The organism is Roseovarius sp. MMSF_3298 (genome assembly GCF_030733705.1).
Classification (GTDB): Bacteria; Pseudomonadota; Alphaproteobacteria; order Rhodobacterales; family Rhodobacteraceae; genus Roseovarius; species Roseovarius confluentis.
Genome location: NZ_JASHIN010000028.1, coordinates 1 through 52,621 on the forward strand (window position 1 = coordinate 1; position 52,621 = coordinate 52,621).

The 52,621-nt window shown below is 60.5% G+C and carries 48 protein-coding genes and 4 pseudogenes; 32 read left to right on the forward strand and 20 right to left on the reverse strand.

Going from position 1 to position 52,621, the window contains the following annotated elements:
• Window positions 1-191: 191 nt before the first annotated feature.
• The 5 genes and pseudogenes from RBB18_RS19175 to RBB18_RS19195 form a co-directional block, all read right to left on the reverse strand.
• Window positions 192-392 (reverse strand): annotated as a pseudogene (locus RBB18_RS19175) (hypothetical protein); the annotation flags it as partial.
• A 58-nt stretch (window positions 393-450) separates the two neighbouring features.
• The gene (merA, locus tag RBB18_RS19180) at window positions 451-1,875 is read right to left on the reverse strand and encodes a mercury(II) reductase (RefSeq protein ID WP_144435656.1); all 1,425 of its coding nucleotides are present in this window, start codon (window positions 1,873-1,875) and stop codon (window positions 451-453) included.
• A gap of 4 nt (window positions 1,876-1,879) precedes the next feature.
• A pseudogene (gene merF, locus RBB18_RS19185) lies at window positions 1,880-2,118 on the reverse strand (mercury resistance system transport protein MerF).
• A gap of 4 nt (window positions 2,119-2,122) precedes the next feature.
• Window positions 2,123-2,428 (reverse strand): heavy-metal-associated domain-containing protein, encoded by a 306-nt coding sequence (locus RBB18_RS19190; RefSeq protein WP_057796972.1) that lies wholly within the window; start codon window positions 2,426-2,428, stop codon window positions 2,123-2,125.
• Between the two features lie 18 nt (window positions 2,429-2,446).
• Entirely contained in the window at window positions 2,447-2,836 is a 390-nt protein-coding gene (locus RBB18_RS19195; RefSeq protein ID WP_057796974.1) for a mercuric transporter MerT family protein, read from the reverse strand.
• A gap of 76 nt (window positions 2,837-2,912) precedes the next feature.
• Between RBB18_RS19195 and RBB18_RS19200 the strand changes: the two genes are divergently transcribed.
• Entirely contained in the window at window positions 2,913-3,329 is a 417-nt protein-coding gene (locus RBB18_RS19200; protein WP_057796971.1) for a helix-turn-helix domain-containing protein, read from the forward strand.
• A 57-nt stretch (window positions 3,330-3,386) separates the two neighbouring features.
• Here the strand turns inward: RBB18_RS19200 and RBB18_RS19205 are convergent, their stop codons facing one another.
• Window positions 3,387-4,457 carry a hypothetical protein gene (locus tag RBB18_RS19205; protein ID WP_274594672.1) on the reverse strand — a complete coding sequence of 357 codons (1,071 nt, stop codon included), beginning with the start codon at window positions 4,455-4,457 and terminating at the stop codon, window positions 3,387-3,389.
• Window positions 4,458-4,683: 226 nt separating this feature from the next.
• Here RBB18_RS19205 and RBB18_RS19210 point away from each other — a divergent pair, with 226 nt between their 5' ends.
• The 20 genes and pseudogenes from RBB18_RS19210 to RBB18_RS19305 all read left to right on the forward strand — a co-directional run bounded on the left by RBB18_RS19210 (window position 4,684) and on the right by RBB18_RS19305 (window position 25,299).
• Complete coding sequence (locus RBB18_RS19210; protein WP_306112097.1) at window positions 4,684-5,565, forward strand: recombinase family protein; 882 nt, start codon at window positions 4,684-4,686, stop codon at window positions 5,563-5,565.
• Window positions 5,566-5,699: 134 nt separating this feature from the next.
• The gene (repA, locus tag RBB18_RS19215; protein ID WP_306112098.1) at window positions 5,700-6,893 is read left to right on the forward strand and encodes a plasmid partitioning protein RepA; all 1,194 of its coding nucleotides are present in this window, start codon (window positions 5,700-5,702) and stop codon (window positions 6,891-6,893) included.
• Window positions 6,877-7,806: a plasmid partitioning protein RepB gene (gene repB, locus RBB18_RS19220; RefSeq protein WP_306112099.1), complete on the forward strand. Its 930-nt coding sequence runs from the start codon at window positions 6,877-6,879 to the stop codon at window positions 7,804-7,806. Before repA ends, repB begins: the two co-directional genes overlap by 17 nt.
• Window positions 7,807-8,020: 214 nt before the next feature.
• Window positions 8,021-9,232 carry a plasmid replication protein RepC gene (repC, locus tag RBB18_RS19225; protein ID WP_306112100.1) on the forward strand — a complete coding sequence of 404 codons (1,212 nt, stop codon included), beginning with the start codon at window positions 8,021-8,023 and terminating at the stop codon, window positions 9,230-9,232.
• A 1,196-nt stretch (window positions 9,233-10,428) separates the two neighbouring features.
• Window positions 10,429-10,911: pseudogene (locus tag RBB18_RS19230) on the forward strand (hypothetical protein); the annotation flags it as partial.
• Window positions 10,912-10,953: 42 nt separating this feature from the next.
• Window positions 10,954-11,892, forward strand: coding sequence for an ArdC family protein (locus tag RBB18_RS19235; protein ID WP_306112128.1), 939 nt, complete (start codon window positions 10,954-10,956; stop codon window positions 11,890-11,892).
• A 148-nt stretch (window positions 11,893-12,040) separates the two neighbouring features.
• Window positions 12,041-12,469 (forward strand): hypothetical protein, encoded by a 429-nt coding sequence (locus RBB18_RS19240; protein WP_306112101.1) that lies wholly within the window; start codon window positions 12,041-12,043, stop codon window positions 12,467-12,469.
• Between the two features lie 157 nt (window positions 12,470-12,626).
• Window positions 12,627-12,854 (forward strand): hypothetical protein, encoded by a 228-nt coding sequence (locus RBB18_RS19245; protein ID WP_306112102.1) that lies wholly within the window; start codon window positions 12,627-12,629, stop codon window positions 12,852-12,854.
• A 170-nt stretch (window positions 12,855-13,024) separates the two neighbouring features.
• Complete coding sequence (locus RBB18_RS19250; RefSeq protein ID WP_306112103.1) at window positions 13,025-13,414, forward strand: DUF3768 domain-containing protein; 390 nt, start codon at window positions 13,025-13,027, stop codon at window positions 13,412-13,414.
• A 154-nt stretch (window positions 13,415-13,568) separates the two neighbouring features.
• Window positions 13,569-15,551, forward strand: a complete 1,983-nt coding sequence (locus RBB18_RS19255; protein WP_306112104.1) for a ParB/RepB/Spo0J family partition protein — start codon at window positions 13,569-13,571, stop codon at window positions 15,549-15,551.
• A gap of 74 nt (window positions 15,552-15,625) precedes the next feature.
• The gene (locus tag RBB18_RS19260; protein WP_306112105.1) at window positions 15,626-16,219 is read left to right on the forward strand and encodes a regulator; all 594 of its coding nucleotides are present in this window, start codon (window positions 15,626-15,628) and stop codon (window positions 16,217-16,219) included.
• Window positions 16,219-16,875, forward strand: coding sequence for a hypothetical protein (locus RBB18_RS19265; protein WP_306112106.1), 657 nt, complete (start codon window positions 16,219-16,221; stop codon window positions 16,873-16,875). Before RBB18_RS19260 ends, RBB18_RS19265 begins: the two co-directional genes overlap by 1 nt.
• A 104-nt stretch (window positions 16,876-16,979) precedes the next feature.
• Window positions 16,980-17,279 (forward strand): type II toxin-antitoxin system RelB/DinJ family antitoxin, encoded by a 300-nt coding sequence (locus tag RBB18_RS19270; protein ID WP_027246657.1) that lies wholly within the window; start codon window positions 16,980-16,982, stop codon window positions 17,277-17,279.
• 60 nt (window positions 17,280-17,339) lie between these two features.
• Window positions 17,340-18,299, forward strand: a complete 960-nt coding sequence (locus RBB18_RS19275) for an IS5 family transposase (RefSeq protein ID WP_306112107.1) — start codon at window positions 17,340-17,342, stop codon at window positions 18,297-18,299.
• A 233-nt stretch (window positions 18,300-18,532) separates the two neighbouring features.
• Window positions 18,533-18,703, forward strand: coding sequence for a type II toxin-antitoxin system RelE/ParE family toxin (locus RBB18_RS19280; RefSeq protein WP_306112129.1), 171 nt, complete (start codon window positions 18,533-18,535; stop codon window positions 18,701-18,703).
• Between the two features lie 106 nt (window positions 18,704-18,809).
• Window positions 18,810-23,072, forward strand: a pseudogene (locus RBB18_RS19285) (strawberry notch-like NTP hydrolase domain-containing protein).
• 121 nt (window positions 23,073-23,193) lie between these two features.
• Window positions 23,194-23,580: a DUF6878 family protein gene (locus RBB18_RS19290; protein WP_090525086.1), complete on the forward strand. Its 387-nt coding sequence runs from the start codon at window positions 23,194-23,196 to the stop codon at window positions 23,578-23,580.
• Window position 23,581: 1 nt separating this feature from the next.
• The gene (locus RBB18_RS19295) at window positions 23,582-24,043 is read left to right on the forward strand and encodes a hypothetical protein (protein WP_090525089.1); all 462 of its coding nucleotides are present in this window, start codon (window positions 23,582-23,584) and stop codon (window positions 24,041-24,043) included.
• 100 nt (window positions 24,044-24,143) lie between these two features.
• Window positions 24,144-24,446: a hypothetical protein gene (locus RBB18_RS19300; protein ID WP_306112108.1), complete on the forward strand. Its 303-nt coding sequence runs from the start codon at window positions 24,144-24,146 to the stop codon at window positions 24,444-24,446.
• 124 nt (window positions 24,447-24,570) lie between these two features.
• Complete coding sequence (locus RBB18_RS19305) at window positions 24,571-25,299, forward strand: DUF736 family protein (protein ID WP_306112109.1); 729 nt, start codon at window positions 24,571-24,573, stop codon at window positions 25,297-25,299.
• A 478-nt stretch (window positions 25,300-25,777) separates the two neighbouring features.
• On the opposite strand, the gene RBB18_RS19310 is transcribed toward RBB18_RS19305, so the two are convergent.
• The 4 genes from RBB18_RS19310 to RBB18_RS19325 all read right to left on the reverse strand — a co-directional run bounded on the left by RBB18_RS19310 (window position 25,778) and on the right by RBB18_RS19325 (window position 28,968).
• On the reverse strand, window positions 25,778-27,010 hold the full coding sequence (locus tag RBB18_RS19310; protein WP_065331756.1) for a type II toxin-antitoxin system HipA family toxin: 1,233 nt from the start codon (window positions 27,008-27,010) through the stop codon (window positions 25,778-25,780).
• The gene (locus RBB18_RS19315; RefSeq protein ID WP_306112130.1) at window positions 27,003-27,611 is read right to left on the reverse strand and encodes a helix-turn-helix domain-containing protein; all 609 of its coding nucleotides are present in this window, start codon (window positions 27,609-27,611) and stop codon (window positions 27,003-27,005) included. Before RBB18_RS19315 ends, RBB18_RS19310 begins: the two co-directional genes overlap by 8 nt.
• A gap of 125 nt (window positions 27,612-27,736) precedes the next feature.
• Complete coding sequence (locus RBB18_RS19320; protein ID WP_065331961.1) at window positions 27,737-28,648, reverse strand: ImmA/IrrE family metallo-endopeptidase; 912 nt, start codon at window positions 28,646-28,648, stop codon at window positions 27,737-27,739.
• The gene (locus RBB18_RS19325; RefSeq protein WP_065331960.1) at window positions 28,645-28,968 is read right to left on the reverse strand and encodes a helix-turn-helix domain-containing protein; all 324 of its coding nucleotides are present in this window, start codon (window positions 28,966-28,968) and stop codon (window positions 28,645-28,647) included. The genes RBB18_RS19320 and RBB18_RS19325 overlap by 4 nt, the downstream gene beginning before the upstream one ends.
• A 141-nt stretch (window positions 28,969-29,109) precedes the next feature.
• Here RBB18_RS19325 and RBB18_RS19330 point away from each other — a divergent pair, with 141 nt between their 5' ends.
• The 11 genes from RBB18_RS19330 to tcmP all read left to right on the forward strand — a co-directional run bounded on the left by RBB18_RS19330 (window position 29,110) and on the right by tcmP (window position 41,517).
• Complete coding sequence (locus RBB18_RS19330; RefSeq protein WP_065331965.1) at window positions 29,110-29,343, forward strand: DUF2188 domain-containing protein; 234 nt, start codon at window positions 29,110-29,112, stop codon at window positions 29,341-29,343.
• Between the two features lie 17 nt (window positions 29,344-29,360).
• Entirely contained in the window at window positions 29,361-29,627 is a 267-nt protein-coding gene (locus RBB18_RS19335; RefSeq protein WP_152467447.1) for a multiubiquitin domain-containing protein, read from the forward strand.
• Window positions 29,602-30,786 carry a ThiF family adenylyltransferase gene (locus RBB18_RS19340; protein ID WP_306112110.1) on the forward strand — a complete coding sequence of 395 codons (1,185 nt, stop codon included), beginning with the start codon at window positions 29,602-29,604 and terminating at the stop codon, window positions 30,784-30,786. The genes RBB18_RS19335 and RBB18_RS19340 overlap by 26 nt, the downstream gene beginning before the upstream one ends.
• Window positions 30,776-31,201 carry a DUF6527 family protein gene (locus tag RBB18_RS19345; RefSeq protein ID WP_065331957.1) on the forward strand — a complete coding sequence of 142 codons (426 nt, stop codon included), beginning with the start codon at window positions 30,776-30,778 and terminating at the stop codon, window positions 31,199-31,201. The genes RBB18_RS19340 and RBB18_RS19345 overlap by 11 nt, the downstream gene beginning before the upstream one ends.
• Before the next feature lie 839 nt (window positions 31,202-32,040).
• A complete protein-coding gene (locus RBB18_RS19350; RefSeq protein WP_306112111.1) occupies window positions 32,041-32,970 on the forward strand; it encodes a DUF2493 domain-containing protein in 930 nt (309 codons plus the stop codon).
• Between the two features lie 533 nt (window positions 32,971-33,503).
• The gene (locus RBB18_RS19355; RefSeq protein ID WP_306112112.1) at window positions 33,504-33,710 is read left to right on the forward strand and encodes a hypothetical protein; all 207 of its coding nucleotides are present in this window, start codon (window positions 33,504-33,506) and stop codon (window positions 33,708-33,710) included.
• 562 nt (window positions 33,711-34,272) lie between these two features.
• Window positions 34,273-34,866 carry a helix-turn-helix domain-containing protein gene (locus tag RBB18_RS19360; RefSeq protein ID WP_371931682.1) on the forward strand — a complete coding sequence of 198 codons (594 nt, stop codon included), beginning with the start codon at window positions 34,273-34,275 and terminating at the stop codon, window positions 34,864-34,866.
• Window positions 34,853-37,186 (forward strand): relaxase/mobilization nuclease domain-containing protein, encoded by a 2,334-nt coding sequence (locus tag RBB18_RS19365; RefSeq protein ID WP_306112114.1) that lies wholly within the window; start codon window positions 34,853-34,855, stop codon window positions 37,184-37,186. Before RBB18_RS19360 ends, RBB18_RS19365 begins: the two co-directional genes overlap by 14 nt.
• 8 nt (window positions 37,187-37,194) lie before the next feature.
• On the forward strand, window positions 37,195-39,195 hold the full coding sequence (locus RBB18_RS19370) for a type IV secretory system conjugative DNA transfer family protein (protein ID WP_306112115.1): 2,001 nt from the start codon (window positions 37,195-37,197) through the stop codon (window positions 39,193-39,195).
• 397 nt (window positions 39,196-39,592) lie between these two features.
• Window positions 39,593-40,360: a DUF5131 family protein gene (locus RBB18_RS19375; RefSeq protein ID WP_306112116.1), complete on the forward strand. Its 768-nt coding sequence runs from the start codon at window positions 39,593-39,595 to the stop codon at window positions 40,358-40,360.
• Complete coding sequence (tcmP, locus tag RBB18_RS19380; RefSeq protein ID WP_306112117.1) at window positions 40,360-41,517, forward strand: three-Cys-motif partner protein TcmP; 1,158 nt, start codon at window positions 40,360-40,362, stop codon at window positions 41,515-41,517. The genes RBB18_RS19375 and tcmP overlap by 1 nt, the downstream gene beginning before the upstream one ends.
• Before the next feature lie 6 nt (window positions 41,518-41,523).
• On the opposite strand, the gene RBB18_RS19385 is transcribed toward tcmP, so the two are convergent.
• From RBB18_RS19385 to RBB18_RS19430, 10 genes are all read right to left on the reverse strand, one after another.
• On the reverse strand, window positions 41,524-42,675 hold the full coding sequence (locus RBB18_RS19385) for a restriction endonuclease subunit S (protein ID WP_306112118.1): 1,152 nt from the start codon (window positions 42,673-42,675) through the stop codon (window positions 41,524-41,526).
• A complete protein-coding gene (locus tag RBB18_RS19390) occupies window positions 42,675-44,240 on the reverse strand; it encodes a class I SAM-dependent DNA methyltransferase (protein WP_306112119.1) in 1,566 nt (521 codons plus the stop codon). Before RBB18_RS19390 ends, RBB18_RS19385 begins: the two co-directional genes overlap by 1 nt.
• 17 nt (window positions 44,241-44,257) lie before the next feature.
• A complete protein-coding gene (gene hsdR / locus RBB18_RS19395) occupies window positions 44,258-46,636 on the reverse strand; it encodes an EcoAI/FtnUII family type I restriction enzme subunit R (protein ID WP_306112120.1) in 2,379 nt (792 codons plus the stop codon).
• Window positions 46,633-47,148, reverse strand: a complete 516-nt coding sequence (locus RBB18_RS19400) for a hypothetical protein (protein ID WP_306112121.1) — start codon at window positions 47,146-47,148, stop codon at window positions 46,633-46,635. The genes hsdR and RBB18_RS19400 overlap by 4 nt, the downstream gene beginning before the upstream one ends.
• Complete coding sequence (locus RBB18_RS19405; protein WP_306121267.1) at window positions 47,141-48,760, reverse strand: anti-phage dCTP deaminase; 1,620 nt, start codon at window positions 48,758-48,760, stop codon at window positions 47,141-47,143. The genes RBB18_RS19400 and RBB18_RS19405 overlap by 8 nt, the downstream gene beginning before the upstream one ends.
• Before the next feature lie 394 nt (window positions 48,761-49,154).
• Window positions 49,155-50,234 carry a type IV secretion system protein gene (locus RBB18_RS19410; protein ID WP_306112123.1) on the reverse strand — a complete coding sequence of 360 codons (1,080 nt, stop codon included), beginning with the start codon at window positions 50,232-50,234 and terminating at the stop codon, window positions 49,155-49,157.
• Window positions 50,235-50,240: 6 nt separating this feature from the next.
• Window positions 50,241-50,645 carry a hypothetical protein gene (locus tag RBB18_RS19415; RefSeq protein ID WP_306112124.1) on the reverse strand — a complete coding sequence of 135 codons (405 nt, stop codon included), beginning with the start codon at window positions 50,643-50,645 and terminating at the stop codon, window positions 50,241-50,243.
• Window positions 50,642-50,830 (reverse strand): hypothetical protein, encoded by a 189-nt coding sequence (locus RBB18_RS19420; protein WP_306112125.1) that lies wholly within the window; start codon window positions 50,828-50,830, stop codon window positions 50,642-50,644. The genes RBB18_RS19415 and RBB18_RS19420 overlap by 4 nt, the downstream gene beginning before the upstream one ends.
• Window positions 50,827-51,813: an ATPase, T2SS/T4P/T4SS family gene (locus RBB18_RS19425; protein ID WP_306112126.1), complete on the reverse strand. Its 987-nt coding sequence runs from the start codon at window positions 51,811-51,813 to the stop codon at window positions 50,827-50,829. Before RBB18_RS19425 ends, RBB18_RS19420 begins: the two co-directional genes overlap by 4 nt.
• A gap of 4 nt (window positions 51,814-51,817) precedes the next feature.
• Window positions 51,818-52,621, reverse strand: an 804-nt coding sequence (locus RBB18_RS19430) for a TrbI/VirB10 family protein (protein ID WP_306112127.1), incomplete at its 5' end; no start/stop codon positions are given.

Genomic DNA, 52,621 nt, shown 5'->3' on the forward strand with positions numbered 1-52,621 from the left:
CCATGTACGGTCGAGCCGGTCCAGAATTGTTGCGGGCGAGAATGCTACCGTTCCGCCACACAGATTGAGGCAGAGCCCAATTAAGGGCTACGCGACATTTGCCGTAACCCGTGCAATAGTGCTCAGCGAACCTTTGCTGCCATTTGTCTCTACTTGTGCAAAAACGCTCCTGGTGGTGCCCATTTGGTTGCTCACATGCGCCACAATCGATACCGCCCCTGCCCCGTCACCTCCCGGATCAGGCCTCGCGCTTCCGTCCAGGCGAGATTGCGTTGAACGGCGGCACGGCTAGCGTTGGTCAGGACCTCGCCCATCGGGGCAGAGACAAGGGGCCATTCGGTAAGCACAGCGCGCAAGGCGCGCGGGGTCTTGCCCGAAAGTGGGGTCATTTCGCCTGCCTTGCTCGTCTTAGACACGCTTGAGGGTCCAAGCTGGATAAATCTGCTCGTTTCATCCAGCGCAGCAGGACAGTTTGGCGACATCCTTGTCGAAGGTCTGCGCGGCGAGCTTCAGCGCCTCGACCGTGGTAAGATAGGGAAAGATCGTTTCGCCGAGCGCCTTTGTCGTCATGCCGAACTTCAACGCCATGGCGAGCGTCTGGACACTGTCGGCTCCCTCCGGCGCCATGATGACGCCGCCCAGCAGGCGGTCGGTCTGCGCATCCGCGACCAGCTTGATCAGGCCCCGGGTATCGCGGGCCGCTAGCGCGCGAGGCACGTTGTCGAGGGTAAGCACGCTGGTCTTGACGTCATGACCCGCCGCACGCGCCTGCGCTTCGGTCAGCCCGACTCCGGCCACTTGCGGATCGGTGAACACCACCCAAGGCATCGATGCGTTGTCGTAGCGCTCCGTCCCGCCCAGAACGGCGTTGCGGGACGCGAGCTTGGCGCCATAGGCGGCCATGTAGACGAACTGATCGCGGTCGGTCACATCGCCGGCCGCGAAGATGCCGGGCTTCGTGGTCTGCATGTCGTCGCCCACCCGGATCGCACCGCGTGCGTCGGTCTCGACACCCATCTCCGCGAGGCCCAGCCTCTTGGTGTTGGGCGCACGGCCCGTGGTCAGGACGAGGCGGTGGGCCGTCAGATCGCGGTCGGTACCGTCCACCGTCACGGACAAAACCGCGCGGTCAACATCACGCCGCGCGGCGTGGTAGGTCGCGCCATCTAGGACGCGCAAGCCTTCGGCGCGCAAGGTCGCCGTGAGCGCCTCGGACACCTCCGGCTCGGTGTGCGGCAACAGGCGCGAGCGGCAGACGATGGTGACGTGGGTGCCCATCCGCGCCATCATCTGCGCCAGCTCCACGCCGATATAGCCGCCGCCGAGGAAGATCAGGCTGTCGGGCAAATGGTCCAGCGCCAGCAGCGACGTGCTGTCGAGCGTCGGTGCTTCGAGGATGCCAAGGATATCGGGCACGGCGGGTCTGCCGCCTGTGGCGACGATCACCTTGGGAGCCGTGATCTTGCGCCTGCCGACTTCGACACCGCCGGGGACGAGCTGCGCCGGACCCTCGTCGATATAAGTCACTCCATCGTAGCCCGGCAGCAGGTCGGCGTACTTCTTCTGGCGCAGCGTCGCGACCAGATCGTCCTTGGCCACAACCAGCGCCGACCAGTCGGCAACCTGCGCCTCTCCGCTGAGGCCCGGGAAACGATGCGCCGACTGCGCACTGTGGAGGGCTTCCGCAGCGCGGATCATCGTCTTGGAGGGCACGCAGCCCACGTTCACGCAGGTCCCGCCGATGGTGCCATGCCCGATGAGCGCGACCCGCTTGCCGCCCTCGGCGGCGGTGATCGCGGCGGAGAAGCCAGCCGATCCGGCGCCGATCACGGCAAGGTCGAAATCGCCCGTGGGTGCCTTGGTTTCGTATTTCATGAACTCATCCATTTTCTTGAGATGCCCTGCGCCGCTGCCGCCGCCAGACGGCATAGATGGTCAGGCCGATAAAAAACGCCAGCGCGGGCAGCAGCACGTAGTCTATCCAGCCAAGCCAAGTCAAGCCGACAGGCCCACGGCGCCGAGAAGAACGACCAGGATCGGCGTGAAGCAGCAGAGCGCCGCGATGACGGTGCCGACGATCCCTGTCGCGATCATCTTGCGGTCGGTCTGCTCGCTCATCCCGTCAACCTGAGACGCGCGCCGGGTAGCCTGCATTGGCCGACGCGGTCGCGATCGCCTCGGCGCTGGTCGCGGCGGTGTCGAAGACGACAGTAGCGGTGCGCGCCTCGAAGTCGATCTCGACGGCGCGCACGCCATCGACGCCTTCCATCGCGCGCTTCACCGTCACCGGGCAGAGCGCGCAGGTCATGTTGTCCACCGCGAAGGTGACGGTCTGCTCGGCGGCGACGGTTTGCGCGACGGCAGGAATGGCCGTGATGGGTGCTGTGGCGGTCAGGCCGAACAGAACAAGGGCAAGGATCGTCTTCATGAGGGTGTCCTTTCGGGATCAGTAGAGAAGCGGGGCCCACCAGTCGATGGTGAGTGCAGCGACGACGAGTATCAGGGAAGCCCAGAGCGCGGTCTTGGTGATCCGCGCCGAGGATGGGCGCGCACAGTAGGAACCAGGCTCGCAGACGGTCGGCTTGCGCAAATACACCTGCCGGAACCCGGCCCCGATGAAGCCGAGCGCGATTACGGCAAAGATCGGCTTGTAAGGCTCCAGTGCCGTGAGGTTGCCGATCCAGGCGCCCGAGATGCCGAGAGTCAGAAGCACCAGCGGCCCGATGCAGCAGGCCGAGGCGAAAAAGGCGCCCACAACCCCGCCCGCCGCAAGCCAACCCTTTCGGGCGGGGCGATCCGCCGCTGAAGTGTCTGTTCTGTCGTCTGTCAGTGTCATGTCGCGCACCTCTCGTCTGTGGTTGATGATGGGTGTAGGGTCTGTAGTAACTACAGGCTCAAGAGGAAACCTGCCCATGACCGATCACGAACGCGAGAGCGGCTTAACACGCGGCGACCTGGCCCGGGCGACCGGATGCAACATCGAAACAATCCGCTATTACGAGAAAACGGGCCTGCTGCCTGACCCACCCCGGACCAATGCCGGCTACCGGATCTATGCCACCGCACACGCCACACGCCTGCGCTTCATCCTGCGTGCCCGGGAACTCGGGTTCTCCATGGAAAACATTCGCGGGCTTTTGGGGCTGGAGGACGGAGCCGCCCCGACTTGCGCCGACGTCAAGGAGAGAACAGAGCGCCACCTTGCTGATGTGCGTGCGAAGATTGCAGACCTCCGGCGGATCGAATCCGTCCTCGCTGCAACGGCATCCAGGTGTTCTGGCGCCGAAGTCCCCAACTGTCCGGTGCTCGACGCGATTTCTGGAAACTGAAAACTATGACACGAACTTCCCGAACTCTTGAAGCTCCCATGCATCGAACTGGAAGATTCAAGATCGTGCCGCTACCCATATCTTGAATCGCCCCTGGCCGGTCACCTCGCGGATCAAGCCTCGCGCTTCCATCCAGGCGAGATTGCGTTGAACGGCGGCACGGCTAGCGTTGGTCAGGACCTCGCCCATCGGGGCAGAGACAAGGGGCCATTCGGTAAGCACAGCGCGCAAGGCGCGCGGGGTCTTGCCCGAAAGCGGTGTCATTTCGGCTTCCGCCCGCGCTGACCATGCTTCAATATCGTCTAGGTGCCGCATTGCTGTCAGACATGCCGTCTCCATCCCCTCAAGCCAACACGCCAAACGGTCAGCGGGTGGGCCGCCAGCGCGCAGCCCCCCTGCCCCACCCATGGCCAGAGGTGCAAAGACTGCTCCCTTGCCCTCGCTGGCCGCGATCCGCGCGGCCGTGACTGCCGCTTCCATTCGATCGCCCTGCTGCCCAAGGCCCGCAAGGCTCCAGAGGTGATAACCCGCGCAGGCACGGGTTATCGGGTGCAGCTCGGCGGCTTGCGCCATCAGGTTCAGCCAACCGCCCGCGCGATCCGCAAAAGGCTCGGCGTCATCGACCATGTTCTCGGGATCGCGACGATCGAGGAAGGCAGAAAGGTCCACCTCGGGGCCTGGTCCCCCTGTCAGACGACGTACCGCCCAACCGACACGCGCCAGTCCTGCGGGGTCCTCTTGAACGCCTGACAGGCGCATGGATATCCAAATAGCAATGCGATCCGGGCCAATGCGGTCACCCGCGAACCAGCTGAGGTCGGCAGCCTCGATCAGGGCAAGCCTGTGCCGCCATCCTTCCGGGCTGCGCTTCAGGCGGTCGTCCAGCGCGCCGACGCGACCGGCCACACGGGCAAGACGCGCGGCATGACCCGCCTCTGCTTTCCGCCAATCGTCGAGGACCTCGGCTTCACGCGGTTCGGCCCGCGGTCCGGGCGGCAGATAATCCGGCTCCTCTTCCATGGGACCGGGCAGGAACCAAAGATCGTCCTCGGACGACTGTTCCACCTCCTCAGCATCGAGAAAGAGAACGTCCGATTCATCATGAAAGGCAGGCGCTTGAGGCTTCATATGTGCAAAATACTGGGTTTTTGCATTTTACCCAAGGGTTTTGTCAGAGTGCACCCGCGCTTCTTATATAGCACGCGCGGGCGATGGTCGGCGAGGGCTCTCTGATCGCGCTCAGCCTATGGAAACCAAGGGCTTTCCGTTGAGCAGGGGCACAGAGATCGCCCTTGTATCCGTTTACAAACGGTCGTTTATTGACGGTATATGAAACTGCAAACGGCCCGTTTTCATGTCCCTGATAGGCTATGCCCGCGTTTCCACAGAGGATCAGACCCCCCTGCCCCAGTCCGAGGCGCTGCAATCGGCGGGCTGTGCCGAGATCTTTGAAGAGCACACCTCAGGCGGCAATCGCGTGCGTCCTGTGCTCACGCGGGTGCTCGGACGCGTCCAGAGCGGCGATACGCTGGTCGTCGTGCGGATCGACCGGCTTGCGCGGTCTCTGTCGCACTTACTGGAGGTGATCGAGCGTCTGGAGGCCAAGGGAGCTTTCTTCCGCTCGCTGCAGGACCCCATCGACACCGCCTCCCCTCAAGGAAAATTCACATTGCAGGTTCTGGGCGCCGCGGCGGAGTTCGAACGCGCGCTGATACGTGAGCGCACGAAGGCCGGGCTTGTCTCTGCGCGCGCCAAAGGGCGCATTGGTGGCAATCCTGGGCTTCGCACCAAAGACCCCGCCGCGCTGTGCAAGGTGCGGCTGGCACGACAGGACGGCTACATGGAGCGCCTGAACGAAACCGCGCAGGATTGGGTGCCCCACGTGCGACGCCTGCGGCCGGATATGGCCTGGGAAGATGTTTTGCGAATCATTAATGGCCCCCTGCCCCACGACCGGCACTGGACCCAAAGCCGCCTACTCCGTGCTGTGAAAGCCTATGTCCGCGACGGGTTTCTACCAGATGCAGTGCTTGGCCGCGCCGGACGCCGCGAAACCGATGACCGCCTGCCGGCTATCGTGGCTGCCATCAAAGGCTCGGACCCCGAAATAACACTTCAGGCGATCTGCGACCGGCTGGAATCGATGCGTGAGCGCACCCCTCGAGGGCGCACTAGCTGGCAGCCGTCTTCGGTCAAAATGCTGCTTGAGCGTGCGGAAAAGTTGGGGCTCCTCTGAACACGACACTTGTGTTTGCCTAACAGATTGCCACTAAATCTAGAAAGTGCTTGCACGAATCTGGCTGCTCGGGCAATAGTCTCGAAAAATAACGCGCGGTCACATAAAAAACGCGCCCACGGATCGGGGCAGACATGAGCGAAGCAGAACAGGATCTAGATATCGCCATCGGGCACTACGCGGAACTTCTCGCGTCGAACCTGCATGCTCAGCGCGCTGCACACTTCCCACCAGATGCAAAGAAGGTGATGCGCACTTTGACCAGCGGCGAAGCTGCTGAGCTCCTTGGCGTCGACCATACCTATCTTCGGAAGCTTCATCGAGAAGGAAAGATCGTTGACGTCGAGACGACGGCTGGAAGTCATCGCCGCTATACGCTCGACGATATCTGGGAAATCCGACAGACGCTTGAAGGAAACGCAAAAAAGTCTGGAACTTACGTGCCTGGACGTCAGGACGGTGACGAGCTTCAAGTCATTTCAGTGGTGAACTTCAAGGGCGGGTCCGGCAAAACGACGACGTCTGCTCACCTCGCTCAGCGCTTGGCGCTCAAGGGGTACAGGGTTCTTGCGATCGATCTCGACCCCCAAGCATCTCTTTCGGCTCTTCACGGAATCCAGCCAGAACTGGACCTCATGGAGGGCGGAACCCTCTATGATGCCGTTCGCTATGACGATCCCGTTCCGATCGCCGAAGTGATCCGCAAGACCTACATCCGCGGCCTTGATCTTATCCCGGGCAACCTTGAACTCATGGAGTTCGAGCACGAGACGCCTGCTGCGATCCAGCGAGGCGGAGCGAAGGCGTTCTTCGCGAGAGTTCATGACGCACTCGATAGTGTTGAAGCGAACTACGACGTTGTTGTGATCGACTGTCCGCCGCAACTTGGTTTCTTGACAATGTCAGCACTTTCCGCGTCCTCGGGTGTGCTCGTGACGGTTCACCCGCAGATGCTTGACCTTATGTCGATGTCCCAATTCCTGCGAATGACTGCGGATCTCCTTGGAGTAATCAGGGATGCAGGCGCAAATCTGCGCTTCGATTGGCTTCGCTTCTTGCCAACGCGATACAAAGTCGGCGACGCGCCACAGACCGAAGTCATCGCCTTCATTCGCGGGCTCTTTGGGAGGTCGGTCCTGACCAATCACATGGTTGAGTCGACCGCAATTTCTGATGCCGGCTTGACCAAGCAAACGCTCTACGAAGCTGACAAGAAGGACTTCACGCGTCAAACGTTTGATCGTGCGATCGAATCTATGAACGCAGTGAACGATGAGATCGCTGAAATCATCCAGAACACATGGGGGCGGAATGGCAAGAAAGCCTAAACTTGGCCTGCCGCTGCAGACCCTTCGCAACGCTCCTGACGCTCTGGAAGGGCGCCGACTGCGTGGCGGTGTTTTTGAGATCGATCCGGCGCAGATTGTTACCGAAGGACGGTTGGATGACAGGCTTCAGATTGAAGTTGAGGGCCTGAAGAACTCTATTTCCAAGAACGGTCAGCGTGTGCCTGTCTTGGTCCGCCCACTGGAAGGCGATCGCTACAACCTGATCTATGGCCGCAGACGCTTGGAAGCATGTCGCGAACTCGGTATCAAAGTTCGAGCCATCGTCACAGAGGTTGAAGGTGATCAAGCGCTTCGAGATCAGCTTCTCGAGAACCAAGAGCGTCGTGATCTGAGCTTTATTGAACGTGCGCTTGTAGCGACGGCGCTTCTAGACGGCGACCATTTGGAAGGGGCTGAGCGCACCAATCGTGGTGTCGCCGAAGTCCTTAACCTCCACGAAGCTGGGGTTTCACAGCTCTTGAGTGTCGTTCGGACGGTCGGCGAGGATCTCATCCAGGCAATTGGTGCAGCTCCTGGGATTGGTCGCCCGAGATGGGAAGAGCTCAAAAAGGCTTTGGGTGCCTACGACGGTGATCGGGACAAACTGCTAGCCATAGCTCATGCAGCCAAGTCCGGAAGTTCCGGCTCGGTCGATGAGGTTTCTGAGCGTGCGTTTCTCGCAGTTCTGGCAGCTGCGAAGAGCGCAGAGAAGAAAGCAAGCCCGTCTAGAAAGGGTGTGCCTGCTTTGGCGATCCCCGGTGTTGGAGCTGCGACGGTCAAGACCGGTCGCCAAGGCAAGCAGCTCAAACTTGATCTAACTACGGATGAACCTGATTTTATCAGCTGGTTGGAGGGCAACGCCCCAAAGCTGATTACCGAGCTTCATGAGCGCTGGAAGCGTTCAGGAGACTGAGGAAGAGCAACCAACAAGAAGGAGGCACGATACAGGCAAAAAGAAAAAGGCCCCGAGAAGCTAGCTTCACGAGACCTTTGTAAGGTTTCGCACCGGGATCAGCCCGCTACAAAATCTCAGTTTTCGCACTTCTGAATGTAGCGTTCTGGCCCCTACCCTGCAAGCGCAAAGCGATTCGCGGGCCCTAGAATTTTTTGTCTTCGTGGACATTTTCATGGAGTACACACCAATCTCGCCGTTTATGCGGCCGATTTCGCACGCCCATTTGCGCGTCATTGAGCGACCCGAGGCATCTGTTCCAGCCAGACCTGTTAACAAGTGGGAACTCCTGCGCGAGCTCTCCAAGGCGCAAGCGGCCTTTGGGGTCTCGGAACGTGATCTGACGGTTTTGCAGGGGCTCCTCAGCTTCTTTCCGGACGATGCGCTTGGCGGGAACGCCGAGATGGTCGTCTTCCCCTCGAACAAGGCGATCTGTGAGCGCCTGAATGGTATGCCCTGCTCCACGATGCGTCGTCACCTCGCGCGTCTTGTCGAGGCTGGCTTGCTCCAGCGGCGCGATAGCCCCAATGGGAAGCGCTACGTCCGTAAGCACGGCGAAGACCGCGTTGCCTTTGGCTTCGATCTTTCCCCGCTCTACTGTCAGTCCGAGGAGATAGCACGGGCCGCAGAGGCCGTACGTGAGGCTGAGGAGCGCGTCAGGCGCCTGAGAGAGGTCGTAAGCCTCATGCGCCGCGATCTCGCGGCACTCGCCGAGTTCGGAGACGAGATGCAGCCAGGCCTAGGCTTCTGGGATCAGCTTCGCGACAGGGCTGCCCTCACAGCCCGCGCGCTTCGCCGCAAGCTTTCAGTTGAGGACCTCGCGGCTTATCGAGCCGACCTTGAAGCTCTCCTTGACCAGGCACGCAACATCATTGATGGCCCTGAAACAGAAGAAATGAACACCAATGATGCCCAATTTGAGCGTCACCATCATAATTCAAATAAAGAATCTATAGATCTTGAACCTGCTTTAGAAAAAAGCGGGGCGGCAGCGGGTGTGCCAGATGTGGATACGAATGAGCCGGTGGCTGACGTTGATGAACAGGACACAAGACACCTGCCAAAGATCCCGCTGCACCTAGTGATCGCGGCATGTCCCTCGCTCAAGACCTTCTACCAAGGTGAGATCCGGCATTGGCACCAGCTCTTCGATGCGGCGTGCCATGTGCGGCCAGCCATGGGCATCAGTGCGTCTGCATGGGAAGAAGCACAGCGGTTCATGGGTCCGGAGCAAGCGTCGATCGTCGTTGCTGCCATGCTGGAACGCTTCGCCGACATAAGATCGCCTGGTGGATACTTGCGAGCTCTGACTGCCAAAGCTGCGGCAGGCGAGTTTTCCTGTGGCCCAATGGTCATGGCATTGATTGGCCGGCGGAACGCGGCTTAACAGCTGTTAAACTCCGATCTCGTGCGGCTGGCATGGCATAACTTAACAGCTGTTAAGTAGGCTCTCGGCACACAAACGGTGTTCGAGAGAGAAAAGTTAGGGGGTTGAGGTGTGGCGGTTTTTGAGATCGTGAAAGTGGCTTTCGCCTTCGTCGCGGCGAAGATCTGATGACGAGGGCATCCCGATCATCATGGTAAAACCTCAGCTGGTGACCATCGCTGCTAGTAGCGCAAAGGCGGCTAGTGAAGAACATACAGAGCGTTGCGCTGTAGCCTTCCTAGCAGTTGCGCGCCTCCGCGGCCCCTGCCCTTTTCGATGTCTGAGATCTGATGATGAATACCCTCAACAATTGGCTCTACGCTATCCGGCGCCTGCTAACGGCGATTTGGGTCCTGGCCTCGGATATTCCCTTGGCCTTCATCGGTGCTAATGCCTGAGAGGTAGGTTGTGGATGTCTGTTGCATGATATCGCGGCTACGGGCGGTAGCGCACAAGGAGCAGACGATCGATGGTTGGCAAAACCGTTTGACCAAGGGCTCGATCCTCGAATTCCCGTGCGCGGGGAGCCGGTAACTTCTCGGTCACTTCGATAATGGCGACATGACCAGCGAGGCAATCGGTTCCTCAAGCGCAGCAGCTGGTTGCCAGCGGTCCCGCGTTCCACTGATTTGGTCGTAGTGGGCCGCGAGGACATCGCAGAACAGCGGGTGCAACTTAATCTCTTGATTTCATGACACCCGAACTCTTCAAAAGAGTACTTTGATGTTGGCTGCGGAATGATCTGATCCATCCGGTGGATGAAAGCGTTTTAATAACAATGGGTTATTGTGTTTTAGTGTTCGCGATGAGAAATTATGCCCATAACAGCCATCATCGACATGGTTTCCCTTTCCAGGGTGCCGATCCGCTACATCGGCGGGAAGCCAAAGCATCAGCACGCTTTATGAAGAAGTTGGCAGTTGCGGGCCGATTGAGCGGTTTGGGCTATCTCGTGAAGAAGGAGCCGCCACAGGTCTAGCCGATGGGCCCTTTGGAAGTTCTGATCCCGTCGTACTAGTACTGTTCGGTGGCGGTTGGGTGTTTCATGGGTTTGGTCCACGAAAAGTGAAAGTGTCCTTCGGGTTTTGTGACTGACGGATGAGGGCCTTTGGGGTCCCTCAGATGGGTCCGGGCCGGGTTCCGGTCTGCCGTTCCTGATGAAGGGCATTCCCATGCAAACAGGTGTCTTGCGCGTGTTGCCCGCGACCGCTGCTTCCTGGTGGCGGCATAGAGAACTGCGCCGAACCGGCGAGACGGAGCTGGCACGGCGGCTCGAGCGGAAAGCCGTTCTCCGCGATCTCGGCTATCTCAGGCAGGCTGCGACTCTGCCAAACGCGCACGTGATTTGCGGGGAGGATGGGACGTTCCTCCATCTCGGTTGGAACACCGTATCGAGTTTCGCGCCGATCGAGCGCTTTCCCTTGGCCGCACTTGCGGTCGCACGAGGGACCCCGTTTATCGATATTCGACCCGTCACCGATGTCATCGCCTTCGCTAACCTGCCGCTGGTGGCTCGGGGCGGATCTGTCGACCCTGACCTTTCAGGTGCCGGCCGGCCCGTCTCGCTGACCACCTACATCGACATGGTCGAAAAGCTTGGCGCGAAGGTCGCCAACGATCCGCGGCCCCGTCAGTCAACCTGGTCCCCAATCTTTTCACCAACACACGAAAGGAGGCCAGCCATGGCCCGATCCCGCACGCCCAAACTCGATGCCTCCGAGGTCATCACGAACGAAATCATTCGCATCATCGAGCGCGGCGTCCTGCCATGGCGCAAGCCCTGGACCGCAGGTGGCAGCTCTCGCCCCCTGCGCGTGGGCGGTGAGCCCTACCAGGGGGTCAACAACTTCCTGCTGACCATGCGGACCGTGATGGCCGGCCACAGCTCGCCCTTCTGGATGACGCTGCCGCAGGCCAATGCGTTGGACGCAAAGGTGCGCAAGGGAGAGAAATCCTCCGTCGTGGTCTACTATGGTCAAAGCCGGAAAGACGCCGGCGATGAGGATCAGCACAGGGAGAACGATGATCGTTCCGAGGAGGCCCGGATCTTCCGCTTCCAGAAATCCTATCGCGTGTTCAATGCCTGCCAGATCGAGGGCCTGCCCGACAGCTTCTTACCCGATCCGGAGCCAGCACCCGAGCATCCGCCGTCCGAGCCCATCCCGCATATGCAGGCGTTTTTTGACGCCATCGACATCACGACCGTCTTCACGGGAACGGAAGCCTATTATCTGCCACCCGTGGACAAGGTCTACATGCCGTCCATCACGCGGTTCCATGACCCGCGCAATTTCTACGGGGTCTGGGCGCATGAGCTGGCCCATGCCACGAAAGCCCCCCATCGACTGAACCGTGATTTCGGGTTCTCGAAGTTTGGCAACACGTCCTATGCGCGCGAGGAGATCGTCGCGGAATTGACCTCGGTTTTCCTGGGTCAGACGCTCGGCTTCACGGCCCATACGCTCGAGATGAATGCCGCCTACCTCTACAACTGGCTGCGCGTCCTGAGCTCTGACAAAACAGCGATCTTCAAGCACGCGGCTGATGCACAGCGCGCCTGCGACTATCTGATTTCCAGATCTGAGAAGGGCAGGGCAGGGGAGAGCGCCGAGGCCGCCTGACAAATAAATCGCTGCACCGCCGCATGGCGGCTTGGAGCCCATCCCTACCGGAGTATTGTTGGGTGGGAGACGGTCTTGCCTCGCGAGATTGCCTTAATCATGTCAGTTTCACTTCCTAAAAACCGATTATCTTGGAGTTGAAAGCATCATGTTCATCGTGTCACTTCGCGGAAGGTTTGGGACCATAATTGCGGTTCAACTCTGTCTGCTTTCTATCGCACTGACTGTTGTTCTTTTCAGCTCATCCATTTTGGGGCTTCAACTGGCAGCGGTTGCTGCATTTTTGGTGGGATCATTTTTGACCTTGGCACATATGGGCCGGAACAAGGAAAAACTGATCTTTAACAGTCAAGTGAACCGACAGTTCGCATATCCGTCCACCTCCAAGAAAGAGAAATGGATGGCGTGCTATCAGTGGACGCAGGTTATCTTCTTCTTCTGCGGAGGTCTCTTGGTAGCTTTATCAGGAGTGGATAAAATCGCTTACCCAACCGGAGTGATTGCTGTCGGATTTTTCCTTGGATGCCTTAGTGTGATAGATGTCATTCATCGACTTTCCCGCAAGCGCGACCACTAACTCCATGCTTTTGCTGTCGGGCTGAATCTGATCTGCTACATGCGACTTTGTCCCGCGCTGCCGATCTTCATGCGCTTTGTACCGAACGTCGGGAGGGAGCCGTTGTACGACGGTGTCGGACATGTAGAGTATCACTCGACAATAGGAGATATGAAGAATGCTGTATCAATACGCTAGGGTGCTCGCAGAAGGCGTCTGGCTGATAGCATTTTTCAGCTTCATGGTCTTCACTTTCTACAGGCATTTTTTCGTGCAACCGTTTAACCACTTGGAACTGCGTGACCCAACTCACGAAAGCTACAGCTTTAACCGGAAGGTGCTTCTGGTGTTCGCGGCGATACAATTGAGCGGCTTGCTTCTTTTCGGTCTGTTCCCTCGCTCATAGACAAATGTGACCAAAGCCTTCGGTACTTGATGGTCCAGAGTCTGCTTAGTCCACACAGCGGACTTCTGAAGTAGTGCGGGACGTGTTGGTTCTGTCTGGCTCCGTCCGCCAAGCGGAAAAGAAAAAGCAGGCTTTGGGAAGGGTGCTTCAACTTCTCAAAGGAGAGCCCTATGACCATCACTGCACAGCCCCAGACAGACTGCCCGGATCCGAGTGTGATCGCCGCGCAGAACGACGCGTTCCGCAAGCTCGCGTGCCTTGGAGTGCCGCCCGCGCAGCCCATCCAGGGCCGGATGCATGTCACCCGCTCGATCATGGAGGCCGGTGACGGCTTTATGGCCGAGGCGGTGAAAGCCACCGGTGAGTTTGCCACCTTTGAGCTCGAGAATGACCCAGAGGGATGGCACGATTTCGGGGCGGTCGAGATCCGGGGTGAGACGGTGTTCTGGAAAATCGATCTGTATGAAGCGGATTCGGATTTCCGCTATGGGGCCGAGGCTCCGGACAATCCCGCGACCACCATGCGCGTGCTGACCATCATGTTCGCACGCGACTGGTAGGGCAGGGGACTCCTCCCCCCTGACATCTCAGACGATGAAGGCCCGCTGCCCCTCAAAAGGCAAAGCGGGCCTTCTGTCTTTGTGATCCCCGAAGCCGGGGATTGGTCACGCGCGAGCACGCGGGCCGAATTCCACCCACCGAGAAGGACATCCCATGACCACAAGCTTCAAACCCATTTCCGTCGCCATCGGCGATCTGGTCCCGCATCCCGCCAACGTGCGCAGCAACTCGCCGGAAACCTATGACGCCGAGAACATCGCCAATCTGAAGGCCAGCATCTCTGTGCTGGGCCTGCTCCAGCCGCTCCTGGTCCAGAAGCTTGACGGCAAATACGCCGTGCTCGCCGGTGGCCGTCGCCATGCTGCGCTGAACGAGCTGGTCGCAGACAAGGCCGCCAAGGAGTTCACCGCGAAGACCAAGGTGGACTGCCGCCTCGTGCCGGCGGATTGCGACGTCACCACGGCCCTGTCGCTCGCCGAGAACATCACCCAGGCGCCGATGAACGCAATCGACGAGTTCGAGGCTTTCGCCCGTATGATGGAGGTCGACGGCCAGACGCCCGAGACCATCGCAAAGACATTCGGCACGACCGTCGCCGCTGTGAAAGGCCGGTTGCGCTACGGTCTGATCCACCCTGAAATCCGCGCCGCGGCCCGGGCCAAGACGATCACGCTCGACACGATGAAAGCCTTTGCCGACCATCCGAGCCAGGAGGTGCAGCGCGAGGTCTTCGAGGCGCTCACCAAGGAAGATAGCTACCTGCAGGCCTACACCGTCCGCCAGGCGCTCAAGTCCCGCGGCGTCCAGGTCAGCGACGATATCGGGGCCTTCGTGCGGGCGGAGTATGAGGCCCGCGGCGGCGCGGTTGCGGCCGATCTGCTGGACGAGCATTCCGTGCTGGAAGACGCCGCGCTGGTCGAGACCATCCTGCTCGAGAAGCTTGGGGCCGCCGCCGAAGAGGCCCGTATGAGGCTGGGCTTTGCTTGGGCTGATGCTTTGGTGCGCTATGATTACGCGGCGATGGCCGACTATGGCCGCGTCTATCCTGGCCCGATCGAGCCAGATGAGGCTGCCCAGAAGCGCATCGACGAGATCACCGCCGAGCTTGAGAAACTGCAGCTCGAGATGGAGGATGAGGGGCTCGAAGACGACGACTACAACGCTCTTTACGAGCGCGTGGACGCCTTGGAAGAGGAAGCCCGCGATCTACAGGAGGCCTACAGCGACGAAGATCTGGCCCGCGCCGGTGTGATTGCCTCGTGGTCGAGCGGTAAGATCACGCTCCATGTTGGTCTCGTCCGCCCGGAAGACACCATCAAAGAGGAGGGCGCGCGCGGCTCCTCGGCTAGCCCGACCGGGCAGGAGGCCCCCGACGCCGGCGAAATCACCTACCCGGCCTCGCTGGCCGTGGACCTCAAGACCGAGCGGGCGATGGCCCTTGGGGCCGCGATGGCGTTGCATCCCGAGGCCACGCTCGATCTGACGCTCTTCAAGCTGGTCAGCGACGTTCTGAGCACCGGCGTGGGCGCCACGCAAGCCATCAAGGTCGAGGCCCGCAAGGAGTATCGCAACCATGCCAAGATGGACGAGATCGACGAGACCTCGCTTGAGCAGGTGGCGGCGGCGCATGATGCGCTGGACCTCTCGTGGCTCGATGACAGCCGCGCGCACGCTGATCAGTTCGCGGCGTTTCGCGCGCTGCAGCCGGGCGAGAAGGCCAAACTTGTCGCCTATGCCACGGCCAGCACCACGCAGTCCTGCTTCGCGGGGGACCGGCAGCGCGACAGCCTGATGCATGACTTCGAGATCGAGATCATGCCCGATATTCGCGCCCATTGGACGCCGAACGCAGCGCTGTTCAACCGCTTCAAGAAGGCCTGGCTCCTGAAGATGCTCGGCGAGGACCTGGGCCTGGCCCAAGAGGCGGTGACGCTGGCCTCGTCCAGCAAGAAGGAGATAGTCGCCTTCTGTGACAAGCTCTTTGCTGAGCCCTTCGCCACGCTCACCGAAGCGCAGCGCGCTGCCGTGGCCGCCTGGTGCCCGCCGATGATGCAGACCGCCGGTGTCGCATTGAATGAGTCGGCGTCCGCTGAGGAAACCCCGGAACCTGACGGCGAGGTCGCGCAAGCGGCCTGAGCCATCACGCGACCCGCGCGAGGTGCAACGCCCGCGCGGGTCGATCCTCCTGCGCCCAACAGAAAGAGATCCCAATGGCTATTCTCAAGTTCTCCGCCTCCGCAGTCGCGGCGCAAATCGCCCACGCGCGTGCCTGCAAGACCTTCCTGCCCAACTGGAACGGACCTGTGGACAGGCCCGCGCTGATCCTCATCGTCGGCAATGGTGTGCATCTGCGCTCGAACGGGATCGACGGCACGACTACCCGCATCGTCACCACCGAACAGGCCGATCCCTCCTTTGCCTTCGCCGACGGCATGAAGCCGTTTCGGGACACCGACTGGATGGCGCAGCGCCGCATGGCGTTTCGCGATCTGACCGGCCAGTTCTACACCGACATCCTGGATGATGTGCAGGTGCTCATCGACCGTGGGCGGGGTGCGATCCGGCTCGCCACCGATGGCCACAGCATCCGCGTCTTCGTGCGTCGGGCCTCGGACTATCTCATTGGCGGGACCTACGAAGTGCCCTCAGGCCTCGGCGGCACCTTCCGGGTCATCCTCAAGGATGCCTGCGACACCTTCGCGATCGTGCAGAACTGCGGCAATTGCGAGGATTTCGACGCCATGCAGCCCTATCGCGTGCCGCTTGATGCGCTGACGGAACTCGATGATCGGAGGGCGGCTTGATGGGATGGCTCTTCTACACCGACCGCCGCGTCAAAACCTACGCGGATGAGAAAGCGGAGATCACCCGGCTTTGTACCTTCGAAGGCGAAAGGCGCAAAACCGAACTGGTCAAGGCCTGCAAGGTCGGCTCCACCTGGTATGCGGCGGCAAGGGTCACCAATCTCGACGGCACCGCTGTCGAAGACGCGACGTATGTGACCGATCCGGATGGCTCCATCACTTTCGGGGCTGTCTTCCTCACCCGATACGATGACGGCTGCTGGGGCTACAAGGACATGGAGGAAAGCGCTGGCCCGAACGAGTCGCGCGCGCCGCTCAGCCTTCTGGCGCTTCTCTCCGACCTGAAAGACCCGGACAGTTACGCCCATGCCTGGCGCCAGCGCTGCCGGGACTGGGCTGCGATCCCGGACTACGAGGAAGGCGACAAGATCAAGCTCGCAGCACCTGTGACGCTTACCGATGGCAGCACCTGCCAGATCGTCACCGCGACCCACTACAGGCGGGGGCGGCAAAAACGCCGCTGCTACCGCATCGAGGAAACCGGCGGGCTCGTACGCCTGTCGAAAGCGACGCTTTCCGGCTCGGAGCTGCTCAGCTCCGCGAAAGGTGGTGCTAGCCCGGTGCTGGCGGAGTATCTCGCGGGGCAGGGTGGCTGAGTTTCCCGCTGAGACAACACCACGGGACCACGCGCGCACATACTGCCGACTTGAAATCGTATCTCAAATGAGATACATCATTCCCATCAACTGGAGGACCATCCATGCCTGCCCAAACATCCATGCTTCATGTCCGTGTTGACGATCAGCTGAAAGCACAGGCTTCGGACGCACTTGCGGGCGTCGGTCTGACGCTCTCCGACGCGGTGCGTATTCTTCTGACCCGCGTGGCCGCAGAAGGCGGCTTGCCGGCCGGATTGACTGCTGATCCGGATGCCTATGACGCCTGGTTCCGGGCGAAGGTACAGGAAGCGCTGGACGATCCACGGCCCACAACGCCCCATACGAAGGTGATGCAAGACGCCCAGGCATTGATTGACGGGAAGCGCCTTGCCAAATCTTGAATGAGACCTCAGCGAAACATTGAGGATTCTTCTGCTGCTGGTGATCTGCTATGGTTGGCCATGAGACAGAGCTTCACCACCCAACCCGCCCTTTTCGCCTCCCATGAGCTTTTCGAGCATCCCGCGCTTGGGGCGCTGGACGCCGTGGAGGAGGTGATCGACTGGTCCCGGATCGAGGCGCTGTTGCCGCGGGGCGAGGAGCGGCGGCAGACGGGGCGGCCGGGCTATCCGGCGCAGACGCTCTTTCGGGCGCTCCTGCTGGGCCTCTGGTACGACCTGAGCGACGTGAAGCTCAGCGCGCAGTTGGCGCGGGATCTCCTGTTCCGCAAGTTCTGCCGGCTGGAGCTGGACCAGGGGGTGCCCGAGGCCTCGACGCTGGGGCGGTTCCGGGCGCGGCTGGGCGACCGGCTGGAGGCGGTTCTGGCCGAGGTCGTGGCGATGCTGGAGGAGGCCCGAGTGGTGCTCGCCGAGGGGCGGATCGCGATCATCGACGCGACCGTGGTGGAGGCGGCGCAGAGTGGTTACGACCGCCGCGACCCGGAGGCGGGCTCGGCGGTGAAGCTGACGGTGAAGGGCCGCCGGCGGGCGGTCTGGGGCTGGCAGGCCTTCGTCAATGCCGACGAGGACGGGTTCGTGCGGAGGGTGGCGGTGAGCCCCGGCAACCGGGCCGAGGTGGACAGCCTCGAGGATCTGGTGGTGGGCGACGAGGCCGCGCTTTATGCCGACGGCGCCTATTCCAGCCCGCGCAGCCGGGCGCTGGTGGCGCGGACGGGCATGGCCGACCGGGTGCAGCGGCGCGGCGCGAAGCACAAGCGGCTGGGCCCGCAGGACAAGGCCCGCAACGTCGAGATCGGCGTCACCCGCGCCCGGGTCGAGGCGATCTTCGGGCACTGGAAACGGCACTGGGGCCTGCGCCGGACACGGTTCCTGGGGCTCGCGAAGATGCGCATCCTGACCGGGCTGGCCGCCGTCGGCTGGAACCTGTGGAAGGGCGCGCGGTTCCGAAGCCTCTACGGCTGAGCGCCCAAGCTTATCCTCCCGAAACCTCACATGCCGGGCCTACCGGATAACCGGGCAGAGACCCGGCCAAAGCGGTAGCCGCATCAGAACCACCTCGGATGTCCACCTGCGAGAGAGACGTGCGTTTCGCTGAGGTCTCTGAATGGAAAGCCACAGCCATAGCCGACTTGCTGGCAATCATTGACTATATCTCTGACGACAACCCGGATGCCGCCTAAGTTCTCAAAGACGAGATTGAGCACAAGACGTCCCGCCTTCCAAAACACCCTCAGATGTACCGCGCGGGCCGTGTGGACGGGACTAGGGAGATGGTTGTTCGGCCGAACTACATCGTGGTTTATGCTGAAAGCCCTGAGATGGTGACCATTTTGCGCGTTCTTTATGCTGCGCAGCAGTGGCCATGATCGGGGTGCAGGCCCCCCACTAAGAAATTGCTCGCTCCACGCCTTCAAAGTGTAGAGCGGGCTTTTTGTCCTTTGGAACTCAGACCCTGATCCAAAGGAAAATCCCATGTCCAAGCCCAATCCGGCAAGCCCGGCTCTCTCAACCTCCGACGGTCATCTCGCCTCTGCGCTGGCGCAAGTCGGCGCGGAGATCGACCACCAGCCTCTACGCAGCTCTGCGCTGGCGCGCATCATGCGCGAGACGTTTCTTGGCAGCGATGCCAGCGGCGCATGGGACTGGCGGATGGCCTACGACCTGATGCAGGCCGCGGCCGTCCAGGTGCTGCTTCGTGGGGACAACGCGGCGGGTGATATCGCTACCGCAAAGCTGCTCGCCTCACGGCTCCTCACGGAAACGCGCCGCTCCGAGCAGCAGATCCGGCTGCAGCAGTTTTCCACGCCACTGCCATTTGCCGCCTTGGCCGTGCGGGCGGCTGCGATCCGCGAGGGCGAGACCGTGCTGGAACCCTCGGCTGGCACCGGTGCCCTGGCCGCGTTCGCCGCCCGGGCCGGTGCCACGTTTCTGCTCAACGAGATCGACCCTTTGCGCCAGCGCCTCCTGCGCGTGGTCTTCGGCGGCGAGGTGACGGGCCATGACGGCGAACATATCGACGATCTGCTGCAGACACCGGTCCTGCCCGATGTCGTGGTGATGAACCCGCCCTTCGCCTCTTCGGTCGACCGATCCCGCGACAAGCACATCGCCGCCAAACATCTCATCGCGGCCGCGAAGCGCCTGGCACCCGGTGGGCGGCTGGTTGCGATCATGCCGCTCGGCTTCACGCCCGAACGCGATGCCGCGCATTGGTCCCGCGCCTGCGGCCCCCTTACGCCGCGACTAATGTTGACGATGCCAGGGCAGGTTTATCGCAAGCTCGGCACTTCTGTCGAAACCCAGCTCATGATCTTCGACAAAGTGCAGGAGGGCGGCTAGATGATCCGCGCCGCGGTTCAGGATCTGGAGGAAGCCCTTCCTTTTGTCGACGCTGTGGCCGCAAGCCGGCCTGAGACGCGTCCCGCCCGCCGGGAGGCGACAAACCCCCATGCGCGATCGGTCGGTCCAGTACTTGTCGCGCGCAAGCGCCCAGTTGCCAGAGTTGCGGCGTCCAACGCTCAGACCAACGCCGCCATACCGCTCACTTTCATAAGCTTTGAGGCCCCGCGCGACAACACGCCTGTCTCGGCCATCTATGCGCGCTACCGCCCGCAGCGGATCGAAATCACGGGCGCGCGGGAACATCCCACGCCACTCGTCGAAAGCATCGCCATGGCCTCTGTCGCGCCACCTGTGCCCTCAGGCGCGGCCAGTGCGGAATTGCGCCTGCCTGCCAGGCTGATCGAGGATGGGCATCTCTCCGAGGCTCAGCTCGAGACCATCATCATGGCCCATGATGCCCATGGGCGTGACCTGCCGGGGCGGTTCACCATCGACGAGGACCAAACCAAACTGATGCGCGCCGACGATGACCCGGAGGCACGGGCCTATCGCCTCGGGTATTTCCTCGGCGACGGCACCGGCTGCGGCAAGGGGCGCGAATGCGCCGGGCTCATCCTGGTGAACTGGCTCGCTGGACGCAGAAAGGCGATCTGGGTCTCCAAATCCGCCACGCTCATTGAGGACGCGATCCGCGACTGGACCGATCTCGGCGGCTCGCCTGCCGACATTCAGCCGCTCTCCAAATGGAAACCGGACCAGCCCATCCCCATGGGCGACGGTATCCTCTTCGTCACCTACGCCACGCTGCGGTCCGCGGGCAAATGCGGCACCACGCGGCTGAGCCAGATCCTCGACTGGATGGGTGAAGACTTTGACGGCGTGCTGGCTTTCGACGAGGCCCATGCCATGCAGAACGCCGCAGGCTCCGAGCAGGGCAGGGGGGTCAAACCTTCCCAGCAGGGCCTTGCAGGCTTGCGGCTGCAACTGGCAGCACCCCGCGCCCGGGTCTTCTACATCTCGGCCACGGGCGCCACCAGTGTTCACAACCTGGCCTATGCCGCGCGGCTGGGTCTCTGGGGGCAGGGCCCCGAATACCCCTTCCCAAGCCGCGAGAGTTTCGTCTCGGCAATGGAAGCCGGCGGTGTCGCCGCCATGGAGGTGGTCGCGCGCGATCTCAAGACGCTCGGGCTCTACACGGCCCGCGCTCTCAGCTTCGACGGCGTGGAGTATGACGTGCTCGAACACGCGCTCACCCCGGCCCAGATCGAGGTCTACGACGCCTATGCGGGTGCGTTTCGGACGATCCACCACAATCTCGAGGCGGCACTGACCGCGACCGGTGTCAACGACGCCTCGGGGGAGACCAACGCCTCCGCCGCACGTGCCTCGGCCAAGTCCCGCTTCGAGAGCACGAAGCAGCGCTTCTTCAACCATCTCCTGATGGGCATGAAAGCGCCGACCATCATCCGCGCGATTGAGGATGATCTGGCGGCGGGCAAGGCTTGCGTCATCCAGGTGGTCTCGACGGGTGAGAGCCTGCTGAAACGCCGGCTTGAGACGATGGACCCGGAGGATGAACTCGTCGAGGGTGCCTTGACGCCGCGCGACTATGTTCTGGGATACCTCGAACAGGCCTTCCCGATTCATGCGCAAAAGCTCGTGGAGATTGACGGCAACATGGTGGCGGAACCCTTGCGGGATGAGACTGGCGCGCTCGTTGTCTCGCGCGAGGCGCTCGCTCTGCGCGATGCTGCCATGATGGAGTTGATGACGCTCGCCCCGATCCCCTCGGCGCTCGATCAGATCCTCTGGGCTTTTGGCGACGAGGCCGTCGCAGAGGTCACGGGTCGGTCCATCCGCCCTTTGAAGGCCGAGGATAGTCATCTCTTCATCGAGAAGCGCGCCGCCAGCAGCAATTCGTCCGAGACCCAAGCCTTCATGGACGGCGAAAAGGATATCCTGATCTTCTCCGATGCAGGCGGCACGGGCCGGTCCTATCATGCGGCGCAAACGGCAAAGAACCAGAAACGGCGGCGGCACTATCTTCTGGAGCCCGGCTGGCGCGCCGATGCGGCCATCCAGGGGCTGGGACGCACGCATCGCTCGGCCCAGGTCAGCGCGCCCTTCTTCCGGGTCTGCACCTCGGATGTGCATGGCGAGAAGCGCTTCACCTCGACGATCGCCAAACGCCTCGACCAGCTGGGGGCCTTGACCAAGGGTCAGCGCGAGACCGGCTCGCAGGGTATGTTCCGCGAGGAGGACAATCTCGAAAGCCCGATCGCACGGGCGGCGCTGCGTGGATATTTCGCCGATCTCGCCGCCGGGCGCGCCGAGGCGATGAGCTATGAGAGCTTCACCGACTGGACCGCGCTGCGGCTGATCGACAAGGACGGTGTGCTGCTCGAAGAGCTTCCGCCAATCCAGCGCTTCCTCAACCGGGTGTTGGCGCTGCCCATCCACATGCAGAACGCGCTCTTTGCCGAGTTCATGGCGAGAATATCTGATCAGACCGAACGGGCGCGCGCGGCGGGCACGCTCGATCTCGGGGTGGAAACCCTGCGTGGCGAAAAGATCGAGCAGGTTTCCACCGAAGACCTCTGGACCTGCCCGAAATCCGGCGCCGTGACGCGGATTATCGGACTTGAGGTGACGGACCCAGTGTATGTCCTGGTCGCCGAAGAGGCCATATCGCGCAATCCCGACAAGCTGCCGATGGTGAATCGCGCCTCCGGTCGCGCGGCGCTCATCTCGGCGCGGCCCATGCAGATGTATGACGAGGACATTGTCACGCTGATGCGCAAGGCGGTGCGGCCAAACGGGTCGAGCTATCTCGAAGAGGCACGGTTTGAGTCCTCGGCTTGGGAAGAGATCGACAGGCCCGAATTTGCGCAGATTTGGGAGGCCGAGGCTGCGTCCCTGCCAAAAACCACCACGACCAAGCTCTACCTGCTGACCGGGCTGCTGCTGCCGATCTGGAAGGACATTCCGACCACCAATGAGCGGATCTACCGTGTCACGCCAGACGGGGCGACGGCCATGATCGGGCGGACGCTGAGTGAGGAAGGGGCGGCCTCGCTGCGCGCCCGCTTCCTCGTCTCCAATCCGCAAACGCCACAGGAGATGTTGACCGCCGCCCTCGGCACCACCGCACCTGTCGATCTGGGCCGGGGTCTGACCCTGACCCGTCGCCGGGTCGCAGGCGAGATGCGCCTTGAGTTGGGCGGTGCGGATCGGGGCATGATCGATGGCCTCAAGGCGCTCGGCTGCTTCACCGAGATCATCGCCTTCCAGTTGCGTGTGTTCCTGCCGCATGGGGACGGGATCGACACGGGAAGCATTCTGGCCCGGATCGTGGGGCAGCGAGTCGCCAAGGTGGCAGAACAAGCCGCCTGAAAAGTCAAAGCGAGCTTCCGGTCGGGCGGCGTGGATGGGATTTGGCCGATCTGCGCTTTCCGGGCGCGCGCTGACCAATGCCAGGCCCGGCCCCCCCAAATTCAGATAAGAGGACAGACCCATGACCAATCCCCAGATCGACTATGCCGCAATGGCGGCTCAGTGGCGTGCAGAGCGCGAAACCACCTTGAAGGCATCCAGAGTGGAGCTGCTCGCGCAACTACGTGCGCTTGGCATCAGCGAGGTCGCTGTCGAATACGAAGGCTATGGCGACTCCGGCAATGTCGAGGATGTGACGGTGCAGCCTGCAGAGGTCCAACTGCCGGAGCCGCTTGCCACAGAGGTTGGCGACTTCGCCTGGTCGCTCGCCTATCACCATCACCCGGGGTTCGAAAACAACGAGGGCGGCTACGGCACGCTGACCTGGGACATCACCGCCGACAGTGTCACCTTGGATCATGCCGACCGCTATGTCGAATGCTCGCACAGCTATGACGAGGGGCTGTGAGATGGCCCATCCGCTTCATCATGCCGAAAGCTCTGCCCGGAAATTCGGCGGGGTGCCGTCCGACTATCAAGCCGTCCACGACTGGTTCGACGCTTCCAAAGAGCACCTCGCGCTCTTCACGCACAGAGCCATGCGTCACCATGCGCAAGGCCTTTTTGAGGCCGAACGGGTTTTTGGCCTGACACTGACCAATAGTGCGGGCCGCGACATCCCCGTGCGCTGGATCGGCGAGCAGCATATCCGTGAAGACTGCCAGGGCCGCATCCCGAGCATGGCGGACTGGCTGCGACGGATACAGCCTGAGCCATGGATGGCCAATGGCCACATCGACCGGCATTCCGGCGATGAGCCCTGCGGCGACCCAAGGGTTGCCTGGGCCTCCGAGGTCGCCGCCGGACGAACGGTTCTTGGCCTGAAAGATTGGATGGCGGCGCGCGCGACGCGGGCCACGCAAAGCGCCTGACAGCTCTCGGCCGTTTGCCAAACGAATACTGCATGGAAGCCCGGTTGGACGACCGGGCTTCTTGCGTCGTTTCCCCACCATTCTTCGTAAGGAGGTTCGCATGACACTCGAAGACATCAAGGCGGCCGTCGATGCCGGCCAGACCGTGCATTGGTCCAATACCGGCTACGTTGTCCACAAGGACCGGCTCGCTCAGTACCTCATCACCTATCTACCGAATAGGAGCTGCATCGGCCTGACCGACCGGGGCGGGCACCGGTTGAACGGAAAAGAAACGGAGTTCTTCGTCGCGCGATCGGAGGACGGCGCGGAAAATCCGGGCAGCCAATCAAGACCAGACGGGCAGGGGAGGGGCGCAGCACCCGGAGGCGCGGGGGCATTCCCACTCGGACGGCAGCTCTGACCAGTGGGCGGGGCTGAAAGGAAAGCAGGCTTTCTGATTTGTGATCCCTCAAGGGGTCGAGAAAGCAATCCCGGATGCGCTGGCAAGAACGTCAGACACCGGCCAATCCAAAAGGAACCATCCCATGTTCGCAGGAACCCTCACCCGCAATGTCGAGACCGCAGCCGCTCAGTACACCGGCATGATCCATTCGACGCGCTTTGACATCGCCATCCAATTGGAGGCGCGGGCCAAGATGTCCGAACGCAGCCCGGATTTTGACGTAACGGCAGTCAACAAATCAGGCCGCAAGGTGCGTATCGGCACGGCCTGGAACGAGACCGGCAATACCAGCGGCAACCCCTACATCTCGATGCAGATCGATGTCGGCTTGGGTCCGTTCCGGGTCAACGCGGTGCAGACGAAAGAGGCGCGCGCGGCCCAGAGCGGGGACTTCGAGATCATCCCGCTGGTTTCGAACGGCCTGATGAAATCCGGCTCGATCTCGGGCGAGTTAACCGCCATGGACGCCGACAACGCCTTCACAGGCTACATCGCCAACATGATGTTCGATCTGGAGTTCATGCTGATCGAGAACAGCTACAAATCCGAGGAGACCCACCCCGACTACCGGATCGAGGTCAGCTCGCCCCGGGGCATGCCGATCCGCGTTGGCTCGGCGTGGATGGCGAAAAGCAGCCGCACGGGCAACGACTACCTGTCGCTGCTTATCAACACGCCTGATGGCGACCTGCGCGTCAACGCCGTGCAAAACGAGGAGCAGCGCGGTGGCCAGACCTTCTCGATCATCCCGTTCATCGACAGCGGTGAGCAACCGCAGGACGCGAGCGCGGGGTTGTCGTTGGTTGCCTGATCAGCGCGCGAGGTGAGACTATCTAAACCGAAAGGGGAGCCGTGGGAGCACGGTTCCCCTTTTTCTGTGCTGGTGTGGTTTGGAGATGGCGCGAAGTAAACTATGCTTAGGTCAGGTGTCGAAGTAGGCCTAAAGCCGCCATTCTGCAGTCGGTGGCGACCCCGGCTGATGCTGCAGCAAGCACCAAGGGCAGCGAAGCGCAGTTAGCGATCTTTGGAAACTCAGCCTTTCTCTATCTCAACAAGCGCCTTTGCTAACATTACAGCTGGAACGAGGCAAAGATCAGCGGACGATCGGGCGACTTGTTCGAGAGCGCCAAGAAATTCTGGAACCTGCCAAACGTCGCAAGCTAACATCTATCGCCCTGCTTCGCCGGAGCCGTCCGTCACCCCTCACTTGCTGATGGGGGTGCGGCGGCGCAGAAGATCAGGGCACCCGCCTCCGCCCTGCTCTGCTAGTGAGTCAGGAACCTCTTGCCCTATGAAAGTTCTTCCAGGATGGGCACTGTCTTCATGTGATCCTCAACGGCAGACCTGACCTCATCACTCATCGGCAGGTTTGCCGCTTCTGTGCCCCAATGCTCCCGAAAAGCCTGAACCGTCTCTTGGGCCGCGTCGATTGCCATCTTCCTCGGGATCGATGCTTTGACGGCAAGGTGCTCTAGCTCATCAACCGAGAATGCCGAAAACACCTTGGCACGGCTGATCTTCATGTTGGTCGCATCACCCGGAATGTAGGGCACAGTCGCCACAAAATCATAAGCTGGTGCCAGCGAGACATACCGCCTGTCCGGATAGATCAGTGACCAGTTCTTCATGTGCATATCAGCATTGCCGATCAGCATGTTGAAGGTCAGGCGCCGGACATATTCGATGATGTCGGCATCATTACCTTCGGCGGCGATCACCTGGGCGATGTTGCGGAATGTGCCATTGCCGTATTTGTCTTCGGGATAGAGCCCATAGACCTGCGCAAAATCCTCGATATGCACGCGCGACCCGTCGGAAAGGCGATCAAACCGCTCGATCACAAAAGCATGGTTGCCGATCTTATCGATACCCTCGGGCAGGTTCTTGATCGCATCGATACTGACCAGATCGATGGCAGGGACGTTCATCCCGATAAGGCCGGCCAGCTTCATCATCGAGAATTCATTTTCAGGGACGCCTGCGAATTCACGCGAGGGTAGCTTCACGATCCAGGAGCCCCCGACACCAGAGGCGGGAATGGTCAGCCCGCCACTAGCTTCCATCACGGCGGAAAACTTGAGCTGAACGCCTGCCAGCGAAAACCGCAAAGCATTCTCTCGCTGATCATCGCCATGATCATCGGCGCCATCGGCCGCATCCGGCGGCCAGGCTTCACCGTCAGCAGGGGTGATCGTGATCGCGCCGGGCAGGTCATGGCCTAGCGCCCAAAGTAGATAGAATTCTCGTTCGGGATTCACGCCCGCCTGTTCGGCCAGGTATTTGCGCAGATGGCCTTCGGGAAGAAGGTTTGAGAAGAAGGGCATGACGCGCTTCTGATAGGGCCGAAAATCCGTATAGAGTTCCCCGAATTCATCCTTGAAGGCGAGCCCGAGGGTCGGCCTGTCAGGATTTTCGATGTACTCGTCGGTGAAGGCAAAGATGGTGCGATCGCCGCCAAGATTGGTGAGCGTGCCAATGGGCTCGCCATACAGGTTTACGTTCAGCACGGAGACATTACTCATCGTTGTCTCCATCAAGGCGATAGGCAGGACGCGGCAAGCGCGTCCGTTCCTCATCGGCTATGCCATGGGCGAGTGCGTTGCGGAAACTGTTCATCTGCTTTGACGCTTCCTGCAGCGCGGCAACGCCACCCGCGTTCTCCACGGCTTTGAGCGCTTCACGTATGCTGCGCAATGTGTCGGTATTCCGGATCAGGTTCTCGAACTGTCGCATCTCGCGAAACTGCCGCTGCAGGTTTTCGAAGACGGGACTATCGATCTTGAGCGACTGGATGTGCTCAAGCTGCTTGGCGAGCCGGGCAATCTCTTTACGCGCCTCCGGCGTGGCCTTCGGCACGTCGTTTACGCTACGGGTGATCGTTCTTACGGCAGGCGCGGCCTTGCGCGGAACAAGCGCCAGTTCCAGATCAAGGGCGTTGGCGATGGCGGTCAGACTTGAGACGGTGAGGTTCACAGCGCCGCTCTCGATCTTGGAGATATGCGACTGCGGCACGCCTGCATGGGCGCTCAGCGCGCGCTGGCTCAGCCCCTTCTTTTCGCGGGCAGCTTTCAGTGTCGCCGCCAGTTTCTCGCTCTCATAGCTCATTTTGATATAATCCTGCATATCAAGCAAAGCGCTTGATCTACTTTAATGTATCATATGAAGCCTGAATTTTCAAGGCGTGATCTATTTTGACATATCGTAAGCTAGAAACGATCTATTTCTATAGATCGAACCATGGGGCATTGCTAGCCCAACCACGATGAACCCGGCGTGCGGCTCACCATACGGTCGTATGTATCCTCTTCAGCCTCTTCGGCAGGCTCGAAGCGTGACGGCGCGTCCCCAAGATGGATTAGGGAAAGCGCAAAGTCGTGGACTTCGGAGACCAGAGCATGTTCGGTGCAGGGCTCTTTGAACCAGCTTCCTGACTCATGCTCTCTCGTTGCTTTTCGCCGAACCAGTTCAGTTTCCGTTGCCGGTATCGCGGTCGCCGGTATCTCGATTGGCGGTCGGCCAGCCGTCTTGAAGTAGGCGCCAGTGCGCAAGGCGCGATCACTCGACCGCGCCCAATGAATGAAGCCATCAATAGATTTCACAAGAACTGCCCGGCGCTCGGTGTACTGCAGCCAGCGCAGCGTCGCCGCGATCAGGGAAACGCCGTAGCGGTCCGCGCATGCGCCCAAGGCCTCTAGGTCAGGCTGAGACTTCGGAGCGATCTGCGCACGGAAGTCATCCAGCGGCATGAGGAGATTTGCGGCGAACTCGTTCGCTTCTTTCTCGATCTGCCGATATTTGCTGTCCCAGCGTTCCATGTCCTCGGTGCTGCACTGGATACCGTCAGGATGATCCTGCCTGTGCAAGAGGTAGTGCCCGAACTCGTGGGCGAGGGTAAAGTTGATGCGCCCCGGCGATGCTGTGTCCGAATTGTAGAAGATGCCCCAGCCCATTTCGCCAGGCGGGGCCTTCATCAAGGCGCCCTCGAATCCCTTCAGCGGGGCACCCTGCACAAGACTTATCGGATCGTCAGGAAAGCGCTGCTTTGAAAAATCGTAGGCAAGCGCTTCAACATTGACCGGAAAGCGGTCGTCGCCACCCAAGGTGTTCAGGATGATGGTCAGGTCGTATGCCCATCGTTGCGGCGACTTCGGCTTGGTCATCCGGGTTTCCCCCACAGCTTTACCATCTCGCGGATTTTTTCTTTGGTATCAGGGTCCATGTGTTTGTATTCACGATAGAACTGCGCATCGACGGCGTCTTCCTCGGTTATCGCCTGCTTTTCATCGAGCAGGTATTCAATCGTGACACCAAGTACTTCTGCAATCTTGGCCAGCTTCTCCGCCGATGGACGCGGCGGGTTCTTGTTCTCCAGTTCCCATATGTAGCTTTTGCTGGAGCCGGTGAGCTCGGCAAGTTTGTCAAGCGTGAGCTTTTGCTCCTTCCGTAAGCGGCGAATCTTCTCTCCCAGGCTGTTGGTCATGTGGCGGCCTCCCCGTCGATCTTATTGTTCGGTAAAGACGTACTTTACGTGCTTGACTTCTGACTTTCAACAAATATATGATGTTCGGAGTAGGCATACTTTTTATGCCTGCAACCCTAACGAACAGGAGGTATGGAAACCATGAGTAAGGGACCGAAGACCCATCACGTCGTGCCGAACCCGGCAGGCGGATGGGATGTGAAGCGTGGCGGCGCATCCCGCGCCAGCAGCCACCATGAAACCAAGCAGGACGCCGTTGATCGCGGACGTGAAATCAGCCGCAACCAGCAAAGCGAACTGCGTATCCACAACCGCGACGGACGGATCGCCAGCAGTGACAGCCACGGTGGCGACCCGTTCCCGCCGAAAGGCTAAAAAGAAAGGACCTGGCCATGCCGAAGGACGAAAAAGGCAAACCGGAAAAAGAGTACACGATTGTTGTGAACGGCCGCGAGAAGACGGTGACGGCGACAGAACTTGGCGAGGACGATCTGGTCGCGCTTGCTTACGAAAACCCGCCCACGGGCGAGTTGATCTGCTTCACCATTACCTACCGGCGCGGCCAGGGCAACAAGCCCGAGGGCACGCTGGATGAGGGCGATACCGTGAAGCTGAAGGAGGGCATGATCTTCAATGTCACGGCAACTGATAAGTCGTAACGCCGATCTCAAGGCCCTCGAAGAAGGCGGATACGAGGTGGCTGTGAAAAGTGGCCACCTCGTGATCTCCAACGTGCCCTACGTGAACGCCAATCGCGAGGTAAAGCTTGGCACGCTCGTTTCTGTTCTGCAGACGAACGGTGGCGAGACGATGGCGCCGAGCGACCATAAGGCGTACTTCGTGGGCGAGCATCCTTGCGATCACAATGGCAAGACACTCGAAGGCATCAGGCACTCCAGCAAACGCCAGAGCCTCGGCAAAGACATCACGGTAGACCACATGTTTTCGGCCAAGCCAAAAGAGGGCTACCGCGACTACGAACACAAAATGACCACCTATGTGGAGATGATCGCATCGCCCGCGCGTAAAATCGATCCGACGGCTGATGCGCGCACCTACGTCGTCGCAGACTCCGATGAACCTGATCCGGTATTCAACTACCAGGACACAGCCTCGACACGGGCCGGAATCGGCGGTTTTTCCGAAAAGCTGGCGATGAACAAGGTCGCCATTGTTGGCCTCGGCGGAACAGGCTCTTATGTGCTCGATCTGCTCGCTAAGACGCCGATCCGCGAGCTGCATCTTATCGACGGTGATGATTTCCTGCAGCACAACGCGTTCCGTAGCCCGGGCGCACCCAGCATTGAAACACTGCGGGAACGGAACAAGAAGGTCGATTACTTCGCAGCGCTTTATGCGCCCATGCGTAAAGGGATCGTCCCGCATCCAGTCTATCTCGACGAATCCAACGTGGACCTGCTGAACGAGATGGATTTCGTCTTTGTGTGCGTTGACTCTGGCGCCGCCAAACGCCCGGCTGTCGAACACCTCGAAGAACAGGGCACCCCCTTCATAGATGTTGGTATGGGGATCGAGATGGGCGACGATGCCCTGGTGGGTGTGCTGCGGGTGACGCTGAGCACCGCCGAACAGCGAGAGCCGCTTCGTCGCCGCGTCGGCATGGGCGAGGCGGACGTAGATGATGCTTACGCCACCAACATCCAGGTGGCTGACCTGAACGCCCTGAACGCGACGCTCGCGGTGATCCGGTGGAAGAAGCTTGTAGGGTTTTACGCCGATTTTGAGGGCGAGCATTCCAGCAACTACACGATTGATGGCAACACGATAAACAACATGGACGGGCGCGATGACGATTAAGAAGATTACCCACAAATTTGTAGATGCGATCCCCGAGCAGACCGAGGAGGGCGTTCTGTACCTCGCCATGGATTACGCAACGGCCGTTCACAAATGCGCCTGCGGCTGTGGCAGGGAAGTCGTCACGCCCTTAAGCCCGACGGACTGGAAGATGGGCTATGACGGTGTGTCGATCTCGCTCTCGCCGTCCATCGGGAACTGGAGCTTTCCTTGCCGGTCGCATTACTGGATCAAGCACAGCAATATCCGGTGGGCAGGTGATATGAGTGATGAACAGATTGCCGCTGGACGGGCGCACGACCGTCGCGCCAAAGGTCGGTATTACGATGCGCCGGAAGCCCCCGCATCAATGGCAAATGCGGATGTGCCACAAGGTCTTTGGCAACGTTTCCGGCGGTGGCTAAGCGGCAAGTAATGGTTAGTACCGACGCCGATATCCTTACCGCGAGAGCAGTTTTGCCCCGAATCCCTTCCGTTGGATGATGTATGGTGGCTGCCCCTACGGCAAAAGACGGTTTTTCCAGATGCGCACGCAGCATATGTATCTCCACCCGCCGCCAAAACCCGCAACTTTGCGAAGTCCACTTCCTACGCATCGCTGCCGTTAGTCCAAGGCGCAGCGAATGACTGGCTCCCGCCCATCACGTCCAATGCCCGGAAAAGCAATCACTATAGTCGGCAGCAGCGTCGCCAGCACATCAACCTTGGGCTAAGCCTTGCGGCCTCCCCAGCTCGGCTTCGCGTGTCGCAGGGGAGAACGGCCCTTCGGTCCGTCGCGCATTCGGCCATGCGGCCTCACCGCGGCGCAGCACCCGGCATCCCGGTTTGCCCGCCTCGCGAGCACGTCTCTCCCTGGCCGCTCCGCCGGATTGCGCTCTGGTCTGTTTTGGCCGAGGCCAAAACGATCCCGCCGCTTCATCCGTCTCCCGCGTCCGGTCGGGCCGTTTGCCTGCTCGGGTCGGGCAAACCTACCGTCAAAACACACACACATGAGTGCGGAAGCATATCCTCCGGATGGCCCCCAAATCAGCCCGCCTCAAGGATCGCAAAACTTTTCGGCGAGGGCGGGGCTGGCGGGGAGGGTGGTCCAGTGCGTGAAGGCGCACATATGTCGGGTGCTGCGCGCGGAAAACTTTTGCGCCCGGCGAGCCGGCGGCTGCGCCGTCCCTGACCCGGGCAGATTCGGAAACCAGGCATTCGGCCATGCCACCACACTCACGTGGTGGCCTTGGAAATGAACACTGGAGACCAGACATGGCTTACGACACCGCGAACACCTACGAGACCATTGAGCTTTTCGGGCTGACCGAGAAGGACGCGCAGCTGCCGATCCCGGAGGATCACGTCCTGACCGACCGCATCATCCGCGAGAGCTTCGAGGCTCTACTTGGCTCGCTGCGCGGGACCGGGCTCGAGGCGGAGATCGAACCGCTGGCGCATGGGCTCGCCACGATCCTGCAGCGCCGCAAGGTGGCGCTCGGCAAGGAGGTCGACCGCACAGCTGACAAGATCGGCGCGCTCGCAAAATCCCACGATGGATCCGAGATCGCCGAGACCGCGCTCGAAGAGGCGCAGGCGCGCTTCCTGCAGCTGCGCGAGATCGTCGGCGCAATTGAGGTGATGAGCGAGGCCGCAGCGGAATGCTACGAGGTCGAGACGGGCCACGCCTTCATCCCGGCAGCCGGATCGCGCGCAAGCACCCGGGCGCAAGAGACCGGGGCGGTCTTCGAGGCGCGGCAGCTTCTGGAGCAGCACGACCGCGAGACTGCCGAGAAGTCGAAAGTCGAGGGGGTGCCCCTGATCGTCTCAGGCGCCACCGACTGGACCAATGTCGATGTGATCTTCAACACGCTCGACAAGGTTCGCGAGCGGATCAAGCAGAACCGCAATCAGGAGATCTTCCTCTGCCACAAGGGTGGCAAGCACGGGGCGGAGATGATTGCGGCGCGGTGGGCCCGGGCACGCGGAGTGGCGCAGGCGCGGTTCGATCCGCGCTGGTCCGCACATGGGCGGGCGGCACCGTTCAAGTGCAACGACGAGATGCTGGACGACAAGTTCGCGGCGACAGGGGTTGTGCTCTTCGGCGGCAACGGAGTCGCGCTGAACCTAGGGCAGAAAGCGGAAGCGAAAGGCCTGACGGTCATGCGGGTTGCTGACTCGGCGAAGAAGACTGCGCAAGATTGAAGGGAGGGGGTCGCGCTTGGCGCGGCCCTTTCGTCGTGTCTCATGGCGCGTGCGATCGGTCACACTTGATCGGCAGCTCACGGCGTCCAGCACCGTCATCCCTCTACCCAGCCCGTCAGAGTTCGGCCCATCCGCATCGGTACGGGCTGGGGATGGTGCGCACCTCACGCACATCGTCAGCGGTGCAAGACGCGAGGGATCGAAACGTCCCACTTGAGGCTGAAGACCTGCACGTCCCTCGGGTGGTGTTTCGGAACATCGCACCCACGCGGGCGGGCTCTATCAGCACCCCGGCCAGGATCGACGGGACGCGGATGGTGGCGTCGGCGTGATGGCAAGGATCATCCGGATCACTCCTTTTTGCTCATAGATGTGGATCGCACGGGGTCGGCCCAATCGTGCCCTCCGCTGACGCTCCGGCAAGCACAAATACGGCTTCCACGGCGGAGCCGCGGACCCTCCGCATTTGCGCTTGCGACCGGGCCTCTTGCCCCCGTGCTGGCAGATCCCCATCGCAACAAGGAGTAACCCAAATGACCAACCACTACATCGCCACCGTTCCCGTCAAGTTCATCGACACAGATGGCCAGGAGCGCACCCGTTTTCAGCGCGTGGGTGCGATGTTCCGCAACACCCGCAACGGGGACGGCTCGGAGTTCTTCAGCCTCAAGCTCGACTTCCCGGTCGCGGTCTCGGAGCTGGTGATGTTCCCGCCGAGCGCGAAGGATCCCCAGGACTGAATCCTCTCACTAGGATGGGCCGCCCCAGGACGATCTTGGGGCGGCCCGATCCCTGTTCCAGGGATGCCGTCACCGGCGCGTGTGATCGCCTACAGCGACCTCCTCTTGGTGCCGGTCGCTGCGCGTTCAAGGGACGCACTCCCCCCGGAAGGGTCAGGCCGCGACAGGGCGGACAGTCAACCTCAAGGGGGCCATCTACAAAAACCTATCGGCCAGGGCCTCCCGGTTTTTGCGGCAGAGATTTGGCAAGCCAAATCTGGCCCTCCTTGACCCTGCCTGTCCGCCCTGTCGGTGGGGTTTGCGCCCGCCCGCGGTTCCGTCCGAACACATGCGTGTTCGGCCAGACCCTCGGGCGGTGCTGGGGAAGGGGAGCCATTGGACAGGTGGGTCGCCCGATGGTGAGGGCGGCAGAGCCGCGTCCCTGCGGGCCGCGGGGGAAGCGGACACCAAGGCTGCCTGAGCCTAAATGCGACGTAAGTATATATTTGACAGATGGGTATATTATCGTAAGGTTGGGGCAGCCTTGGTGGAAGGTGGCAGGAAATAGGGGGTCTTTCTTCGCATGACGCGCTCAAAACGTCTCACAGATGCGGACCGCATGGAGATCGTTCGCGAGGCTGCCGAAGGTATCTCGACATCTGCGCTGGCAGAGAGGTTTGGCGTATCGGTCCGGGCGATTCAGTACACGCTCAAGGCCGATGCCGAGCGCAAGACAGATGCCGCGATCCCGGTTTCAGCGGTCAGTGTGAAGGTGACGGCCGCGGAGCTTGCAGCCCTCGACGCGGTGCTGGCTGCGGCCGGGATCGAAAGCCGGGCCGAGGGGCTGCGGCGGCTCATTCAGGCGGCAGGCGGGGTGTTCGTTCCGGACGCGCAGATGGCGGCGGAGATGGCGCGCTATCGCGCCTCGCTGCACGAGGTCGGCAATGGGGTCGCGCAGATCGCCAAGCAGATGACAAAGGCGAACCGGCAGGGGCAGGAGGCTGATGGAGGCACGAGTGCCGAGTTCTCGGAACTGCGCCTCGCGCAGATGCGCGGGTTGGCGCGGTTCATTCTGGATTCCGCTGACGAGATCGACCTGCTCCTGCGCCGCCGTCGTGACGCCATGCAGCTGCAGGCCACGGCCGCGCTGAGGGAGTTTGCCCATGCGGCTGAATGATGCGGTTGCCGCGGTTACTGGCGAGGTCTTTCGGGACGGCTGGAGCCGGATCCGGGGTTCGATGCAGGGGCTGCACGTGGCCAAGCAGAGCCAGCTTGTGCGCGCGGCTGCAGGGCATCGGCCAGCAGTCTTCAAGGCGATCCGGAGCGGGGGTACGCATACCAAATCGCAGCTTGCCAACCAGCTCGATTACCTTACCACCAAGTCCACCCATATCGTGGACAGCAGCGGGTTTCTGGATGGGAAGGCGAAGCTCGAGGCGAAGGACATCAAGGACCTGACCGAGCGCTTTGCCAAGCGGTGGGACGCGGGTTTCAAACCCAAGCTTGGGCAGACCACCCATATGCTCATGTCCTTCCCCATCGGCACGCGGGGTGAGTATGTGCGCGACATCGCGACGGATGTGGCCGAGCGGTTCTTCCAGACCGACGCGGGGCATTTCGACTACATCGTCGCGGTGCATGAAGACCGCGATCACCCCCATGCGCATCTGGTGCTCAACCGCCGTTCGCAAGAAGGCGAGTTCTTTTTCCTCGGGAGCAACCATCGCTTCAACTATGACGACTTCCGCCTCGCCATGGTCGAGGAGGCGGAGAAGTACGGTGTGCGCCTGGAGGCCACGCGCCGGGTGGACCGCGGGATTTTGCATTACCCCGCCCGGACCAGCGAGATCTATGCGGCGAAAGAAGAGGGGCGCACGCCCCGCGAGCGCGAACGCGTGGGGCATGACTTGACGCGGACGCTGGCGGAGATCGCCAACACCAGAACTGCCTACCACTCGCTTGCTGCGGAAGCCTCCCGGGAGGCCCGCGAGGATATTGCCGCAGCCCTCTTCCGCGCGGGCGAGATGCTGGCGCGCGGCGGGCAGGTGGACCGAACAGGAGATGTGTACATGGCCGAGGATCAGAGTTTCGAGGATCTAAGAAGCCTCTATGCGGAGAAGCTCGCGCGGGTACAGGGCATGATCGCCGAGAAGGCGGACGCGGAACGCCCCGTGCTGGAAAAACGCCTCATCGAGATCCAGACGCAGGTCCAGCACATGCAGCCCTTGAGGCTGCGATCATCCACGCTGTCAGAGGCCCCCTCGGAGGGCGGGATCTATTCCGAGGCGAACATCCAAGAGAACCAATTGGAGCACCTCACAGAGCCGCGCCTGCGCTCACGGATCGATGCTGCTCTGCGGGGCACGGGTATCAGCACATCGGAAGTGGTGGCCCGGATCGAGACCGGTGCCTCCAATGCAGCGCTCGAGCATCAATGGATCGCCGATGATCTCTCCAAGGTGGCCGAGGCGCGCGATCTGAACCTCGAACGCCGTGCCGACCTGGAACAGGCGCGCGACGTTCTCAACGATGTGCATGTCAACCTTGGCACTTTGCTGGAACGGGAGAACGTGCTGCGTCGGGATGGTGTCGTGGAAGCGGAACCGGTCAGCGAGCGGTTCCATTATCATGAGGGCGCGGTCCGGGAGATGGAAGGGACAATCCGTCAGGAGATGCGCGCCGAGGGTTTGACAACGCAGCAGATCGAGGACCGGGATTGGGAGGTTGTCTCGCGGGCGGAGCGCCGGATCGAGGCGGAGCAGCGCGTTTATCTCGAGGCACACCCGGACCTGCTCGCACGCCCAGGCGATGTGATCGACCGGTCTGAGCCCTACAGGGAGACCATCACCGATGCGGCCCGCGCCGGCGAGATCGCCCGCGATGTCGACCGGATCATGGAGGGACGCGACCTCCGCACGCCCGTTGCAGATGCGGTCGCAGATGACTTCCGCGCGCGCTATCCGGACATGCCGTCCCACCTCGCCCGCGGGCTTGGCGCGACCTATGCGGCCGTCGTCGAGATCCGGAACACTGAGGCCGTCAATCAGGTTCGCCGCGAAGCCGAGATGCGCGACGGGCTTGGGATTGGCACGCGTGACGAACGTCTAGCAACCCAAGATGAAACGGCGCCGCAGACTGACCGTACCGACCGCCTCGCAGACGAGATTGCGCGCGTTCTGGACCATGAGCGGGCAGGGGAGTTGTCTGCGCCCTTCGAGACCGAGGTGGAGCGCGATGCCTTCCGCGGTGAGATCGCACGGGTGCTGGATGACCGCCAACTTGCGCGGCTCACATCCGGCGATGCCGATGCGTTGGACAAGGTTCTCGAGGACCGCCTCGACAGGCTCTATGTCGCCAAGGTCTACTTGCAATCTAATGCCGCGACGGCCAATACGGATGCCCTGCGTCAGGTGGTCGATGAACTTGCCGATGCTGAGTATGAAAAACACCGCGCGACGGACGTGGATGGCGAGACCGAGCGGGGCCAGATCCATTGAGCGCCACCATGGGAAAAGCGCGGATCGCGACCGGTGTGCTTCTTGTGACGCTTGTGACCGGGGCCATGGGCTATACCATCGCTTCGGCCGTGCTGACCTACCAGGACCTTGGCTTTGGGGCCGAGATCGACTTCGCCTACATCGCGCAGAACTACATGGCGATCCTGGACCGCCGTCCGGAGGATGCCCAACTCATCCATCTGATCATCGGCAGCTTTGCCGCCGCTGGCATGATGCTGAGCCTCGCCCTCTCGGGGTCTGCTCTCACACGCTTTGGCCAGACCCATTGGCAGTCTGCCCGCGAGATGAAGTCCAATGGGTTTTTCGGCGCGCCCGGGACAGGGTTCATCCTTGGCAAACTGGGGACGCCCCGCTCCCGCGCAAAATACATTTGCTCGAAAGTCTTCCCGCATGCGCTGATCGTGGCCCCCACGGGTCGCGGCAAGACCACGGGCTTTGTCATTCCGAACCTGCTGACCTGGCAGGGCTCCGCCGTGACGCTAGACGTAAAAGGCGAGTGCTTTGAGGCCACGGCCCGGCACCGCGCCGCCCAAGGCGACAAGGTCTATCGCTTTGCTCCCACCGATTGGGAGGGCAGGCGCACGCATCGCTACAACCCGCTCCTGCGAATCTTCGAGCTGAAAGACCCCGCGCGTCAGCAGATGGAATTGCAGCTCCTGGCGACGCTGTTCCTGCAGAGCGACAATGACCGGGTGCAGGGCCTCCTTAAGGGCGGGATCGATCTCTTCGTCGCGGCAGGGCTCTTGGCCTTCCAGCGCAAGCGCCCGACTCTGGGCGAGATCTATCGCATTGCCGCCTCGGGCGGGAACAAGCAGAAGGAGTATTTCGCGCGCGGCCATGAGGTGGATAACCGAGCCGCCAAGCTGATCTTTACGCGGCTGGCGTCCACCAACAACGACACGTTGACCTCATACGTGTCGCTCCTGATGACCTCGGGGCTCGACCAATGGCAGAACCCAGCCATAGACGAGGCGACGGCGGTGTCGGACTTTGATTTCCGGACGATCCGGAAGAAGCCCTTCTCGGTCTATCTTGTCGTCCAGCCCCTCATGGTGAAGCCGCTCGCGCCGCTGATCCGGCTCTTCTTCTCCGACCTGCTCTCGGCCATGCAGGAAAAGGATCCGGGGCCGGATGAGCCTTGGCCGGTGATGATCATGCTCGACGAGTTCAATCGCCTCGGAAAGATGCCCATCGTGGTCGAGAGCATCGAGACCCTGCGCACCTATCGCGGCCACTTGGCCGTGGTTACCCAGACGATCCCCGCCCTCGATGAAATCTACGGCGAGAACACCCGCCGCGCCCTGCAGGGCAACGCAGGCGTGAAGCTCTACCTGACGCCCTCGGATGAGAAGACCGTCGAGGAACTGAGCAAGGCGGTTGGCAAGACCACGAAGACCGTCATCACGCGCTCTCAGTCCATCGGCAAGAACCCCTTTGAAGGGCGCAGCCAATCCACACGGACCGAAGAAAGCTCGTTGCTCCCTGAAGATGAGGCGCGCCGCTTGCCGCTCGACGAGATCGTCATGGTGATCGATGCGCAAATGCCGGTCCGCGCAAAGCGGATTCAGTATTTTGACGACCGGCTCTTCAAGGCGATCCATGTGGCGCAGACGGGCGAATTGCCGTTTCCGGAGCCGGGGGAAGGGGGATCGCAAGGCACGCTGCCGCTGAGTGTTCAAGCGATGCCGATGACACCGCCGTCGGACGGGCCAAGTGGGCCCAAGGCCGATGTTGAGGCCGCACGCCAGGCTGCTGAGTTCCAATCGTCAGGGCAAACTGATGTCGTTCCAAAGAAGACCGCGCCCATCGTTCAAGCTGTTATCGCAGAGGAGCAGCGACAGATGGAGATGGATTTTGGGGGCCAGGTTGTGGATGCCGAGGCAGTGGTTGTGGATGATGAGGCGCAGATGCGTTCTGCAGTCGATGGCTTGGACAACATGGAAGCGATGCTGCGAGAGGGGGATGGTGAAAAGTTGGTTGCTCGATAAGGTGGCGGGCATAATATTCTGCTAGTCGGGCGGAGTGCGGAAGTGCGCCGCAAATGCGAAGCAATTGAATTCAACCTACGCAACCGGAGGTTCGGAACTCAGGTGGACCGCCCTTTGCCCCAGCGAACCCTTTTCTTTGAAACCAGCTTCCTCCATCTTCAAAGAGTGTGCGAACGGAGCTTTTGACCGGCTAAGAACCGCGTATGGATTCGCCTTTATTCGGGCTCTTGGATTTTGAAAATCATGCATGTTGAGAGTCCATCCGACCGGCGGATGGAACGGATTCCGCGGCGCGAGCTTGTAACATCTCAAAAAGGGGGGTGCAGGCCATCCGGGCGTTCATTATTTGTGCCAAGTCAGGTTTGTGCTACCATTAATACAACAGCGAGGCGAGCAGTTGGCCCAGAAATCAGAGATCGAATGGACGGACGCGACATGGAACCCAGTGACCGGCTGCACCAAGGTGGGCCCTGGATGTGACAACTGCTATGCAGAGCGCTTCGCAGAACGCTGGCGTGGTATTCCGGGCCACCCTTATGAGCAAGGATTTGACCTGACGCTCTGGCCGACGAGGCTGAAACAGCCCGCGCTCTGGAAGAAGCCGCGGATGATCTTTGTGAACTCAATGAGCGACCTGTTCCACAAGGACATCAACCGATCCTTCGTGGCCAAGGTGTTCGATGCCATGGAGCAGGCTGACTGGCATGTCTACCAGGTCCTGACCAAGCGCAGTTCCCTCATGCGCAACTTTGTCCGCAATCGCTATCAGGGTGGGCCGATCCCGCGCCATATCTGGCTCGGTGTCTCGGTTGAGGACTCCGCGCATACCAGCAGGATCGAGCACTTGAAGCAGATCAATTCAGACGCACGCTTCATATCGTTCGAACCGCTGCTTGGCCCAATTGGGGACGTGAACCTGCAAGGTGTTGCTTGGGCTATCGTAGGAGGAGAGAGCGGGCCTCGCGCTCGATCAATGCAGGAAGGATGGGCCCGTCAACTTCGTGACATTTGTGATCGTGACGATGTGGCGTTCTTCTTCAAGCAGTGGGGCGGCGCGAGGCCGAAATCCGGTGGCCGCCTTCTCGATGGCGAAGAGTGGAATGGCTTTCCTTGGCAGATCGTTCCCGAACCGATCATTCGCGCCCTACAGCCCGAGGATGCCTGATGCCGCCAAGGATAGTAAACTACCAAGGGCGCGAGCAGTCCTTCATCAAGCATCTGTTTCTCAACAAGTATCTCGAGTCAGCAGCCTACAAGCTGTTTCAAGGCAGATCGCCGGTCTTCAACTTCGTGGACGCCTTCGCAGGCCCGTGGCGGGTATCTGACACCAGCAGGTATTCCGACGCCTCCTTTTCCCAAGCCATCGAAACGCTGGAAACGGTTCGTCGATCTTTGCTCGATATGGGGCGTACGGGACTCAAGGTCCGATTTTGTTTCTGCGAACGGAACCCGGCCTCTGTCGAAAAGTTGCGGGTATTCGCGGCCGAGAAGCCGGAGTTCAACATTCGGGTGTTCTCTGGCCCGTTTGAAAACAACCTCGACGGTATAAGCGCTGCCTGCCGGGACGGCTTCACATTCACGTTCATCGATCCCACAGGCTGGAACGTTGAATCCGCTAAGGTCTTTGAATTTCTTCGAGGTCTGAACGGCGAATTTCTGTTCAACTTCATGGCCGAAGAGGTGAACAGGCACGCCGGTTGGGATGGAGTGGCGGCATCTGTCGGCCGTTTCCTCGCGGATCCGGCTTGGAAGGATGCCTTCGAGGCAATGCCGGAGGGCTCCAACGAAACCAAAATTCTGCAACTCTTGAAGACCAAGATGAAAGAGGAGCGGGTCGCCACGTACCTGACGGATATGGCTATTCGAAAGCCGCGCGAGGATCGGGTCAAGATGCGACTGATCTTGGGGACTCACAGCGGGTTTGGGGTCGAGGTGTTCCGGACCGTCCAGGAAAAGGTGGAGAAGGAAGCCGTCCGCACGCGTCACGCAATCCAGACAGAGGAAAGCGGGCAGTCGCAACTGTTCCCCGAGGATCAGATAGTAGCGTTCGAGACCGACCACGACGGGGTCGGATGTTCTGCACATGTCGGCTGGGCGACCGAACTCATGCTTCGTACAGTGTCACAGAGGCCGGGGGTCGCCTTCGGCTCACTTGCCAGCGAGGTGATGGAGCAAGTGCCGGTGCGGACCACACACCTCAACAAGATCGCGGCAAAGAACCGGAAAGCCGGATTGCTGCGCTTTGAACTTACAAAAGGCAAACGCACACCGAGCCCAGACACAAAAATTTGGGCTGTAACAGTTCCGGGGAACCCGGCCTAACCATCCCTAAGCTGCCTGCTCTTGCGTTCCGAATACTTCGTGGAGCATGGACAGGATGAGCGCTTCTATGTCTTGCGCGGTTTTGGCACGGATCAAGCGCGCTTCTTGAGCCTTTGCTTGTAAGCGGTCGAACCAGTGCTGCCGGCTGATTGGCGGCACTGGCACTTCCAAAATCTCGAGCTTCTTCAATCCAAGCGTCCGGTTTCGCCCGGCGCCGCCAGGGGATGCTTCCCCCAGTTTCTGCAACCCTTCGGCCGTCGAGAAGTAGAAGCGCAGGAATTCGACAGTCGCGGTGTCTGGAGCGGGGACACAGGTCAGGAAACGGTGTGATCCGACACGGCCGTTATCTGCGGGCTGCGCGACGGCGACAGCGCCCTCCCATGCGAACACGATGTTGAACACGAGGTCGCCGGTGCAAATGCGGAACAGCTTTTTGTTACCGACTTCCGCGCCAGGCAGACTAGGTTTGTGAAACGTTCCCCGGCCAAAGGACCGGACACCGAGTTCCGGATAAGTGGCATTGAGATCGATCTCGACCGGCCTGCGCACGAGGGGCGCAACCTCGGCCATGGGGTGCAGAGGAGCGCCGTCGACGGCGTGTTGGAAGGCTTTCAGCAGCAGTGCCTGTGTTTCGCGCTCAGCTGCCTCAATGGCGCTGCGGCGTTCGTCCACTAGCGCTGCAACTCCGTCGAGCTTCTCGACGATGCGGCGTTGCTCATCTAAAGGCGGAAGCGGGACCGACATTTTCAGGAACTGATCTTCCTTCATGCGCACGCGGTTTGTCGATCCTTCGCTCGCCCGGCGACACAGATCGACGAACTCTGGAGTCCGTGAATACCACTCAAAGTAGTGCGGTAGTACTCGTGAAGCATCGATGTCGAAGCAAGGAAAATCGTTACTGACCAAAGCGCCGTCCAAGTCCTCGGGTACGATCCCAAATGCGCCATGTCGAGCATCGATCCTCGAAACCAGAAACTGCCCTGATTTTGCCCGACATTGTCGTGCGGCTGCAATCGCGCTGCCAGGAACTTCAGCGCGAAGCGTCAGGCCCTTTCCCCAAAGACGCGCCGTGATCTGCTTGTACCGAACGTCAGGTTCGACAGGTACCAAACTGTCCGACTTGGTGAGGAAATCGGAGATTGAAATCGATCTCCACATCACACCCGCTCCGCCAGCACGGCCTTAATCTCGTCCATGATGCCGATGATCCGCTGCTCCTGTGCGATGATCGCGTCCACGATCTCGGCCGGCGCACGGTGATCGACGACCTCGCCGGAATGGGGGTTCTTGATGTCCAGGTTGCAGGCGACGACACGATCCTGATCGTCGCGCTGGATAAGGTCAGCGGCCGAGACCTTCCAGGCGCGCTCGTTCGGCTCGCGCTTCTTCCACCAAGCGAGGCAGTCCGCAAACTCCTCATAGGTCATGGGCGCCGTCTTCGAGTATTTTTTGCGGCCCTCAGGCAGCGGCATCTCGTAGTACCAGATGTCCTTCGTCGGTCCGGTCGTGTCGAAGAAGATCAGGTTTGCCGGGATGTCCGTGTAAGGCGCGAATACCCCTTCACGCAGCCGGACAACCGTGTGCAGGTTGAACTTCTCGAGCAGGTCCGCCTTGATCCGCGCCGAAATGCCATCGCCGAACAGCGTGCCGTGCGGAACGACAACCGCGGCCTGCCCGCGTCCGGCACGCTTCAACCGCCGCATGATCAGTTGCAGGAACAGCAGTGCCGTCTCGGCCGTGCGCCTGTCCTCGGGGAAGTTGTTGAGGATGCCTGCCTCCTCCTCGCCGCCGAATGGCGGATTGGTCAGGATGACATTGACCCGCTGATCCTCGCCGATTTCGGCCAGGCGGAAGCGAAGGGCGTTGCCGGGGTCGATGCGCGGGGCGTGCAAGCCGTGCAGCAGGAGGTTGAGCTGGGACAGCAGGAACGGCAGCGACTTGGCCTCGCCACCGAAGAAGCTGTCTTCCTGCAGGATGCGCCGCTTCTCGACCGTGTCTGCCTGCCGCTCGAGATGCTGAAAGGCCTCTGTCAGAAATCCGCCGGTGCCGCATGCCGGATCGAGGATGGTCTCGCCCAGTTTTGGATCGGTCACCTCGACCATGAACCGCACGACCGGCCGGGGCGTGTAGAACTCGCCTGAGTCCCCTGCCGCGTCACGCATCTCGCGCAGCAGCGTCTCGTAGAGGCGACCAAGGGTATGGACTTCCTCCGACGAGTCGAAGTGGATACCGTCGACCAGATTGACTACGTCGCGCAACAGGTAGCCGCTTTCCATGCGGTTGGCGAAGCCCTGAAAGACAGTCGCGATCACGTCACGCCGCTCGCGCCGCCCGTTGTCGCCGCGCAGACCGCGAAGATAGGCGAACAGACCTGGGCCGCGGGTGCCGTCCGGACGCTCGGTCATTTCGGAAACGAGAAACGACAGGAGGTCGGGGCCGGTAATGCCGTCCGCATCTGCCGCCCAGTCGCGCCAGCGATAAGGAGCCTCGATGATCGGGCGATAGTCCTTGCCGGCGAGCTCCGCGCGCCCTTCCTCGATCCGCTCCATGTCGTCGAGGAACTTCAGGAACATGATCCAGGTGAGCATCGGCAACCGATCGAGGTCGCCGTTCAACCCCTTATCCTTCCGCATGATCTTGCGTGCGGACTTGATAATGCTGTCGAGACGCTGGGCAGTGGTCAGTTGCTTCGGCGCAGCCTTCTTGCGGGCGGTTCTGGCCAAGTTGGATCTCCTTCAATTCAAGCGGTGTAGAGCAGTCGCTGCAGCTCGGTGACGGCGCTGCGCAGCTCCTTGCCCCCGCCGAAGCGGGCGGCGATTTCGATGACGTTGCCCCACTCGTTGAACGGGGGCACTTCCAGGATGTCGGGCAGCTTGAACTGGGCACTGCCATGTTCGGCATACTTCTCAAGCACGGCATCCAAAACTTCGCGGGCGTCCGGCCCAAAGCGGCCCAGAAACTCGTCCTCCTCCCTCACTAGGCGGTCAGCGCGCTCGCGCCGGGTTCGCAGCGGCGCGTTATAGGCGAGATGGCAGAGAAGATCGAACGGATCGGCCTCCGGCTTTCCGACCGCATCAGCCAGGGAATCGAGGTCGATGCCCTTTTCCTCGAGCCGTTCGACGATTTCCGCCCGGCGTTCGGGATCGAGCCAGTCCGCCCGCAGTTCTGACGCATTTGGATAGAGCGTGCGAACCTTGTCGCCGGTATAGTCGGTGAGCTGGCGGCAGGCGAGTTGCCGACCGTCGGAATCGAGTTCGTACACGAGGTGCCGGACAATCGCGACCTCACCGCCGTCGACATAGAACTTGCGGGGCCCGTTCTCGCCCTCGTCCTCCAGCTCGACGGGTCCATCCGGGATATCGGGCCCTTCAGGAAGATCGCCCGGATCCGGCGCCACGTCTTCGATCTCGCGCTCTTCCACGATGTCACCGTCGGCATTGATGACCGCTTCGTCCTCGCGGACGGGATCGCCGTCAAAGGCGGGATCGGCGAACATTCGCGTCGCGGTTCCGGTGTAGTCGATGATGTTGAAGGCGAGCTTGCCATAGTCGGGCCTGAGACGGGTGCCCCGTCCGATGATCTGCTTGAACTCCGGCATGGAGCCCACGACCCGCGCGAGCACGACGTTCTTGCAGGTCGGGGCGTCAACGCCGGTCGTGAGGAGCTGCGACGTGGTTAGGATGACCGGTGTTTGGGTTTCGACATCCTGAAACTTCGCCCTGTGCGCGCTTCCCACATCGCCTTCGTCCGACGTCACGCGGCAAACGTAGTCGGGATTGTCCTTCACGAGATCGGTGTTCCGGGCGGCGAGCGCCTGCCGCATCTCGAGCGCGTGCTCTTGGTCGACGCAGAAGACGATGGTCTTCGCAAAGCGGTCGGTCTCGGCCATGAAGCCCGCGAGATGTCTCGCAATGGCCTGCGTTCGTGCACGCAGCGCTACGACCCGCTCGAAGTCCCGCGTGGAGTATTCCGCGTCGGGGATCTCGCGTCCATAGCGATCGAGTTCACCCCGCGTTGGTCGCCAGCCGGCAGCATCGTAGTCCGATATGACGCGATGGACCCGATACGGGGCCAGGAAGCCGTCAGCGATGCCCTGAGAGAGGCTGTACTCGTAAAGCGGATCACCGAAATAGTTGTAGGTATCGACATTGTCCTCTCGACGCGGCGTCGCTGTCATCCCGATCTGGGTCGCAGGCTCGAACCATTCGAGGATTTCCCGCCAGTTGCTGTCGTCGCGAGCACTGCCGCGATGACATTCGTCAATGACGATGAGATCGAAGAAATCGCGCGCATATTCCCGGTAGAGGCCGGGACGGTTCTCATCACGCGCGATGGACTGGTATATCGCGAAATACATGTCGCGACTCTTGACCGCCATACCGCCGGCGATCTTATGCCGGGCGTCATTGAATGGCCTGAAATCTTTCGCCATCGGGTCGTCGACAAGCACGTTGCGATCCGCGAGAAATAGGATCTTCGGGTTCCGGTTGTTTCCTTTGGAATTCCAGCGTGCCGACCAGAGCTTCCAGCAGATCTGAAAGGCGACGGCCGTCTTGCCTGCTCCGGTGCACAGTGTGAGTAGTGCCCGCTTCCGGCCCTGGAGCGCCGCCTGAACGGCGCGGTTCACGGCGATCTCCTGATAGTAGCGCAGAGGCTTGGCTCGGTCTGGAAAAGTGGGCGTCAACAGCCGTTCGGCCACCTGGTCGTCGTCAATTCCCTCGGCGCGGCGGAGCCGAGCCCAGAGGTCATCAGGTGCGGGGAAATCAGCAATGGTTCGCTCGATGCCGGTCGTGTAGTCGAATTCGACTATTTCGATGCCGTTCGTCGAATACGCGAACCGTAGACCAAGAATTTCCGCATATTCCTTGGCTTGTTGAATCCCCTCAGCGGCATGCTTGTAGCGAGACTTCGCTTCAACCACGGCGATTGGGAAGTCTTGGTTGTAACGTAGCAGATAGTCGGATCGCTTCTGCTTGCCGCGGCGGGCCTTACCACCAATGAATACAACACGACCGTCAGTGAAGGTTCTTTGCTCGTTTATAGCATGCGGAAGATCGTCCCAGCCCGCCGCCTGCAGCTTTGGAACGACGAGTTTCCTGCATGTATCAGCCTCATTCATAGTGGAAATTCTTCAACGAAAGTCTCAGCAACTTCCTGTGACAAGTAACCGGGCACCTTCGCAGCTAATTTTTCTGACTTCTTTGGGGTGCTTGTCAAAAGTAACACGGGCGCACCCGCACGACGTTCTAGGTATTCGCCGAGGACCAGCTTCAATGTATCGAGATTGGCCCAGCTCTCTTCGTCGGTAGCACCGGGGTCTAGTGGAATGCGCTTGTATTCGATCCCCTTGGACCGAAATTCAGAAAATGCTTCATCTGTAGATGAAAAGATCGAGAAGAAGTCGGGGAATGCCCTCGTATCGATAATGAGAGTAGGACACGCTTCGCTTATTGCCTTCCGGAAAGAATGGGAAGAAACCTCTGCAACGGGCACAAGCATAATTCGTATCTTGTCAAAATCGTCGAATAACTGCAGTTGGCGTGCATTCTCAAATCCCCAATCCGCCCTTTGTGCTTTCGCCGCGTCTGAGGGAGTGGAACTGTAGACAAGATGAAGCTTGCGGTCACGCATCGCCTACCTCCAAAGCAAGTTTCGATTCCATATCGGAGTACGAAACCTTGTAAACTTCAGTCGGGCGACCCCATTCCGGAGCTCCAAATTCGAAACTTCCCGTCACTTTGTTCTTATAGCTGCGATCTTTCAGAAAGACTCGTCGATAAAGCCGGGGCGAAACTCCTACAAATGGCCGGAATAAGACGTGAGTCCCATTTTGAGATGGTGGCAGCCAGTCGTTAGATTCTGTTGTAATTGAATCGCTGTGAAGCTCAGTTGCTTTGCTCTTCGGGTATGGCTCAATGAATTGCACCTCATCGATCCCCGAAGCCACGATGTGCCGTGCACAATAATGACATGGATACGTCGTGACATACATCCGGCAGCCACGAGGTGATGTACCAGAGATCGACGCAGACAGTATTGCATCCATCTCTGCGTGAACCGCCCGGCTGAACTCAATCAAGCCTCCGATGCGCGTCCCGCGAATTCGCTTCAGCACATCAGACCTATCTTTGCCGGCGATCAGCTCGGGAAACTCATCGACGAGTTCCTCAATGATGTTATTTTGTTCTCTATTGCTGCTGCAAAAGACCGAATCTCGGAAAGCACATCTTTGGTCGCCCTCTAGCTGTACCGTGAAGCCTTCTCCGTATAGGCCGCCACCGGCTTGGGGAACGTCGTTGGTCCCGGTCGCAACAATGTTCCCGTTGGCGTCCACGAGAGCGGAGCCAACCTGCCGTGACAAGCACGCACTCCTCATTTGAGCTGAGCGTGCGTGGTGCATCGCCGTTTCAGAAATAGTTGGGCGAACGATCTTCGATTGTGTGATGAGGTTAACGAAGCGACGAAGCTGATCGTTCATGCCTGTCAAGGCGAGATCTTCACCAGCATCTACGGAGTTATCGACGAAGAAATCAGACTCGTGGAAGGTATCTGAGACATGCTGACCATGCTTTTCAGGCGCGTCCTCATCTCTGGTCAAAAAGTCTCGGACCTGGTCTTTTACCGACTGATCACTCCATTGAGACCTGTCAAAAAAATTCTCTCGAATCCTTTTTTCTCGTTTGGCGGGGTCGCAGACAATACCAAGAAGCGTAAATGCATCCTGATAAACTTCACGAAGAATGGAGACTTCCGCAGGGTGACGGAGGGAATCAACGATATAAGCTCTATGCTTCCCGTCGGGCTCTACTGGATCACCAGAGAAAGCCTTGCCCTGCAATGATGCTCGCCGTACAGCAATTTCCTTTAGTGCTAGACGCGCAATTGCTGAGTGATCTTCTGGACGCGAATATAATTCCCCCTTTCGAAGTTCATCGCCGCGATCCTGCATCATCTTGACGTTATCAATGGATTTACGCGCGCCGCTTGGCGGCACGGGGTGTCCCGCACTTTCAGCAACCGCTCGGATCAGAGTGCTGGCCTTAATGATCTCAACTTCAAAATCGCTTTCCTCAAGGAAAGTCTTCAGGATCTTTGCGGCAGTCCCTGAACCTGCACCGGCTGGTCCGACGATGGCCACGAATACTTCGTTCGTGCGCAGGCTTTCTAGAACCTCCTGCCCGGGACGATCGTCCACTGTAATGGCTCTCTGCAGCTTATCCTTGGGTTCTGGATTGGATGTCATGTTTGCCTGCAGAAGCGTTTGTTTGAGTTGTTTCCTTCCTTCTTAGCTGAAGTGGATGGCGCTCGTCGATTCAGTTTCGTCTGTATCAGGCCGTCCGTAGCCCATCTTCAGGTGTCGATCCCAATTAATTGGAAAGGGTTCTAGTTGGCGAGCCAGAGTGACGCACGGTCCATGCCCACCGTCCATCTTCGCTTCGAGCGTGTGGATGAGCTCCATAAAGAGGCCACGGATAGGTAAGAAAGTCGATACCGCCTGAGCGAGACCTTGAAGAGATCTCGGTGTGTATAGGTAAAAGGCTAGACTACACGCCGTTCTTAATCAAATGGTCAATATCCGCTTCGCGGAAGCTCCGCCGCAGCGTACCAACGATCGGTCGATGGCGGCTCAAGGCCATTCACCGCCTGCCTAGCCGGCCCAACCTGGAAAGCTGCGCAAGCATTCGGGCTCCTGTGCTGGTCCCGTCGCTGGCAGGAGAAGGGGTTGCCCCTCCCGCAGTATTGGGTCGGCTTGGCAACGCTTGCACACCGAAGAATTGGCGCGCGCGCAGGGCTGCGTATTCCGCGCCAGTCGCACCTCCGATTGCGTGCCGGTTGTATACTTGTTGGCTGCCTGCGAGGCCTCGGGCAAAGGCATAGCTGCCGCCGAAGCCGGCTGAGAGCGCTGGCATCATGATGTTTCCAGAGATCGCCCGAACCAGGAATGGCGTAGCTATGATGAACCCTTTTGCCATCAGCACCATCATGAAGAACGGAATGAGAGCGCCGATATTGGAGGCGCCTTCCGGGTCGCCCAGTTCAGCAAGTAGCGCACGCGAAACACCTGTGATCGTTGCGAACACACCGGCAACAACAATCGGGTACATAGCAAAGGAAATCAGCGCCGAAAGCCAGCGCGCGAAATAATCCTTGGTCACTTCGAAAAGTGTCAGGAAGATCATGATCGGTGCTATCCCGATCAGCAGAGCGATCATGAGCCTGGACGCAACGACGATGAACGCGGCTAGGCCACCGAGGATCGAGAGCAGCAATACCCCGAGGGTGTCCAACAGGGCACCGGCCATCCAGTTCAGTTCAGATCCCGCAGCATTCAAATATTCCCCGAGCGCCGCGATCAGGTCATCGAACTCCTCTGCAAAGGTGCCGGATGGGCCCGGTGACCCACCGCCGACAGAGGCCACGAGCGACCCGGCAATGCTGTCGATCCCGTCCAGGATCGACGCGGCAAGGATGTTGAACTGCACCCAGTTCGTTGCAAAGACACCTATCAGCCCGACCTTCACGGCGAGCCAAAAGGCCGTGCGCCCGTCCATGGCGCGATACTGGTAGATCGTGTTGATGAAAACGAGAATGACAACAAGTGTGGTGCCGAGAACCAGCGTCGTTCCGACTGTTGCGGCGACCGCACCGAATTGCGTTTCAGCAGCGGTATTGAGATAGCCTTCAGCCGTTTCGACGAAGTAGGTGACGACACTCATAGAGACCTACCGGTTCCCGGCTGCTTCGCAGATTAGCATGGCTTCGCGTCGAAGCTCATTTGCATGGCGCCGGTATTCGGAAGTCGCTTCCACGATGTCCCAGTATTCTGATGAGGCATAACTCTCGATGTAGACGCTTTCGGCGTTTTCCCAGGATGGATACCGCTTGGCGCACTCGCAGTTTTGCGCCTCGACAATGCGCTGCATACTCTGAGCCCGGTAGATTTGCTGCATCAGCAACCGTTTGTGAGACTCACGTACATCGATGTTTTGCACCCACTGTGGCTCTGGAGGCTGGTCAGGGCAGACATCTGGCTGGTTTTTGAGCGTCGGGATCAGGTTCCGGTCAGCGACGCCAGCGGTTGCGCAGAGAACGACGAGCAGGCCTGCCGTCGCGACGACCCGCATCATTCTGAAGCCGCCTTCGTCGCCAAAGATTCTCGCTTCAAGAACGTGGTATAGCCGTAGTCACCGCCTTCGGCTGAGATGACTTCCCACCCCTCAGCTCCGCGCTCATTCAAGGCGCATCGCATCGCGTCGTAGTCCTTTTGCTTCTTCACCTGGAAGAACAGGATGTCATATTCAAAGGTCTTCATTGGTAAGCTCCAGTCTCATTGGCGCCGGGGAGGTAGAATTCGGTGATGCCGCGCCGGCCGTCGTGGCGGCCAGCCTGGATGATCACGTCGATGGAACTCTCGATGTATTGGATCATGTCTGTATAGGTCATCGGGATCTCGGTCTTGAGCGCGGCGATGGCCAGACGCTGTACGGCAAGTTGCGGGGTTTCGGCATGGAGCGTGGTCATGGAGCCGCCATGGCCGGTGTTGATGGCCTCGAGGAAGGTCATGGCCTCCTTGCCGCGCACTTCGCCGAGGATGATCCGGTCAGGACGCATGCGCAGTGTCGCGGTCAGAAGCACATCGGCGGTCTGGAATTCCGCGTCGCGATTGGCAATGAGGGTCACGGCATTGGGCTGGGTCGGAAGAAGTTCGGCGGCTTCTTCGATGGTGACGATGCGCTCTTCGGCAGGCATATGCGAGAGGATCTTGCGCGCAGCCACGGTCTTGCCAGTGGAGGTGCCCCCGGAAACGATCATGTTCAGCTTGTTGTCGACGCAGAAGGCGAGGGCATCGTCGATCACACCAGCGGCCACGACCTCGCGCAGTTTGCGGGTTTTCCCGAGGCGGAGTTCTTCAAGCTTGCGTTCCTTGTCATAGAGAAAGTCGAGTGCGATCCCTTCGAGCGGAAGGCTTGAGAAAAACCGCAGGCTGATCGACATGGCCGAGAGCACGGCGGGAGGGGTGATGACCTGCGCTCGGATCGGGCGGCCCTTGTAGGTGATCGAGACCGAGACGATCGGGCGGTCCTTGCTCATCGTTGTGTTGGCGGAAGAGGCGATCTGGTTGCCGAGGTCTTTCACTTCGGTTGCGGTCAACGCCTGGTCCAGCTTTCGCATGAAATGATCCCCCTGGAACTCGCCCCAGCAGGTTCCGTCAGGATTGATGCAGATCTCGATGACATCGTTGCGGGCGGCGGCGTCGATCCGGTCAAGCGAGGTCTGGAGATAGCTCAGCGACATGGGCTTAGAATATCTCCAGATCGCGGTCGACCATCACCGTGACGTGCGCACCCTGGTCGACAAAGATGACGGGACCGATGGAGAGATAGTCGCCAATCACGCTGTCCGTGGCATCCGCTAGATCATCGCCCACGTCTTCGAGAACGTCGGCGGCAGTCTCATCCTGGACCTCGGAGGCGGCGACACTGGGTGCCGCAGAAATCAGCGAGATCAGGGCGGCCGACCCGAAACGCTCATCGAAGCGGGTATCGACAAAGCCGGTCACACCTGAGCGGCCAAGTTCATCGCCCCCGAAGGAACTGATCTGGATCGTTTGGTTGTCGGGCAGGATGATCCGGTCCCATGCGATGGTGATGCGGCGCTGCGCGATATCAACGCCCGAAAGATACCGCCCGATGAGGCGGGATCCACGCGGGATCAAGAGGCGCGCGCCATCGACGCTGTAGACATCCTCGGAAACCACGGCACGGGTCTGGCCGGGCAGGGAGCTGTCGAGGGCAGTTTCCATGACGGCCTGGATCATGGTGCCCTGGATGACGGTGTTTGAGGGATTGGCGATCACCTCGGCCTGCGTCACGGTAGAGGGCAGCGCCCCGTTCAGCACGAAATCCGTAACCTCGCCAAAAGTCCGTTCGGTCAGAGCCGTCTCATTTGCGCCCGACGTGCCGCCAAAGGCGATGGTGGGCGAGGTGATGCGGCTTTGCTGAAACGCACGTTCCGCGGCTGCGCGACGTTCGAGGTCCGCGAGCCGTTTCGCTTCCTCTTCGCGGCGGAGCCGTTCTTCTTCCCGCGCGCGTAGCTCGTCCTC

What these genes read in the sequence shown, in the direction of transcription:
- RBB18_RS19365 (WP_306112114.1), top strand. Translation starts at nt 34,853, where the DNA reads ATGCGGCTGAATGATGCGGTTGCCGCGGTTACTGGCGAGGTCTTTCGG.
- tcmP (WP_306112117.1), top strand. Translation starts at nt 40,360, where the DNA reads ATGCCGCCAAGGATAGTAAACTACCAAGGGCGCGAGCAGTCCTTCATC.
- RBB18_RS19245 (WP_306112102.1), top strand. Translation starts at nt 12,627, where the DNA reads ATGCTGTATCAATACGCTAGGGTGCTCGCAGAAGGCGTCTGGCTGATA.
- RBB18_RS19425 (WP_306112126.1), bottom strand. Translation starts at nt 51,813, where the DNA reads ATGTCGCTGAGCTATCTCCAGACCTCGCTTGACCGGATCGACGCCGCC.
- RBB18_RS19270 (WP_027246657.1), top strand. Translation starts at nt 16,980, where the DNA reads ATGCCTGCCCAAACATCCATGCTTCATGTCCGTGTTGACGATCAGCTG.
- RBB18_RS19400 (WP_306112121.1), bottom strand. Translation starts at nt 47,148, where the DNA reads ATGCGTGACCGCAAGCTTCATCTTGTCTACAGTTCCACTCCCTCAGAC.
- RBB18_RS19405 (WP_306121267.1), bottom strand. Translation starts at nt 48,760, where the DNA reads ATGACATCCAATCCAGAACCCAAGGATAAGCTGCAGAGAGCCATTACA.
- merA (WP_144435656.1), bottom strand. Translation starts at nt 1,875, where the DNA reads ATGAAATACGAAACCAAGGCACCCACGGGCGATTTCGACCTTGCCGTG.
- RBB18_RS19370 (WP_306112115.1), top strand. Translation starts at nt 37,195, where the DNA reads ATGGGAAAAGCGCGGATCGCGACCGGTGTGCTTCTTGTGACGCTTGTG.
- RBB18_RS19330 (WP_065331965.1), top strand. Translation starts at nt 29,110, where the DNA reads ATGAGTAAGGGACCGAAGACCCATCACGTCGTGCCGAACCCGGCAGGC.
- RBB18_RS19320 (WP_065331961.1), bottom strand. Translation starts at nt 28,648, where the DNA reads ATGACCAAGCCGAAGTCGCCGCAACGATGGGCATACGACCTGACCATC.
- RBB18_RS19415 (WP_306112124.1), bottom strand. Translation starts at nt 50,645, where the DNA reads ATGATGCGGGTCGTCGCGACGGCAGGCCTGCTCGTCGTTCTCTGCGCA.
- RBB18_RS19385 (WP_306112118.1), bottom strand. Translation starts at nt 42,675, where the DNA reads ATGTGGAGATCGATTTCAATCTCCGATTTCCTCACCAAGTCGGACAGT.
- RBB18_RS19240 (WP_306112101.1), top strand. Translation starts at nt 12,041, where the DNA reads ATGTTCATCGTGTCACTTCGCGGAAGGTTTGGGACCATAATTGCGGTT.
- RBB18_RS19325 (WP_065331960.1), bottom strand. Translation starts at nt 28,968, where the DNA reads ATGACCAACAGCCTGGGAGAGAAGATTCGCCGCTTACGGAAGGAGCAA.
- RBB18_RS19265 (WP_306112106.1), top strand. Translation starts at nt 16,219, where the DNA reads ATGGGATGGCTCTTCTACACCGACCGCCGCGTCAAAACCTACGCGGAT.
- RBB18_RS19310 (WP_065331756.1), bottom strand. Translation starts at nt 27,010, where the DNA reads ATGAGTAATGTCTCCGTGCTGAACGTAAACCTGTATGGCGAGCCCATT.
- RBB18_RS19300 (WP_306112108.1), top strand. Translation starts at nt 24,144, where the DNA reads ATGACACTCGAAGACATCAAGGCGGCCGTCGATGCCGGCCAGACCGTG.
- RBB18_RS19315 (WP_306112130.1), bottom strand. Translation starts at nt 27,611, where the DNA reads ATGCAGGATTATATCAAAATGAGCTATGAGAGCGAGAAACTGGCGGCG.
- repB (WP_306112099.1), top strand. Translation starts at nt 6,877, where the DNA reads ATGGCAAGAAAGCCTAAACTTGGCCTGCCGCTGCAGACCCTTCGCAAC.
- RBB18_RS19190 (WP_057796972.1), bottom strand. Translation starts at nt 2,428, where the DNA reads ATGAAGACGATCCTTGCCCTTGTTCTGTTCGGCCTGACCGCCACAGCA.
- RBB18_RS19305 (WP_306112109.1), top strand. Translation starts at nt 24,571, where the DNA reads ATGTTCGCAGGAACCCTCACCCGCAATGTCGAGACCGCAGCCGCTCAG.
- repC (WP_306112100.1), top strand. Translation starts at nt 8,021, where the DNA reads ATGGAGTACACACCAATCTCGCCGTTTATGCGGCCGATTTCGCACGCC.
- RBB18_RS19295 (WP_090525089.1), top strand. Translation starts at nt 23,582, where the DNA reads ATGGCCCATCCGCTTCATCATGCCGAAAGCTCTGCCCGGAAATTCGGC.
- RBB18_RS19275 (WP_306112107.1), top strand. Translation starts at nt 17,340, where the DNA reads ATGAGACAGAGCTTCACCACCCAACCCGCCCTTTTCGCCTCCCATGAG.
- RBB18_RS19420 (WP_306112125.1), bottom strand. Translation starts at nt 50,830, where the DNA reads ATGAAGACCTTTGAATATGACATCCTGTTCTTCCAGGTGAAGAAGCAA.
- RBB18_RS19355 (WP_306112112.1), top strand. Translation starts at nt 33,504, where the DNA reads ATGACCAACCACTACATCGCCACCGTTCCCGTCAAGTTCATCGACACA.
- RBB18_RS19410 (WP_306112123.1), bottom strand. Translation starts at nt 50,234, where the DNA reads ATGAGTGTCGTCACCTACTTCGTCGAAACGGCTGAAGGCTATCTCAAT.
- RBB18_RS19255 (WP_306112104.1), top strand. Translation starts at nt 13,569, where the DNA reads ATGACCACAAGCTTCAAACCCATTTCCGTCGCCATCGGCGATCTGGTC.
- RBB18_RS19345 (WP_065331957.1), top strand. Translation starts at nt 30,776, where the DNA reads ATGACGATTAAGAAGATTACCCACAAATTTGTAGATGCGATCCCCGAG.
- RBB18_RS19360 (WP_371931682.1), top strand. Translation starts at nt 34,273, where the DNA reads ATGACGCGCTCAAAACGTCTCACAGATGCGGACCGCATGGAGATCGTT.
- RBB18_RS19205 (WP_274594672.1), bottom strand. Translation starts at nt 4,457, where the DNA reads ATGAAGCCTCAAGCGCCTGCCTTTCATGATGAATCGGACGTTCTCTTT.
- RBB18_RS19250 (WP_306112103.1), top strand. Translation starts at nt 13,025, where the DNA reads ATGACCATCACTGCACAGCCCCAGACAGACTGCCCGGATCCGAGTGTG.
- RBB18_RS19335 (WP_152467447.1), top strand. Translation starts at nt 29,361, where the DNA reads ATGCCGAAGGACGAAAAAGGCAAACCGGAAAAAGAGTACACGATTGTT.
- RBB18_RS19350 (WP_306112111.1), top strand. Translation starts at nt 32,041, where the DNA reads ATGGCTTACGACACCGCGAACACCTACGAGACCATTGAGCTTTTCGGG.
- hsdR (WP_306112120.1), bottom strand. Translation starts at nt 46,636, where the DNA reads ATGAATGAGGCTGATACATGCAGGAAACTCGTCGTTCCAAAGCTGCAG.
- repA (WP_306112098.1), top strand. Translation starts at nt 5,700, where the DNA reads ATGAGCGAAGCAGAACAGGATCTAGATATCGCCATCGGGCACTACGCG.
- RBB18_RS19340 (WP_306112110.1), top strand. Translation starts at nt 29,602, where the DNA reads ATGTCACGGCAACTGATAAGTCGTAACGCCGATCTCAAGGCCCTCGAA.
- RBB18_RS19235 (WP_306112128.1), top strand. Translation starts at nt 10,954, where the DNA reads ATGGCCCGATCCCGCACGCCCAAACTCGATGCCTCCGAGGTCATCACG.
- RBB18_RS19210 (WP_306112097.1), top strand. Translation starts at nt 4,684, where the DNA reads ATGTCCCTGATAGGCTATGCCCGCGTTTCCACAGAGGATCAGACCCCC.
- RBB18_RS19200 (WP_057796971.1), top strand. Translation starts at nt 2,913, where the DNA reads ATGACCGATCACGAACGCGAGAGCGGCTTAACACGCGGCGACCTGGCC.
- RBB18_RS19260 (WP_306112105.1), top strand. Translation starts at nt 15,626, where the DNA reads ATGGCTATTCTCAAGTTCTCCGCCTCCGCAGTCGCGGCGCAAATCGCC.
- RBB18_RS19290 (WP_090525086.1), top strand. Translation starts at nt 23,194, where the DNA reads ATGACCAATCCCCAGATCGACTATGCCGCAATGGCGGCTCAGTGGCGT.
- RBB18_RS19195 (WP_057796974.1), bottom strand. Translation starts at nt 2,836, where the DNA reads ATGACACTGACAGACGACAGAACAGACACTTCAGCGGCGGATCGCCCC.